The following is a 53,576-nucleotide window of genomic DNA, read 5'->3' as shown; positions in this document are numbered from 1 at the left end:
CACCGTATATAGTAACCTTACTCCGCTCTTTTGTTCTTTCTGATTAATACTTAAAATTAACTTATTTAGTAAAAATCAAACTTAAGATGTGTATAAGCAATGGCTTGTCCTAGCCTACTTGGAATCCCGATAGCTATCGGGAGCGGAATTTCCAATGATAAGTGCCTGTTTGCAATTGTCCGTGACTAACCACGCCACTGCTCATATACCAAACGTTGTGCACAATTATAACCAATATATGAGACATTTAATTTTTCTTATTACAGTTACGACCTTTTTAATAAGTTGCCAAGAACAAAAGTCAACTGACTTAATTATTGAAAAGTTTGAAAAGCAGGTTGAAAAGAATAAATCTTGGGAATATGACATTAACTACAAAATGAAATACTTTAGTTCCGATGAAGATACTTTAAAGTATAATTCCAATGTTCGATTAATAAAACATAAAAATGACACCATTTTCGGTGGAAGTTTTTGGATAAAAAATGATAGCATTGACAGATACTACGATTTAGAGAATATCTACATCATTAATCATAAGAAGAAGAAAATAACCAAATTCTTTCCACATAAAGGGCAAGATTGGGCAATTAATGGAAATACAATAAGTGGTGTTCTTGATTCTTATTTTTTAAAAGCAAATCGCTTATCGAAATCCTTAAAGGATTCTACTACAGTTGTTAGTTTAAATGATACCATTTTTCGAGATTCAAAGAGAAATGCCATAAAATTCCGTTTTAAGGACGATTTACCAATTGAAAAACAAAGAAAGACATTCTTTTTCGACGAAGATGAAAACTTAAAAAGCATTATCTATTCAGGTAAATTTCAAAATGAGTGGCAATACAATGAGTGGCATTTTACCAATGAGAAATATAACAACATAACCGATACTGATTTACAATTAGAGTTTAGTAATCTAATAAACAGCTACGAAGTAGAAGATTATAAAGAACCTGATCCAAAAGAAATGGAGCCAATTGCTAATGGAATAGAAGCACCAGCATTTAAAGGCTTTAACTTTCAACTTAATGACTCTATAAGCTTAAAAGACTATAGAAACAAATACGTACTTGTTGACTTTTGGTATAAAGACTGTTTTCCTTGTATAAAAGCAATAGCCTCATTAAATAAATTACGAACTGAATATTCAAAGAATGATTTGACAATTCTCGGATTAAATCCATACGACAATAAAGAAAAGGACAAAGAAAAACTTAAAGAGTTTATCGAAATAAATGAAATGAACTATCCAACTATCCTTGTAGACAATGAAGTTACAAAGGCATATAATGTGAGAGCATATCCAACTTTTTATATTATAGATGATAATGGCAAAATTGTTTATTCAAAAGTTGGACACAGTGAAAAGAATGAAAAGGAAATTGATAGTTTACTAAGTAAATGGATAAAATAACTGTACACAACAATACCTATAAGTAATTGCTTGTTCTTGCCTACTTACGAATCCCGATAGCTATCGGGACGCGGACTTTCTATCTGTGATTTATTTGCTAACTTTAGTGCTTAAACACGCCACTAATCTCATACAATCACGTTATAGCCAATTAGAAAATCAAGATTCATAAGTTATACTCTACATTTGTAGAAATAAAATCTCTATATTAAATACATTGTATTATGAAAAGATTCTTACCTCTATTAATTGTTATGATTGGATTAACTTCTTGTAAAGAAAATACAAAAAAACAAACAGCATCTGATGAAACACTAAATTCTATTGATAATTCTGTAGAATTGACAGAAGAGCAAAAGGATTTAAAAAAGAATGCGATACCCATTCAAAACTTATCCAAACTGAGCGACAAGATATACGATGAAATCGCAAATTATGAAATAATAATGATTGGCGAAATGCACGGAACAAATGAACCTGCTGAATTTGCTTATGGACTATGTGAACTGATTGCTAAACACGAAGGCAACGTGATAATGGCTATGGAAATTCGTGCTTCACTTATGAATAACTTGTCAGACGAGATGTCAATTTCCGAGTTAAAAGAATTGGATTTCTTTAGTGGAAAAAATTTTGACGGTAGAAATGGTATGGCATGGCTTGATTTAGTATACAAGGGTATTAAAAATGATGGAATTATTTTAAAATTCATTGATAATCCTTACCAATCTTCAACTAGAGACTCATCCATGTACAGGGAAATACGCAACATCCATAATAAACATCCAAATACTAAAATAGTTACTTTAACAGGAAATGTACATAATTCTTTTATACCCCTTTTTGACGAAGTAAGAATTGGAGGTTACTTGTTAAAAGATTCTGTTAATTTTGATTCTAAAAAAATCATGTCTATTAATCATGTATTTAGTGAGGGAGAGATGATAAATAGTGACGGCACAGGACTACAACTTAGAGTCATTGAAAGAGAAGAAAATATTTACAATACTACTCTTTCTTATGAAATGTTTATCTCTAAGATATTTCCTAAAGAGCAAAATCGATGTACACATATCTTATATACTGATAAAGTAACTGCTTCAGGAATTATTGAAAAAGATGATAAGTAATGATAGTATATATCTCTTTTACTGAAAAATGGTCTTGGCAAATTTGACTCTAGAACATGGAATTACAAACAGAAATTCAATAAATCGAATAAAAATAACTGGCTACAATAACGTATATAGCTCATAGCTAGTTAATTGCTTAATCGAAGTTAAGGCATATTTGCGAAGTCGCCAAATTTTTTAATTTGACAACTTCCCAAAAAAATAAAATGAGTAGTAAAATTTAAAAATCTGACTTGTAAATAATCCGAAAACAATCGCTAATTTACACGCCACGAGCCATATACAGAGACGTTGCCCACAATATGAAAAAAATACTTCTTCTTACAATTATAGTCTTTTCGATTATCATATCTTCTTGCGAAAATGGCAGAATAACTGATTTGGAAAATTCAGTATCGGAATTAACAGAACTGAACTCTAAATTGACAGACTCGATTCAAAAGTTGCAAGAAAAAAATATATCTTCTTTTTATCTGATAGAAAATTTGGATAAGAGTAACTTTAAAGTAAATGAAACCAGTTTTATTCATTTCGATTTCGGATATAAAAATTATGTTTCAAATTATAATGTTTACAGATTATACGGTAAAAATTATGAAGAAAGAAAATTGATTTTAAAAAATCAAAGATTAAGTGAATTTGATTTTGAATTTAAACCCGAAAACATTGATGATGATAGAATTAAACTCGAAGTCGTTATGAATATCAATGGAATCGAATGGATTATCCCAGCCGATTTTCAAATTAATGTGATTGATTAAAGTACTGTGTACAACAATTTATAACCGTAATTTGCTTTGCCATTTCTTTACACTCGTGTCGGCGGATTGGACTATCCAGAGGTAAACTCGGGAAAGGCTATTCGAATCCGCTCGAATCGAAATTACAATTGTGATGTTTATCTTAAAAACCTAGTGTAATTATCTATAACTGCGACTATATTAAACGTTACGAATAATTTAAAATAGAGAGAATTGCATTGATAAAATAATATAGAAATCAAAAGTTATTGCAACTGACCCTTGGAATTATTTAGCTTGTTTAGATTATCTTCTCTGTGGATTCTCACATACTCCATATTTAAAGTCTATTTCAGTTATAAAATGTTGGTAAATGCAGTATAAAGCAGCTTTTAAAAATCCTTCCACTTAGCTATTCTCCAGATAAAGAAAGTTGGAATAACAACCCAACACACTAGCATTACAAAAGACAAAATTACACCAAAACTGGTTCCGAAGAATTGTTGAAATACGGCTCCGGTGTATCCTAATAAAGCAGAAATGTCGAGTTTCAGTAGTATTAAAACTCTCGATAAATCCACTGGGTTTAGCATAGTGGCAAATAATGAGAATTTATCTAAAGGGTAGTCTTCAAAATACAACAGTGACATTAAAAATAATCCGTCGTAGATTACTGCCATAAAAAGCCAAAGTAAGATAGCATACCCAAAACCTTTGATTTTATTTTCGTTAGAGAGTGCTATAACAAAGGCTAAAGCGGTAAAAATAAAGGTAAGAAATCCACCAGTAATTAACAGTAATGAGAAATCCCAAATTGCACTACTATTAAAGATACCATAAAAGGCAAATGGAAGTCCTAGCCCGATAATTAAACTCATTGCTAATGAGGTGGCAACCCCAAAGTACTGCCCTAAAAAAATAGAACTTCGCTTAATAGGTTGTGCTAAAAGAAGCTCAGTAAATTCGCGAGAATTGTAATAATACATCACGCCAAAAATGGTTCCTATTAAAGGAACAAGGATGATGATAACGTTCATTAATGTTATCACTGCTTTTGATAAATCGTTGTTTAAAAACAATAGAACAATACCAAGCAGTAAATAAAATAGAAAGTAAACGTAGCTCCAACGGCTGCGCATTAAATCGTAAAAACTATATTTTAATATCTTAAGCATAACTTGCGGATAAAATAGAGGCTATTGCGTGTTCAAAATCTGGTTGTTCGGTCTTAGTTTTAAGTTCTGTGATACTACCTTTAAAGTAAATTTTGCCTTCTAATAGGAAGACAATTTCATCGGCAATTTCTTCCACGAAACTTAAAATATGAGAGGTTACAAGAATTGTTTTTCCCTTCTCCTTTTCGGCAAAAATTAAATTCTTCAATCTTAAATGAGAAATAGGATCTAGACCACTTGTAGGCTCATCCAGAATAATTAACGGACTGTCGAACATAAAAGTAAGCACTAAGTTTACTTTTTGTTTTGTTCCTCCAGAGAGGTTTACAAGCCGTTTATTCAAGAAAGGTTGCAGTTTAAACAAATCTATTAAAGCTTCGTCATGTGTTGCCTTAGTAGCTCTTAGGTCTTTAATCATCTCTATAAGCTCACTTACCTTCAAGTTTCCAGGAAAATTGGCTATTTGTGGTAAATAGTCAATCTTATCGCGGTATTTAAAATTGTTTTTTAAAGATTCTCCATTAAAGAGAATTTCACCTGAATCTGGTATTACCATCCCAAGAATAGCTTTTATAAGTGTAGTTTTCCCTGAACCATTCGGACCAAGAATGGAAAATATTCCACCTTCACCTATGGAGAGGTCAATGCCTTTAAGCACTTCGTTTTTGCCAAATTTTTTATGTAAATCCTTAATTTCTATCATGGTTTATACGTTTCATTTTTGGATTTTCATCCAATAAATCGTCTGGAGTAAATACTGGAGATACTTTTTCTGAAAAGTCTATTATGTCTATAAATAGGCTTCGCATTAAAATTATCGTTTCTGGAGTTCGGTTTACTATATATGAAAACAGTTTTACAGGACGATAAGGAACATCTCCTATACCGTTTTTATTGAGGTCGTAACCGGTATAATTACTCCAAAAATTATTGTCGAATTTATTATCATTAATACGTCCGTTATAGGATATATCGAATGAATTATACAGAAAGTTATTGTTTATTACATGGTTTTGATAGCAGGCACCTTTCACTTTTAAAGCGTACCCATTACTCGTAAAATCGTTATTAGAATATTCCAAACGATTACTTCCTTCTACCGTAATTCCAACAGTATTTTCGAAGAATAAATTGTTTTTTATGTAGGCGTCGTTTACTTCTTTTAACAATAAACCATAAGCCGCTGTTCCCCAGTTTTTCTGAATAATATTATTTTCAACTTGCATAAATTTTGAAAACATCAATGCTATTCCTGCACCATTAGTTTCAAAAGTATTATTGATTACATAGTTGTTGTTACTGAACATAAAGTGAAGTCCGTATCGAACGTTGTTCTTACTAAAATTATCCTTTATGGTTATATTATCTGAGAATTCTAGATAAATCCCATCGCGAACATTTTGCACATCATTACCAATAACCTCAACATTTTTGCAATACCATAAATGAACTGCATTTCCAGAGTTAAACTCAGTCACAGCTTCTCCCCTAACCTTGTTATTTAAAACTTTACCATCGTTAGATTTTTGAAGGTAAATTCCGAAGAAAAGCTTTTCGAGTTCCAAATTCTGAATAAGGAAACCTGTGCTATTTACAACTCGTACCGCAGCATAATCTGTGGTGTAGCTTACGCCTACGTTTATAATTTTAAATCCGTCTATGGTTACGTTGTCTGTACCAATGGTAATTATCTCTCCTTTTTCTTCTCCATCTATAGTAGGAAGATCTTCACCAATAAGCGTAATACCTTTATCAATTTTAATATTAGCTTCTTTATAAACACCTTTTTTTACCAAAATAGTATCCCCTTCCGATGCCTGTTTAACAGCCTCTTTTATGGACTTCACTGGGCAGGTAGCGCATACAGTAATTGTTTGCGACCATAGGTTTGTAAGGGAAAACAAGGAAATAAAAAGGAATAATATGTAGAATTTGTTTTTCAAAATTTAATTAAAATTTAGCAATACTAAGCCTGTAACTCAATCGATTTAGGAATTAAAAAAATGACTTCAGCAAGGCTTCATAGTGCCGTAAAGTTGATAAAAAACTGCTGAAGTCATTTTCTATTTCAACTTTAAGTGTTTTTGAATATCATCCCAACTATATATTTCACCAGTAAACTTTTCTTTTGCTTTTTGAGCCTCTTCGGTATTTGCAAATGCAGATAGGTTTGCTCCCATAGGACTTTGCAAGTTTTCACTCACCAAATATGAAGCGTTTGAAGCATCAATCAATTCACCTGGACTATTTAGGTTAGCTACTATTTTATGCGCCATTTCTGTGTCCTTAAATTCATCTTGTAAGGAATGAACCATACACTCAATAGCATCATATTTATAAACTTTACCTTTAGCCGTAACCATTTGTGAAGCGTGCCGTCTATCTACAATAGTCATATCGCAGTAATGACAAGCATCAGATCCGTAATTAATGGGCTGCGGGCTAACATTACACGCTACGAATAACAATGAAATTAAAAATAATTGTATGACTTTCATGATTATATAAGTTTATAAGTTTACCACTTCCGTCCCCTATAAAATCGGGAACTCCATCTGTATTCCTCTTTATCGTATTTCTCACATTGAACGCGAGTTAAAAAGGAGAAGCTTTATTTATTATATTCTTTTTTCCCTACAAAGAAGGCTACTACAGTAAGTAACATCCCAATAAAGATCATATAGGCCCCAACTCCTGGCCAAGAATCTACATCGAAATTCAACATTTTTTGATAACCAATAAGTGGTGGTTTATAGGTCATAGGAGTACCGTCTAGGTTTTCCAATTTCATGATAGCTTTTGGGTCGAGATCAGTTCCGTAGTCTATTAGCCACAAGTTAAAATCGTACATTCCTAATAAACCGAGAATAGACATAACAATAAACCAGCCCAAGAACCATTTATAACTTAGTTTTCCTAGGAAGCCAAGAATCCCGATGATTACTCCAAGGGCTATCATAAGTCCGACAACTTTTGGAAACACATCAAACTCCCACATTTCTTCTACTTTAGGGATTGGCTTCATCCCGATATAGTGGTTAAGTCCGTCAATATTTTGAATATCAAATTCTTCAACCCCTTGAATTCCTTGAATGTAAATATCCATTCCTAACGGATCTGGGTATTGTGGTGCACCAAGCATAATATTCCACAATGGGAATTTAAATAGACCCAATAATAACAAGGAGCCAATTATCATTATTATTCCTGCTTTTTTCATTTTTTTAGAGATTTGAGATATTAGATATTAGATGTGAGATGTGAGATGTGAGATGTGAGAAGAATAAATTTTAGAATTTAACATCTTTAAAAAAGACGGGGGAAATCAACAACCCCCGTCTTCACTGAAAATACTACTAATCACTAATATGTATTTTCACTACTAAAAACAACTTTTAATCTTCACCTAAAGTCCAAGACAATTCAATATCCGAATCAGCTGGGCTAACTCTTACATATCCTTGCATTTCTTGGTGAAGTGCAGAACAGAAGTCGGTACAATAGAATGGCCATACACCTACTTGTTTTGGTTCCCAAACTAAAGTTTCGGTTGCTCCTGGCATAATTAGCATTTCGGCATTATTCGCACCAATTACTGCGAAACCGTGAGGTACATCAAAGTCTTGTTCGTGGTTTGTAATATGGAAATATACTTTGTCACCCACTTTTACACCTTCAATATTATCAGGGTTAAAGTGACTTCTAATCATATTCATATAAATATGAACTTCTTTACCATCGCGCTCTACTCTAACATCGCTGTTGTCTAGTACTGCATATTTGTGTTTGTTTTCTGCTAATTTAAAAATCTTTCTAGACTTTGGAGCTACCATTTCTGCAGGAATAGCAGCTGCGTAGTGAGGTTCACCAATAGTAGGGAAGTCTAACAGTAATTCCATTTTATCTCCAGTGATATCAAATAATTGAGCAGATTGAGTAAGTTCAGGACCAGTTGGCAAGTATCTGTCTTTTGTAATTTTGTTTAAGGCTACAAAGTATTTTCCAAATGGCTTACGTGAGTTTCCTCCAGGAATCATCCCGTGACCTACAGAATAAAATACTGGTTGACGGTCTAATACTTCCCAAGTTCCTACTTTCCATTTTACAACTTCAGAAGAAATAAAGAAGGTAGTATAAGCATTTCCTTTCCCATCAAATTCAGTGTGTAATGGTCCTAATCCTGGTTGTTTTACAACTCCAGCAAGAATATCCTCGAAGTTTAGAATTGGAATACCATAAGCTTCCCCATCAAATTTCTTGTTTTCGATTGCATCAAGCATTTTAGTAAAACTGTGAACAGTTAAATCTGCAGAAAGTTTTCCGTTACCGATAATGTATTCTCCAGTAGGATCTACGTCACATCCGTGAGGAGATTTTGGAGTTGGCAGGAAGTAAACTGCTCCTGGCACTTCTAATGGATCTACAGTAAGAACCTTATCAATCATAGTAGAAGTTGCAGTATGCGTATGCTCATCTAAGATGTTGTGTGCATATCTTGCAGGTACCTTTTTACCACCACCATTATTTACGTATTCTTCAATTTTTTTCCAGTTTACAGCCGCAATAAAGTCTTTATCGTTTTGTGAAGCGTTTACTTCCAATAAAGAGTGAGCTTCTTCAGTATTATATGTAGTAAAGAAGAACCAACCATGACTCTTATCACGTCCTGGGTGAGAAAGATCGTAGTTAAATCCAGGCATCATTAGCTGGAATTTAATATTCATTCTTCCTGTTTCTTGATCTACTTTAATAAAAGTTAAGGCACCTTTAAAATTACCCTTGTATTCATTAATAGACATATCTTTCTGAGGCACTGGCACAGAGAAACGTGTTCCTGCAACTACATACTCAGTATTTTCAGTAATAAATGAAGAACTGTGGTTACCCGCACTATTTGGGATTTCAATAATTTCTTCAGTTTTAAAACTTTCTAAACCTATACGAGCGATACGCGGAGTGTTGTTTCCATTAATAAATATCCAACGTCCATCTAGTACTCCTTCAGTTTGAGAAATATCAGGGTGGTGAGAGTCATCCCAAGGTACAAACCCGAAAGATGTATTTAACATCGGTTTAGTTTCTTCAGTATATCCCCAACCATTTTCTGGGTTTTGAGAGAATACTGGAAGTACTTTTAACAAACGCCCTGATGGTAGACCGTACACACCTAGTTGTCCACTAAATCCTCCAGACATAAATCCGTAGAATTCGTCATGCTCTCCGGGAGCCACATACACCCTTTCAGCAGCATTGGTTGCCAAACCTCCTTGGCCTCCACTTTTGCTCTTTTTTGTTCCGCCATCATTACAGCTAACCAAACCGGCTACCATAATTGCGGAGATTAAAATATTAATTGATTTTTTCATTGGTCTATTATTTAAATTACATTGTTTTAAAACTAATTTGCCAGTAAGAATACATTATCTACTAAGTGCTCCATTCCGTGTCGTTCAGCCCTTTCTGCTTAGTATTAGGATTGTATAGAATTACAGCTTTACTTTTAAGAACCCCTGCAGAACTTACAGCTCTGCAAGGGAAATCTGGTTAGTTAACTAATACTATAGAGTTCTAAAATATTCTAGTACTTGTCTTGCTTCTTCTTCAGTTAAGCTCTGATTGGCCATTGGCGAACCGTTAAACTCTTGTAATAAAGCTTTTGCTAAAGGGTCGTTTTGAACCATTCCTTCTGGATCAAGTATCATATTCATTACCCACTCTGGAGTACGTCTTTCAAGAATTCCTGTTGGAGCTGGACCAATAAACTTTTTGTCAACTTTGTGACAAGCCATACATTTTGATTTAAATAAATCTAAACCTTTGGCAGCCATTGCATCGTCAACCTCAGCAGAAAGATCTACGTTTTTAATAGGACCAATTCCTTTATTAGTAAGGTCTATTGTTTCAGAAGGCTTAACAGTTGAAGTTGGTGTTTCTTTTGGAGTCTCAGTTGGAGCTGGTTTTTGACCAATTTGAATTCCTTCTTTCTTTTTCTCTTCTTTTCCACCGCAACTTACTAGGAGTAATATTACGAGTGCAGCCATCGATTTAATTATGTTTTTCATAGTTGTTAGAATTAAATTATAGAACAAATGTATTTTAAAATGGAGGCTTGTAAAATGATATTTATCATATTTACGACCTTTTGGTCATTTATTGTAAAATTAAATGTCTTCGGTAAATTGTGTTGTAATTTAAAAATTGAAAATCTAAATATTAATGACATTAATCATTCTTTAAAACAATCTTTGTCCATAAATTTGAGTAAAGAATAGCTTATGAAAAATATACTTTTACCTACAGACTTTTCTAAAAATTCAAAAAATGCAATCGAATACTCATTGAAGCTTTTTGAAGAAGAAACTGTTACATTTCATATTTTAAATTCACAAAAACCAACAGGATATATAACTGCAGATGTTTTATATGGCGCTGCAGGAGATTCAGTTTATGATGGGATTTTAAACGATAATAAAAAAGAACTTGAAAAGTTAATTCGCCATTGTGAATCGCAATCTGAAAATGAAAACTTCACTTTTGTCCCGAAAATTGATTTCGACAATATAGTTGATGCCGTAAATCAAGCAGTAAGTTTAAATAATATTGAACTTATTATCATGGGCACAAATGGAGCAACTGGAGCTGAAGAAGTTGTATTTGGCAGTAATACATTAAAACTAATCAGAAAAGCAAACTGTCCAGTTTTAGCAATTCCTGAAGGATATGTTTATAATAAAATTGAATCCGTTTTACTGTCTGTAAATTATCAGTATGAACTAAAAACTGATGCTTTAGGAGTAATTTTAGATATAGTTCGAAAACACGATTCAACCCTAAAAATATTGGAAATAGAAGAAAACAATGTAGAAGCTAATTCACTAAAAGGTAATTATATCGATCTTTTTAAAGGTATAAATATAGAGCGTTTTTGTATTAAGAATATTCCTTCTGCTGTTGCGATTGATGCCTTTACACAATTAATTCCTGTTCAACTTCACGCTATGTTTGTAGAGAGAAAAAGTTTGTTAGACCGTTTTATATTTGGATCAGAAACTTCCAAAATCAGCTACAGTTCTAAGGTTCCTCTGTTGATATTTAGAAATTGATTTTAAGAAATCTACCTTAAATTTAGCAGGTTGTTCTTTTTAAGTGCTTGCAACAGAGTATTTACATAATCTCGAATTGAAGTAGCTGCAGTAGGAGGATTTACTATGTCTATTTTTCCTCTCCATATTAAATCGTTGTTCCTACCTGGGCAAAGACAAAACAAGGATGTTTCTGTATTATAAACTGGATAATCTTCAACTTGGTCATTTTCATAAACTACTCTATTTTCATTGTAGTAATCATTAAATGACTGAAAAGATCTTGTGAGATTTCTATAAGATTGCGCCATAGTAACCTTATTCTCCTGCCCTACTATTTTTGACAAGAGTACTGCATCAAAACTTTCGTTTAATAATTGCATTTTAAGATTTTCTAAATTCTCTTCAGATTGATCAATGTCGTTCACATTACTTTCAAAATAATCCACACTTTTAACTGCTATTATATTTTCATCTTTTAAAGCTTTTACTAGACTGTATTCAAATTGGCGTTGCAAACCTCCATCCGGGGTTAACCCCACTACCAATACCTTTTGAGTTTGGAAATTCGGGCTCTCCTTATTAATGTATTCGTCTACCAAGCGACTACTCGAGCAACTAGCAAAAAGAATTACCAATACCAAAAGGAATAATATGTTTTTCATCGAATTAAAATTAGAAAAGCAATATCTAGACTAACTTTATGTAAATATACGCTTCTCTTTTTTAAATTAATTGAAAATAAAATAGTTGGAATAAAAATATGTGGTTTCAATAAACCTGAATATGATTATAATCATAACTTTTTGATATAAAAATCCCGTGATTTGTTAAAAGTTAAATTTTCAAACAGTTAAACAAGAAAAATCAAAAAATATAAATATTATGAAAAATACAATTTTATCATTAGCAATCATTTCAGCTTTATTAGTGAGCTGTAACGAAACTAAAACAAAAGATGTAACTACTAGTATTGAAGAAATGCACGAGCACGATACTTCCAATTCGCACGCTAACCACGAAGAAGTAGCTGCCGAAATGCATTCTTTAAACAATGCTTGGGTAGATGAAATAAAACTAGACAACGGCGATAAGTGGGAAGCAAATATTGAAACTACTGAAGGAGTAAATAAAATGTTGGATATGCTTAAGTCTACTGAAACTAAAACCACTGAGGGTTACCACGCTTTAGCTTCTAACTTAAATGAAGTAAAAAACTTCGTTGTTAAGGAGTGTACTATGGAAGGACCATCTCACGATAATTTACACGTATTCTTACATCCGCTAATCGAGAAAATTGAAGCTTTAGGAAAGGTTACAACTGTAGACGAAGGTGCAAAAATTAAAAAAAGTATTAAGGAAAATCTGGATGGATATTTTAACTATTTTGAATAGGGCAATAAGCATATTTTAAAATAATTCAAAGTCTTCATTAGCTTAAACACTTAATGGAATTACCTAGCGGGAATTAACATCTTGCTATTTAAAACATTTAACCTATAAAGCTTATTTAATATTCTATAAACTCAAATGATATTCACTAAAATCACTAAATAGACATTATAATTATCAAATTTTGAATATGTTGTAAACAGACAGATTCATATTGATTTGTATGAATAGAAGTTCTACATTTCTAAATAAGGTTTGTTTGAAGGATTTTTTACAGATATTTAGAGTAATATAATACTATGGGGAAAATGGATATAAAAATAGAAAAATTCAACGGTGACATTGAAGAGTTTAAAGTTGAAAAATTAAAAAATTCACTTAGAAGAAGTAAGGCTTCTGAAAGCGAAATAGATCAGGTAGTGGATAAGATTATGCCTACGCTTTACGACGGAATGAAGTCTAAAGAAATTTACAAAACAGCGTATTCTATACTAAAAAAACTCAACCGCGTTTCAGCTTCTAAATACAGTCTAAAACGGGCTATTTTAGATTTAGGTCCTACAGGATTCCCTTTTGAAAGTTTAATTGGCGCCGTTCTGAAGCACCATGGTTATACAACGCAGGTTGGAATTACTTTACAAGGTGAATGTATAACACACGAAGTTGATGTTCTAGCTGAGAAAGATGGTAATGCTTACACTGTAGAATGTAAATTTCATGCAGATCCTAGGGCTGTAAGTAATGTAAAAGTGCCGCTATATATTAACTCTCGATTTTTAGATATTCAAAGGCGATGGAACAATGATCCTGAGAAAAAATCTCATTTAAAACAAGGATGGTTAATTACTAACACACGTTTTTCGAAAGACGCAATTGATTATTCCGAATGTGTTGGATTGCATTTAATGAGTTGGGATTATCCTGATAACAATGGAATTAAACACAATATAGATAAATATACCCTCTACCCTATTACCACCCTAACAACTTTGACAAAGAAGGAAAAGCATCTTCTTATCGAAAAAAATGTTATTCTAACTAAAGAATTATACGAGTCTTCTTATTTACTTGAAAAAATAGGACTCTCCCCAATACGACAGAAAAGGGTTCTAAGTGAAATAAAAAAGCTGTGTAATCTTTAATAAAGAAATGTTACACAGCTTTTTACAATATATTTTCTAATGAACATTATGGAATAGAATCTATCGATATATTTTGAATTAGCTGATAAACTTCAGGCGCCCTACTATTTAGCCTAACTGGTTTCCAGCTTTTATCCAACCACATATGCAGCGATGTTCCAGATGCCAGAAGTTCTCCTTCAGGTTCTCCCTCTATATTTTCATCTAAAGACAAAGGCGTACCTGCTTTTCCTAGTCGTCTTGCTTCATAATAGAATTCTAATCTAACGGCGGATTGACTTTTTATCTTTGTAAATATCCCGATAGCCTCATCGTAAAGTGCGGGTTTATGATATTTAACTTGAACATCTAAAACAGGCAGCATTAAGCCCATACTTTCCATTTTGCTGTAAGGAAGCCCGTTGGAACGCATCATTTCTGTACGACCAATTTCAAACCAAGTGACGTAATTGGCGTGATGTACCACTCCCATCTGGTCTGTTTGCTTATAGTGAACTCTTAAATTGTGCTTGTGCCAGAATTCTTTCATAGTTTATCTTTAAAATAATAGCCGATAAAGGCTAGAACCTAACCAATAATTCAACTTTTTTAAAATTAGTGATGAGCTTTTTCAAGGCTGAAACAAAATTAGAAATTTAAAAAACTAATAACCATCACAATTTGAAAATATATTTGAGAATGCAGAATAGATTCAAAACGTTTCTGACATCCAATCAAATCACTTCAAAATAAATCATTTACACTAAAATTTCCTTAACATCAAATAGCTTAGGAATTGAAACCTTCCAACCATAAGTATCTTGAAGTTTTAGGCGAAGAACATCTTGTGCTGTGGGCTCTCCGTGAATTAAAAATGTTTGCTCTGGTATGTTTTTAATTTCACTCGTCCAATATAGAAGCCCTTGCTGATCTGCGTGGGCGGAAAGACTTTCAATATGGTGTATCTCTGCCTTCACGGGGTGATATTTTCCAAAGAATTTTAATTCGTGAGCTCCTTCTAACATCTGGCGCCCACGAGTACCTTCAGCTTGGTAACCAACTAACAAAACGGAAGTATTTGTTTTATCGATCATTTGTTTAAGATACGTTAATACTCTACCTCCAGTAACCATTCCACTTCCAGCAATAACTACCTTGGGTTGCGGGTTATCAATTGTTTCCCAAGTCTCTTTATAGGATGTAATTATATTCATCCTTTTACTCATTGCATTAAAATCTTTCATTGGTATTTTGTGCCAGTCTGAAAAATTCTGAAATACCGATAGCACATTATTTCCCATTGGACTATCAATAAATATTGGAATGTTTGGAATTCGGTTTTCATTGTACAATTTCCAAAGCAAAAACATCAAAGTCTGTAGCCGTTCTACAGCAAATGATGGAATTATAAGATTTCCTCTATTGTGAATAGTTTTAGTGATGAGTTCTACCAATTTATCTGAAACACTTTCTTGCGGATGAAGTTTATTTCCATAGGTGCTTTCAATAAATAGATAGTCGGCCCATTTTGGTTTTTCGGGTGGAGAGAGCAACAAATCGTGTTCGCGACCAATATCTCCTGAGAAGACAAAAGTTTTACCGAAAATATCTAATTCAATAAAAGTAGCTCCAATTATATGCCCGTTATACTTAAATCTATATTTAATGTTTTCTGAAAGTTGAATCCATTGGTCCCTTTCTTCCGATTGGAAAAAGCCTAAGGTAACCTCAGCTTCTTGTAAAGTGTAAAATGGCTCGGCAGGTGAATGTTTAGAATATCCTTCTTCATTTGCCCTTTCAGCTTCTTCCTCGTGAATTTTTGCACTGTCTAACAGTATAATTTTTGCGATTGCTAAAGTTGGTGCAGTTCCAATAATCTTACCTCTATATCCATTTTTCACCAATCTTGGTAAATATCCTGTGTGATCTAAATGCCCATGCGTTAATAATACAACGTCTATTGCAGAAATAGCTATAGGTAAATCTTCCCAGTTTTTCTCCCGCATCTCCTTTACCCCTTGAAACATTCCACAGTCAATTAAAATATTTTGCTCTGGAGTTTCAATATAAAACTTAGAACCTGTTACCGTTCCAGTTGCACCTAAAAAATGAACTTTTATCTTTTGCAAAACTAGTTGTGTTTACATAAGATTTTTATCTCTTCTAAAATTCGAGCTTGTCTGTTTTCAGAAATACCCAAGTGGTCTAAGTAAAAATCATCGTTTATTAATTGTTTGCAAAGCACTATATCACGACTGAGCAAAAACTGCTTTTCTCGCTGACTCATTAAGGTTGAAGCAGTAATTGGGTAAAGCCCCAATCGATCTATTCGGTCTCTAATACCGTTGTCTTTTGGATAATCCCAACTTAACAAATAAAGCCCTGCACATTTCCCGTATTGTAAAGCATCTTCTGTAAAACGAGTATTAGTAACCACCCATCCTTCAGTTGGCTTTTCTGCTTCATTTTTATCGTTATAATTATTTAAAATATCTCGATATCGGGAATGGATATACAGTGGAATTTTCACATTACAATTTCGACCTTCATCACTGTGAAACTTACATTCTACAACAATAAATTGGTCGTTTTTACGTGCAACAACATCAACCTCATGAAGGACGCATTTTCCTTGTAAAAACTGCCCAGTTTTTACTTTATAGCCACTATAAAACAACAAGGCAGCTATAAATTTTTCAAAAGGAAATCCCGTAGGTCCTAACTCGTAAATTGCTTTTTTTAGTTTGTATTTTGAAGCATATCCTTTCTTCTCTTTTTTAAGAAGAGCAAAGGCACGATTATATATTTCTTTTGTTGAAATGCCCTGATATAACTCGTCGCGGACGTTGTTTGAAATTTCATTAACCAATGCCTCATCCGCACCACTTTTTCGAAGTGAAGATTTCAATTTATCGATTGAAAAATCTGTCCGCTCTCCAGAATGCTTAATAACTTCAACAACCATTATTTTTGTAATTTAACTATGTTCTGGAATCGTGTAGCGCCAATATTGGCACTTTAGAATGTACACCAAGGCTTTTAACCAAAGGATTTGTAAAGGCACTGCCAAAAAACCAATGTTTTCTATTTACAAAAGCTATCATCCCACTTTTACGTTCATCAACAAACGAAAGCAGTCCTTCTTTAATCCCAACTTTATCAAGCCAGTGATGTGTAAATTCTAAGCCTTTAAAATGGTTTTCTAGTTGAATTCGGTTATTTTTTTGTCTTTCAGTAAGATTGGCTTCTTTCCCAATATGTAAAATACGAATTGGAGATTTACCTTGCTTTGCAATTTTCACAAAGGTTTTCATCTCACTTTCGATATAAAGACTTTTAAAATTGGTTGGAAATACAATTTCATTAATATCTCTGTAGGATATATTAGAAGGAATTGCGAGAACGGCACAATCCCTGATATTTTCCATGATATTTACCGAATTTCTTCCATAGGCAACTTCTCCATCATTAGTTACACCACGGGTTCCCATAACTATTAGATCAATATCATTTTTCTTCACCTTTTCTTCTATCAAATCTATAAAAGATCCAAATTTGTGATCGTAGTATATTGTGTGTCTAGGATTATCAGCTAACAGATTTACCTTATTTTTAAGAAAAATCATTTTCTCTGCTGAATGTCTTGCTGCGGCATCATACTCAGATGGTTCTGGTTCTGGAAATAAGAAGTTTCCACGAGCGGAATGCTGCAAAAAATAAGAGTGAAAAATATAGAATGTACAATCTATGTTTTTAAAAAGCCCAAAAGCATACACAATAGCATTAAATGCATTTCGCGAATAATCTGTAGGAATTAATATATTTTTATGCATAGCTAAAAGTTTATTTGTGTTTTGAACCCCACTCTAAAATTTTATGTTCTTAAATCGTGCATTGCTAATAGTGGAACATTAGTATGCTTACCAAGTTCTTTCACCATAGGGTTTGAAAATATACTGCCAAAAAAGTTGTGTTTTTTATTTACAATAGCAATCATTTCGCTTTCTCGACTTTGAACAAAACAACTAACGCCATCTTTTAAATCTACATTATACAACCTATGATGTGTAAATGAAGCTGGCTCTAATATTTTCTCTAATAGTAACTTATTGTCTATTTGTGGTTTTGATAATGCCCTCCCTTTTTGTACGTGTAAAATGCGAATTGGCGCGTTTAATAATCGAGAAATCTCTACCAATGTAGACAGTTCCTTTTCCTTATAATGCGTTCTAAAACTGGTTGGAAAAACTATTTCGTTTGGCTCCTTAAATAAAACTGTAGATGGAATTGCCAACACTGGACAACTTCTAATTTTCTCCATCACATTTACAGCATTACTTCCTAAGATGACAGTTTTATTATCTGTTTCACCTTGAGTTCCCATTATAACAAGTTTTATGTCTTCTCTGGCAACAACGTTTTTCATTACCTCGAAAAAAGGTCCAAACTCACTAAAGTATTTAAAACTGTGTTTCTCGTTTTCTTCATAAAAACTCATTTGAATTTTTAATCTTTCAATATTCTTTTCAGAACGTTCTTTTACAATGCTTAGGTCTTTATCTGTTGGCTGAGGACTCAATAAATTGTCTTTAGAGTATCCTGATAGATAGTATGTGTTTAGAATAAAAAATTCACAATATTCGCGTTTATATAGTTCCATTGCATATTTAATAGCATTAAATGCATTGCGTGAAAAATCTGTGGGTATTAATATTCTTTTCTTCATAATATCTGTTTATTTAAATTCTTAATTTACAATTTTTTATTTACTCTTCGATGGAATTACTAGAAGTGGAACATAATCGTGTTTTCCAATCCTGCTTACCACTGGCTCACGGAAAAGTTGTTTTATAAAATTGTGTTTATGATGTATGATTGTAAATAAGTCAATATCCTCTTTTGCTATAACAGAATGTAAGGTATTAGAAATATTTCCCTTTTTCGGTACAAAGTGAAAATCTACATCGTATTCAGTTAAGTCTACTATAAACTTGTCGTAGTTTTCTTTTTGTGTTTTGTCAAGTTCTTTTTCCGATCCAACATTAATAATGTGAATTTGCGAATTAAATTGTCTAACAAGTCTTGTGATTGGTTTAAATTTTGAAAAACTAAAAAACTCCTTGTAATCGCTAGCGAAACCAATCTTTAAAGGAACTACAAACTTTACGTGATTTGGAACAATGAGTAAAGGACAGTTTTCTAGAGATTTTAAAACTTTTATTGTTGTACTCCCCACCAATACATCTTCTGCACTGGTACGTCCTTTATCTCCCATAACAACAAGGCTTATTTCATCCTTTTTAACCATCTTATTGATGGTACTCGACAAGGATTCGGGGGTTAAAATAAATTCATAATTATGCTTTTGCTTCGGAGTATTTAATTCAATTTTTTGAAGCAACTTTTTACTTTCTTCTTCAGGATTTATTTTACCGTTTTCTGCTTTAACACTTAGCCCTGCAAGATTGTTATTATTTCTATTCTGCGAACTATAGGAATGTAAAACTATTATATGCATAGGCTCATCACCGTAAAGTTTTGAAGCATAGTGTAATGCAGCATATGCATTTTCAGAAAAATCTGAGGGGACAATTATTTTTTTCATGGACTAAAAAATTAGTGGTTTAAGCTTCAATTTATCTAAAATGAATCCTTGAAGCCTATGTGGTTTTGGTAGTATAAATTATTCAAAATTCCATAGATATCAAAGAATAATTAGATAAATGATCGCTTAAATATTTTACTAACGCGGTAAGTTTTGAAGTACTAAAAATGGAATATCAATTTTTAAACCTATCTTTTCTATAGTTGACTTGTACAGGATATTTTCTAGATAAGAATGCCGTGTATTAACCATAACTAACATATCGATAGGGTTTTCTATAATAAATTTATTAACAGCTTTAGTTACATTCTTTTTATCCTTTTGAACAAAATCTATCTGATTTTCACTTAAACAAGCTTCCATAAAAGCTTTGTTATCATGCTGCCTTAAAGACAAGTTATTAAATTTAGATACGTACAGAAAGTTAATCTTGGAAGCAAAGCATTTAGCTAGTGACCCTAATAACTTTAATTCTCTTCTTTTAAAAGGAATCATGAAATCTGATGGAAATAAGATATTTTTTGGATGAACATCGGTATAGATTTCTGGAATAGCTAAAACAGGGCATTTAACGTATTTAATAACTTGAAGTGTATTACTACCAAAAGTTATATTTTTATCGTCGGTTTCACCTTGTGTTCCCATTACTACAATATCAGCATTTTTACTTTCTACCCATTCATTTACCGTATCCACCAATAAACCAAATTCAGCAACTGTAATAATTTTGTGTTTTGGATTTGGTGAGTAAGCGAAAAGATCCTTTTTCATTTTAGCTAATTTCTCTTCAACATCACTAAGTGTCTTTGCCTTTAAACTGTCAAAATCGGCATCTGGCAAATTCAATTTTTCATTATATACCCTATCTGCAAAGGCGTGAATAAGATAAATTTCAGAATGACCGTGCTTAAAAAGCTCGGCAGCATATTTAGCAGCATTCATGGAATTATTAGAAAAATCGACAGGAATTAAAATTTTGTGCATTAGAAAGTATTTAGAGGTTTATACGTAAATATAAGCTTTTCTTACCGAAATAAACATGATAAGTATCAGCTAAACACCTGATATTTAAGGTTTCATTATGAGACATTAGGTTTTGATTTTCGTAACTTTAAATTAAAAATGTTATGAAACTCTCTGTTATTTCATATCTAGTATTAACTACTTTAGTATTGGCGACAGTTGCAATATTTGCAGCCTTAGGATTCTCATTCGATTATATTTTTTTCCTCACTATTATAGGGGAAGTATTATTGATATTTTCGGTCTATAGCGTTTTGTCTGATTATTACACTACAGATAAAAAATTTGAAGATTTTTATGAAGATCATCCTATAAAAAAAGAAGAAGACAAACTTTAAAACTTCCGTTTTAAAAACCTATCTGGCTCTTTTTTTAATTATAAATGCTCATAAATATCAACTATTCGTGAATTACTAAAAACGGAACATTTGGCTCATAACTCACTAATTTAGCCACAGGCCTTAATAACAAACGCTCTATAAAATTTAAGTTTTTAGCTACAATGGAAACCATACTAATGTCCCAAGTTTCGATAAAATTTTTAAGCCCTGTTTCTAGTTCTTTATTTTCTACAAAATGAAAACTGTGTTTCTTTTCTCTAAAAGAATAGTGTAAAAATCCTTTATTGTCGGTTTGCTCGCTATTAAGTCCTAGATTATGTGTACGTATATTAAGCACACGAAGTGCCGAATTATGCAATTCCAAATTATCGGAAAGTGTCGAAATAATTTTACTTCTAAATATATTGTTATAATCAGTTATAAAGGCAACATTGCTTATTTTTCTAAATCTAGCATTACCAGGAATAGCCATTATTGAACATTTTACCTTTGTAATTACTTCACAGGTATTACTTCCTAGCCTTTTTGAACTAGAAACAGACATTCCTCTGGTTCCCATTAAAATATAATCTATTTCTTTCGCAATTACCTGCTTGCGAATGGCTTCTACTAAGTTTAAGTCGTCTTCAATTGGATAGAACTTATGTTGAGGGTTTAATTTGGATGTTTTACAGGTGTTAATTAACGATTTAAGTTTAGAGGAAGCATTTTGAAGTGTAGTTACTTCAGCGATAGATTCTGTGAAACCTTCAACCTCTCCATTTGGTTCTTGAATTTCATTTGAAGATACATGAAGCAAGTAAAAATTGACTGGAATATCAGCAAAGTAATCTAGCGCATAACGAATTGCATTATGCGAATTTTTAGAAAAATCTGTAGGAATTAAAATATTTTTCATTTTACCAAAGTCTCACAGGCAAAGTTATCCGTAAGCTTTGATATTAGAAATGATAAAAATCAGTTTTGAAAGAGGTAACGGTGTTATTCTATAAACTTCAACCTTTCTAGGTCTACAATGTGGATATCACGCCCTTCAATTTCTATAATTCCATTTTTCTTGAATTCAGATAGCGTTCTAATTAAACTTTCTGTTGCTATTCCTGCAGTTGCAGCTAAATCGTTACGCGAAATTCGCAATGGTGCTGAAGTGTTTTTATTCATAATTTCAGCAAACTGAATGATAGTAGATGCAGTTTTCTTCCTAACCGAACTATAGGCCATCCTTATTAATTGCTGCTTTATCTCGGTTAAATTATCACTAAGAAGATTCATTAATTCTAAAGTAACATCTTTACTTTTTATTAAAATGTCTTTTAGATATGTTTTGGACAAGCTAACCAGTTCTACATCTTCTACAGCTGTAGCAGACTCGGCATAAGGTAAATTATCTTCAAACGATGTAAACCCTAAAAAATCGTCGGCTTTGTATAATCCAGTAATGAGTTCTTTTACATTATCGTCCATTGTATGAGTTTTTACAACTCCCTTCAACAGTAAGAAAATGTTATTTGAATGATCACCAGCACGATAAATAGTATCACCTTTTTTATAATTGGCAATGGTACCTTCATCGCAAAAATAATTTTTTAGCTGATTTAAATTCCTTGGGGCGTCCTCATCTTCAACTACATCTAAATTTATACCAGCGCCATTCGTACGCATAGATAAGATGGCAGATTTCGCCAATCTACTTTCTATAGCACTAATTAAATCCCCTTCATCAAATGGTTTAGTAAGGTAATCATCTGCCCCCATATCCATTCCTTTTCTTATTTCTTTGTGCTCGGTTTTAGCGGTAAGAAATATAAAAGGTATATGTGTGGTTCTTTCATTTGAAGCTAATGCCTCTAATACGCCGTAACCGTCAATTTCAGGCATCATAATATCACATACTACAATATCGGGAATTTCCTTAAAAGCTTGTTCAATCCCTAATCTGCCATTAGCAGCTGTAATTACATTATAATCTGATAGCTCTAAAAGCTCAGCCGTATTTTCTCTTAGTGCTGTATCGTCTTCAATTAGAAGTATTTTCTTCATATTAACTTTTTGGAATTTTACTTGGGAAGGTAATAGTAAATGCACTTCCCTTATTTTCTTCACTTTCGAAGATTATAGTACCACCTATATTGTTTAGATGGCTTTTAACAATATTTAAACCAATGCCAGTACCTTGATTCAACAAAGCATTTTCAGCTCTAAAATACCTATTGAAAATAAATTTCTGTTCTTTAGCAGGGATGCCAATCCCTTGATCGATAATTTTTATACTCATAGAGTCTTCCTGAGGCATTACAATTACATCAATACTTGTATTTTCTGGGGAATATTTTATGGCGTTATTAATAAGGTTGGTTAGTGATAATTCTAAAATTTTTTCATCAAAATAAACTTGTATGCCGTCTATGTTTTTTGGGTAGTTAATTTGCTGACCTTCTTTTAAAAGCATATTAGCATTATAAATTACTTCATTTACTACTTTACTTAATGGAAAAGTACTGTATTTATAAGTTTCCCTCCCAGATTCTAGACGCTCTATAGATAAAAAGTCGTTGAGGATATTATTAAGATACTTTACTTTATTTTGAATCGTTTTTAAGTGTTTCTCTCTTTTGTCTTGTTGGCTAGTCTCTTTGTATTTCCCTACCAAGGTTGCAGACGTAAGGATTCCACTTAATGGGGTTTTAAATTCGTGTGAAACTAAGGATAGGAACTTTGTTTTAAGCTCTCCTAACTCTCGTTCTTTTCTTAAAGACTCTTTAATTTTATCTTCGGCATCTTTCCTTTTTACTACTTCTTTTTCGAGTTCAATAATACTTTCTTTTAAAGCTTGTGTTCGCTTTTCAATTTTCAGTTCTAATTCATTGTTGAGCTCTCTAATTTGCAACTCCTGTTGTTTTCTAACAGAAATATCTGTAACCAAAGCCATTACATATTTGCTGCCATAAACTTCAAATGGATTTAGTCCAGCTTCAACAGGAAAGGTGCTGCCATCTTTTCTTTTTCCATATAAATCACGACCATGACCCATTTGTCTCGGGTCGCTATTTTGCATAAACTCGTTAACTTGAACATGGTGATTACTCCTATATTCCTGGGGTATTAAAACACTAAGGTTTTTACCAATTAATTCACCGTGTTCGTAACCAAACATTTTATCACCTGCATCATTAGAGGTTACAATTTCATGTTTGTCGTTAACAATAACAATTCCTTCTGAAATAGCTTCAGAAAGAATTTTAAAAATATTACCTTTTTTTTCGTCAAATACCTTCATTCCTTACAAAAGTAAGGAATTTTATCAGTTTCCCTTAACTGATTTATATCATTAAAATTAAAATGAATTAAAACTAGATTTACACACTTTATAACCACAGAATTATGGCTATTATGAATAAACCACAATTGCTTTTTTACCAAAAAATGGGAGAACTCTTTTACGCAATTGCAGCTGCTGATAAAGTTGTGCGCAAAGAAGAATATGATATTCTTAAAAAAATGGTTCTAAAGAAATGGAAAAACATTGATAACGATAAAGATTCATTACATGGAGACGCTGCACATCAAATTGAAATAGTATTTGATTGGTTCGACTATGAACAGCTTGATGCAAACGACTGTTTCGATAGTTTTGCCGACTATAAAAAAGAAAATTCAAAACTCTTTACTGAAGAGCGAAAAAAACTAATATGGAAAACTGCTGACGCTATTGCGAGTTCTTTTTCAGGTAAAAACAAAAGCGAACTTGTAATGCTTGCCAAATTAAAATTACTACTTGAAGAATAACTCTTAATTAAACCTACTTTCTTCTCTACAATAAAAATCTTTCGTTATTTTTATAATTCAAACCAAATTTAAAATGAAAAACCTTCTTCCAATCCTTGTCTTTCTTACTTTTCTTGCCTGTAAGAACGACTCCAATAAAGTAAAAACTGAAAGTGAAGACGAACAACTAATTGAAAAAAGTGCTGATTCTTTCAGTGTTTCAGATAAGGACTTGAAGTTGATGGAGCAAACCCTAGAAATTAAAAGAAAAGAACTACTTGAAAAAAAGGATCAAAAAGAAGAATTGGAAACATTACTAGTTTCTAAGTCAATTTTAAAAAAAGATGAATGGTTTACATTAGATTTTAAATACCCTTATCTAAATGAAAAAATCAAACCACAGTTTGAGAACTTCAATGAATATATCAAGAAGAATTATTTAGACATTAAAGAAATAGAAAAGCAAATTTTAGACGAAAAGCGCTTGTGTGATTCATTAGGAATTCCAAGGCAAAATGAACTGCGAAGTGTAGATTACAAAATCTATAATCTTAATGATAGAATAATAAGTGTGCTTTTCTACAAAGAAAATCACTACACGGGTGCAGCCCATGCTGCTTACACTTTTGAGACTTTAAACTTTGATTTGGAGCGCGGAGTTTTCTTAAAATTCGAAGATTTTTTTAACGACGGAACAGAAGAAGAAGTTCAAGAGATTTTAAACGAATTTTTAAAAGAAAAAATCCAATCGGGTGAAATGTATTACGATTGTTGGACAATCTCTGACGACGATTTTTTCAACGCTAAAAATAACTTTGTAATAAACGATATGGTTGTCGAATACTATTTTGACGACTGCATTATTTGCCCTTCATACACTGGAACGTATTCTATTAAAATACCTTTAGAAATGCTGAAGCCAGTGCTTAGAAAGCATAAAAAGGACCTTTTAATGTTATAATTTAGCGGTATAGTTTTTGAAAATTTAGCAAATAAAACATGATAATTTAGCCTTCAAATATTAAATTATCGTTTAAATATAAATCGTATTAACTCACAGCCAAATACTAATACTATTTGGCAGATTTAATCCTATAAAAATTCTATGAAAAGCAATTTTAAAGATATAATTAACTCCGAAACACCTGTTCTTGTTGATTTTTTCGCTGACTGGTGTGGGCCTTGTAAAATGTTAGCTCCTATTTTAAAACAAGTGAAAGATGAACTTGGTGATTCTGTAAAAATCGTAAAGATAGACGTTGACAAAAACCAACCGCTTGCAGCACAATTTCAAGTGAGAGGTGTTCCTACCATGATTTTATTCCGTAATGGAGAGCAAAAATGGCGTCAGAGTGGTGTTTTGCAAAAAGATGATTTAATTTCTATTATCAATCAGCATAAAAACTGATGGAATTAAATCAATATATAGACCATACCCTTCTTAAAGCCACAGCAACAAAAGATGATATAATCAAGCTTTGTAATGAAGCTAAGGAGTATAATTTTTACGCTGTTTGTGTGAATAGCTGTTATATTTCATTGGTTAAAAACGAACTAAAGAATAGCGATGTAAAAATTGCTGCTGTAGTTGGTTTTCCTTTGGGAGCGAATTCTGCCAATTCAAAATTATTTGAAGCAAAACATTGTGTAAAAGAAGGTGCCGATGAAATTGACATGGTGCTTAACCTAGGATTTTTAAAATCTGAAATGTTCGATGCTGTTGAAAAAGAAATTTCAGATATAAAAAAGGCAATTGGAAATAAAGTATTAAAAGTAATTCTTGAGACTTGTTATTTAACCAATAGCGAGATATTTACCGCTTGTAAAATTTCAAAAGCAGCCGGAGCAGATTTTGTAAAAACATCCACAGGGTTTGGCACTGGCGGAGCGACCGAGAATGCCGTGAAATTAATGGTTGAAACTGTAGGTGACACATTAAAAATAAAAGCTTCGGGGGGCATTAGAGACGCAAAAACAGCAAAAAAATACATCGATCTAGGCGTGAGTAGAATAGGAACTTCTTCCGGAATTCAAATTGTTACATCTAACAATACAAATACAAATGAGCACACATATTGAAGCCAAAGCAGGCGAAATTGCAGAATCTGTTCTTCTTCCTGGTGACCCTTTACGAGCGAAATGGATAGCTGAAACGTATTTAAAAGATGCTAAGTGCTATAACGAAGTACGCGGAATGTATGGTTATACTGGCACTTATAAAGGAAAGCGTATTTCGGTGCAAGGTACAGGAATGGGAGTTCCTTCAGCCTTAATATATTGTCACGAACTTATAAACGATTATGGCGTTAAAAACTTACTTAGAGTAGGTTCGGCAGGTAGCTATAAAAAAGATATTAATGTTCGCGATATAGTAATTGCAATGGCAGCTTCATCAAATTCTGGCATCAATAAGTTACGGTTTTCAAACTCCGATTTCGCTCCTACTGTCGATTTCGATTTGTTTATGAAAGCTGTACTTTATGCTAAAGAAAATAACATTTCTATAAAAGCTGGAAACATTCTTACAACCGATCAGTTCTACGAAGACAATGTTGAAGATTATAAAAAATGGGCTGAATATGGGGTACTTTGCGTTGAGATGGAAACTGCAGGGCTTTATACCATTGCGGCAAAATACAATGTAAAAGCTTTGTCTATTCTAACTATTTCAGACTCCCTAGTAACTGGTAAAACCACGACTTCTGAAGAACGAGAAGGAAGTTTTTCTAAGATGATTGACATAGCGTTAAACACCGTTTAATAAAGAAAAGAAAAGCAGAAATTCAATTGGTGAATTTCTGCTTTTTAAAGTTAATTGATGTCGATAGCAACTAACTAAACTCTAAATGTCATAACTGGCAAATCTGAGTGATTTACTACATCTTCCCCTATACTTCCTGAGAAAAAGTGTGCTAAGCCTTGTCTACCTTGAGTTGGTAAAGAAATAATATCTGCATTAACTATTTGGCTGTAACCAAATATTCCTGCTTCTACAGAATATTCGTTGTAGTGAGCCACACTGTTCAAGCTTTCCAAAGGGTTTGATTCTCCAGCAGATTTGAAAAAATCTAAAATTCTTTTTTCAATTTCTCTTGTACTGCGAAAATCTCCAGCTAGGTTTACATACAGCATTTGCATATCTATTCCGAAAGTTTCAAAAACCTCTTTTGCACGTTTATAAGGTCCAACTGAATTTTCTAAAAAGTCACAGGCGAAAACCCCCAATTTCGGATTAAATTTTTCGTGTCTATGTTTTATCACTAAAACCGGAATTTCTGAAGTACGAACTACTTTCTCTGTATTACTACCTACAAAGACTTCTTTTAAACCAGAACTTCCGTGAGATCCCATTACTATAAGATCTATGTTCATTTCTTTAGCAACATCATTTATTTCACTGAAGATTGTATAATTATGAACTGTATCGGTTACCTTAACACCTTCTAAGTAATCTTTATCCAAAAGTTCTGCAAACTTTGTTTCGGCAAGCCTCATATAGTACATTGCTTCAAAAACCTCTCTCGATTCGTTTCTTGTTACTACCGCATCACTAAGCCCCATCATATGCAAGGCAATAATTTCAGCGTTTTGTTTTTTAGCAATTCCAGCAGCCACTTCCATGGCGTAATCGGAATATTTCGAGAAATCTACAGGGACTAATATTTTTTTCATCTTTATGTTTTTAGTGGGTTGAAAATTTTGCTTTACGTTTTTTAAGTTGTCTTTCTAAATCCGAGATTGTTTCTTTAGCTGCTGCTTCAAAAGTTGTTTCGGTTGAAGCTGCAAAAATCTTAGGTCCAGGCAGGCTTAACTCAATTTCACAAATATTACCTTTTCCATAGACGTTATTTTCCATTTTAAAACTTACATCTGCACGAATAAGCCATTCGTATTTTTCGCCTAGTTTATCAAGCCTTTGCTTAACATATTCAGACATTGCCTCACTAGTTGGCATTTTTATGAATTGGATGTTTATAGTCATAATATCACAAATTTGTTACTTATTATATCAAATATAACCTTAATTAACGACTCTAATAATGACCAAAATCATATTAAGCTTCTTATTGAAATTAAAACAAGAAATAATATTCAAATAAACTTTGAACGCTTTAGCTTTAATTTTATAAAATATTATATTTGCGCTCTGTTCGAGTAAGCTAGCAGCTTATAGCAACATCCACCCGGGTGCTGGAATTGGTAGACAGGCATGGTTGAGGGCCATGTGTCTTATGGACGTGTGGGTTCAAGTCCCATTCCGGGTACAAATTTTAGTGTATATTTAATCGATATACTTATCAAATTGTTTAAAGATAAATTCAAATTTTTAAACAAACCTTCTTTCTTTTTAGTAATTTCACCCTTGAAATATAAATTATTTAATTTTTGTGGTTAAAACTCAATTCGGCATAAAAGATCTTGAAAATCTTTCAAACGTTAAAGCCCATACAATTAGGATTTGGGAAAAACGATATAATCTTCTTGAGCCTAATCGCACCGATACCAACATAAGGAAATACGATCTCGAAAACCTAAAAAAGCTTCTCAACATTGTTTATTTATATAATGAAGGTCATAAAATTTCAACCTTAGCAAGTCTTAATAAAACTGAGCTTCAGAAATTAGTTAAAGAGAATGTTCACGAACTAAACACCGAATATGCTTGTAATGTTTTAAAGACAGCTATGTTCGAGTTCGATAGTGAACTTTTTGACACAACTTTTAAGAAACTAATAGAGCAAAAATCGTTTCGAGAAGTGTTTTTAGAAGTATTTGTTCCACTATTAAATGAAACAGGAATTCTTTGGCATTCTGGAACTATTGACCCTTCTCACGAACATTTTATTTCAGAAAAAATACGCCATTTAATTATTCAACAATACAATCTTATAAAAGACACTCCAACAGCGAAAGAAAACAAAACTTTTGTATTGTATTTACCGCTAAAAGAAATTCACGATATAGGGCTTTTATATGCTAATTATGAACTTTTATCAGCGGGGTATAACACTATATATTTAGGGGCAAACGTACCCATTGATAGTTTAAACCACGTAGTAAAAACCCAATCTGAAATCGTTTTCGTGACGTATTTTACAGTACAACCAGAGACAGACCAGGTAGAAAATTATATAAGCGAATTTCAAGAGAAAGTTAGCCATATAAAACCTTGTGAACTTTGGATTTTAGGTAAAAAAGTTGATCAGGTAGTAAACACATATAATAATATTCGTGTTTTTAATAGTTTGGAATTATTTACCCAACACATTGAAACAACTTTATAAATATTTTATATTATAAAGTTCTCACATTATCACACTACCCACTTACTGTAAAAATTGCTGTGCAAATAAGAATTATTTGGAATGAAAATTTTTAATTAGTCATTTTATGATTTAATATTGTTTAATTATTTTGTACATTTGTTAAACAAAATGAACAAGTCCGTATTAATTATTGGTTCTGGGTTTTCATCACTAGCTGCTTCTTGCTATTTAGCCAAAGCGGGATATAGTGTTACTATATATGAAAAAAATTCAAGTATTGGGGGCCGCGCTAGGCAGTTAAACAAGGATGGGTTTAAATTCGATATGGGCCCTACTTGGTACTGGATGCCAGATGTATTTGAACGATTTTTCTCCGATTTCGGGAAGTCTCCTGCTGAATATTACCAATTAGAAAAACTCAATCCAGCCTATCGAGTTTTTTTTGGAAAAAACGATCATATAAGCATTGAAGATACTTTAGATAAAATTTGTGTTTCATTTGAAAATGAAGAAGTAGGCAGCTCAACGAAGCTAAAAAAGTTTATTGCACAAGCCCAAGACAATTACAATATAGCCATAAAAGATTTGGTTTATCGACCTGGAGTTTCACCTTTAGAACTCGTAACTACTGCCACCATAAAAAAAGTTGGACAGTTTTTTAGCACAATCAGTAAAGACGTTAGGCAAGAATTTAACAATCCAAAACTAATTTCTATATTAGAATTTCCAGTTTTATTTCTAGGTGCTAAGCCATCAAATACACCATCTTTTTACAGCTTTATGAATTATGCCGATTTTGGTTTAGGTACATTTCATCCAAAGGGAGGGATGTATTCTGTAGTAAAAGGAATTCAGCAACTTACAGAAGAGCTAGGTGTTACAATTAAAACAAATCAAAACGTTGAAAAGATAAATATTGAAGATGGACAAGCCACATCAATTATAATAAATGGAAATCAAGTAAATGCCGATTTTATATTAAGCGGTGCAGATTATCACCATACAGAAAGCTTGCTACCCACTAAATACAGACAATATTCTGAGAGTTATTGGAAAAAGAAAACCTTTGCTCCTTCTGCCCTACTTTTCTATGTAGGATTTGATAAAGAGATTCAAAATGTAGATCATCACACTTTGTTTTTCGACGTAGATTTTAAAAAACATTCTGAAGAAATTTACGACAATCCCAAATGGCCTAAAGAACCCTTATTTTACGCTAGTTTCCCTTCAAAAACAGATGAGAATGTTGCGCCTAAAGGAAAAGAATTAGGGATTTTTCTTATACCTCTTGCCCCTGGTTTGGAAGATAATCTCGAAATAAGAGAAGTGTATTTTGAAAAAATAATAAAAAGATTTGAAAGTGTTACGAATCAATCTATCACAAAATCAGTTATATTTAAAGAGTCATTTTGTGTAAACGACTTTATTTCAGATTATAATAGTTACAAAGGAAATGCATACGGACTTGCAAATACGCTTTTGCAAACTGCATTTTTAAGACCGAATATAAAGAGTAGTAAAGTGAAGAATTTATTTTTCACAGGACAACTTACTGTTCCAGGTCCCGGAGTACCACCAGCTTTAATTTCAGGAAAATTGGCAGCAGGATTAATTGAAAAATCAATAAAAAAGTGAAAGAGCTTTTCGACATAGTATCTAAATCCTGCAGCAAAAAGGTTACTGAAACTTACAGCACATCTTTTTCGTTAGCTACACGAATGTTAGCACCATCTATTCGTCAAGATATTTACAATATCTACGGGTTTGTTCGCTTCGCCGATGAGATTGTAGATTCGTTTCACGATTACAACAAAGGATTACTTTTTAATCGTTTTGAAACTGCTTTAAATGAAGCTTTGGAAGATCGTATTAGTCTAAATCCAATATTAAATTCATTTCAACATACCGTTTACAAATACAACATTGAAAGAGAGTTGATAGACACCTTTATGGCAAGTATGCGCTTAGACTTGACTAAACAGGTTTACGCCACTCCAGAAGAATTTAATAACTATATCTATGGCTCAGCCGATGTTGTTGGGCTAATGTGCTTAAAAGTGTTTGTAAAAGGAAATACCGATAAGTACGAAGCTCTAAAAGAAGCAGCTATGAACTTGGGTTCGGCTTTTCAAAAGGTAAATTTCCTTAGAGATTTAAAAGAAGACCACGATAATCTACAACGAACTTATTTTCCAAATGCAAATTTGGATTCGTTAGATGAAATTTCAAAACAAGATATAATTAGTGAAATAACTGATAATTTCGACAAAGGATATCAGGGAATATTACACCTTCCAAATGAAGCGAAACTCGGAGTTTTTATTGCGTATAGATATTATAAAAGGCTTTTGAAAAAACTTCAAAAAACTCCAGCTTTAGAAATTAAAAATACTCGGATTCGAATCCCAAATACTGAAAAGATTGGGCTTTTAATGAGGAGCTATGTGAAATATCAATTAAATTTGGTGAGGTAACATTATTTCTAAACAAGATTCCTAATACATAAAACAATAAATAGAAAAAATGGATACAGTTCTTTGGATAATAATTTTCATTGCTACTTTCTGCATAATGGAATTTATGGCGTGGTTCACTCATAAATATGTTATGCACGGGTTTTTATGGAAGTTACACAAAGATCACCACAAAAAAGATCACGGCAGTTGGTGGGAACGCAATGATTATTTTTTTCTTTTTTATGCGTTAATAAGTATAAGCTGTTTTATTGGGTGGAGTTATTATGGCTTCTGGGCTGGACTACCAATTGGATTAGGGATTTTTGCTTATGGCCTCGCTTACTTCTTTGTTCACGATATCTTTATCCACCAGCGCTTTAAGTTATTTAGAAATGCAAATAATTGGTATGCTAGAGGCATTAGGAGAGCGCATAAAATGCACCATAAACACTTAGGAAAAGAAGATGGAGAGTGTTTCGGAATGTTACTTCCACCATTAAAATACTTCAAGAAATAAATTATGTGGCACCTTTATTTTGTATTGGATTTAGCTTCATTAAGCATTCCTTTTATTTTCAGTTTTCACCCAAAATTGAAGTTCTACAAATTGTGGAAATACTTTTTTCCCGCCACATTCATAATGATGGCTTTTTTTGTTTCTTGGGATATCATTTTCACTCAAAATGGTTTTTGGGGCTTTAATGATACTTACCTTTCAGGATATCGATTATTAAATCTTCCAATTGAAGAATGGCTGTTTTTTATCTGTATTCCCTACGCTTGTCTATTCACCATATATGCTTTTAAAGATTTATGGCCTAAGTTTGCGTTTTCAAATAAGCTTACAAAATTAGTTTATTACACTCTGCAAACCATTTTTATTGTAATTCTTCTCTACAACTTCGATCGTTGGTACACAGCAATTAATTTTGCTTATGCTGTGGTTTTACTAGGATTAGTCTTCAACTATATGCGCAGTGCTTTAAATATATTCTTCCCAGTATTTTTGGTGCTATTAATTCCGTTTTTTATAGTGAATGGTTTCTTAACCGGAAGTTGGATTAACGAACAAGTAGTTTGGTATAATGATGCTGAAAACCTAGGAATTCGAATAGGAACTGTTCCTATTGAAGATAGTGTTTACGCACTTACCATGTTGCTTACAATATTTGTATTAATGGAAAAATTTAAAGAGAAATACCCTTCAAAAACGGAAGAAATTATAAAATAGTGTACTTAACCTTATTATCTATTCCGATAGAAGTTTATCTAAAAGGGCTCTCATTTTCTTGCTATTCCAATCGGCTACACCCGTTTCATCTATAACTATTTCACCTGTTTTAGACATTACATAAGTAGTAGGAAGCACATTGGATTCTAACTGTGTTGGTGCTTTATATTTTTGAATATATATCGGCAAATTATAACCGTTTTTATCCATAAATTTCTCAATCTTTTCTGGAGTTTCTGAAGTAACGAAATAGAAATCTACTTTTTCTCCATAACTGTTGTATAGTTTTTGAAAAGAAGGCATTTCTGCAACACACGGTGGACACCAAGTAGCCCAAAGATTTACTATTGTAACCTTTCCTTCTGATTGTGAGAAATTGATTTCTTCAGAATTGAGCGGCTGTAAACTCCAATTGTAATCGGTTAACGTTTCTCGTTTAGACTCGGCTTTTTCAGATGGAGAAAATGATATTAATCGTTGTACAAAAACTTGTATTGGCATTCTCGTTTGTGGGATAATAAGTAAAACAAGTAATCCAACGAATAAAATATTGCTCCAGTGTTTTTTTAAAAAACCTATCATAACTCTAAGATATAAAAAAACCTAACAGGTAATGAAACCTGTTAGGTTTGTATATTGAAAACAGTGATTTTTAAGCGTTTTGCTTTTTAATCAAATTTAAAGCTGAACCTTCACGGTACCACTTAATTTGAGCATCGTTATAAGTATGGTTTGCCATAATTACATCTTTACTTCCATCCTTATGAACAACTTCAATTGTCAATGGTTTATTAGGAGCAAAGTCTGCAATATCCACAAAGTTGAAAGTATCATCTTCTTGAATTAGATCGTAATCTGCTTCATTAGCAAATGTCAATCCAAGCATACCTTGTTTTTTCAAGTTTGTTTCGTGAATTCTAGCAAAAGATTTTACTAAAACGGCTGCAACACCTAAGAATCTAGGCTGCATTGCTGCGTGCTCACGAGAAGAACCTTCACCGTAGTTATGGTCACCCACAACGATAGTTTTAATTCCTTGTGCCTTGTATTGACGCTGTACATCGGGTACACCTCCGTATTCCTCAGTCAACTGATTTTTAACGAAGTTTGTTTTCTTATTGAAAGCGTTGACAGCACCAATTAATGTATTGTTTGAAATATTATCTAAGTGTCCACGGTAACGTAACCAAGGTCCTGCCATAGAAATATGGTCGGTAGTACATTTTCCGAATGCTTTTATTAAAAGTTTTACACCTTGTAATTCAGCATCTTGAATTGGCACGAATGGTTCTAACAATTGAAGGCGCTCGCTATCCGTTGCAACTTTTACCTCAACAGTGCTACCGTCTTCAGTTGGCGCTAAATATCCATTATCGTCAACCGCAAAACCTTTAGGAGGTAATTCAAGTCCTACTGGCTCGTCCAATTTAACCTCTTCTCCATCTTCATTAATAAGAGTATCGTTCATAGGATCGAAATCTAAACGACCTGAAATTGCAATGGCTGCAACCATTTCTGGTGAACCTACAAAAGCGTGTGTATTTGGGTTACCATCTGCACGTTTTGAGAAGTTTCTGTTGAAAGAGTGCACAATTGTGTTTTTTTCTTCACCTTTTCTATCACTTCTATCCCATTGTCCAATACAAGGTCCACAAGCGTTAGTAAAGATAGTTGCCCCAAGGTTTTCAAAAACATCTAGTAAGCCATCACGCTCTGCTGTATAGCGAATTTGTTCTGAACCTGGGTTAATTCCGAAGTCACTTTTCGACTTTAATTTTTTATCAATTGCTTGTTGTGCGATAGATGCAGCTCTGGATAAATCTTCATATGAAGAGTTTGTACAAGAACCGATTAATCCCCAATCAACTTTAAGTGGCCAATCATTTTTTCTTGCTTTTTCACCTAAATCACCAACTTCAGTAGCTAAATCTGGAGTAAATGGACCGTTTAAGTGTGGGCGTAATGTAGAAAGGTCAATTTCAATTACTTGATCGAAGTATTGTTCTGGATTTTCGTAAACTTCATCATCTCCAGTTAAATACTCGCGTATTTTGTTTGCTTCATCAGCAATTTCATTTCTATCTGTAGCACGTAGGAAACGCTCCATAGAATCGTCGTAACCAAATGTTGAAGTAGTCGCTCCAATTTCGGCACCCATATTACAGATAGTTCCTTTACCAGTACAAGAAAGGTTCTTTGCACCTGGACCAAAATACTCAACTATGGCACCTGTTCCACCTTTTACAGTTAGAATACCAGCTACTTTTAAGATAACGTCTTTAGAAGCAGTCCATCCGTTTAACTTACCAGTTAATTTAACACCAATAAGTTTTGGGAATTTTAACTCCCATGGCATTCCTGCCATTACATCAACTGCATCGGCTCCACCAACTCCAATTGCAACCATTCCTAAACCACCCGCGTTTACAGTATGGCTATCGGTACCAATCATCATTCCTCCAGGGAAAGCGTAGTTTTCAAGTACTACTTGGTGAATAATTCCAGCTCCTGGTCTCCAAAAACCAATTCCATATTTATTTGAAACAGATTCTAAGAAGTCAAAAACTTCATTACTTGTTTCGTTAGCACGCATTAAATCTTTTGCAGCACCTTGTTTTGCTTGGATTAAGTGATCACAGTGAACAGTAGTTGGAACTGCAACCGATTTTTTTCCAGCTTGCATAAATTGTAACAATGCCATTTGTGCTGTTGCATCCTGGCAAGCAATTCTATCTGGAGCAAAGTCTACATAATCTTTCCCACGTTGGAAAGCCGTATTAGGAGTGCCATCCCAAAGGTGTGAATAAAGAATTTTTTCAGAAAGTGTAAGGGGTCTACCCGTGATTTCACGTGCTTTATCAACACGTTCTGCCATCTGGGCGTACACCTTTTTAATCATATCAATATCAAAAGCCATAGTTGTATTTTTTGTTGTTGCGAATTTACAAAAATTTGGAATATTTAAAAAGTATTTAACGAAGTTGCTTCTTTAATGAATATAATTCACTTAAAACTAATATTAGTTGTCAAAAAATATCAATTCTTTAATTTTTAGCTACTAATAATGAGAATTTAAAAAAGAAAAGAGCAACTTAATAAGTGTCTAATTTTATTTCAACTAAAATTATTACTGTGAAAGACTTCACCCTATAATTCTAATGAAAAGATTAAAGCAAAGAATTAGAATAAACTTCTAATAATTTCTTCTATACTTAAGCCCTCAGCCTCTGCTTTATAATTTTTTATTAGTCGGTGTCTTAAGATTCCGATAGCAGCTTTCTGAACATCTTCAATGTCTGGAGAGTATTTTCCATTTAAAGCGGCATTCGATTTTGCTGCTAAAATTAGGTTTTGTGAAGCTCTAGGTCCTGCTCCCCAATCGACGTAATTTTTTACAATTTCAGGTGCAGACGGACTATTCGGTCTCGTTTTTCCAACTAGTCCAACAGCGTATTCAATAACGTTATCGGCAACAGGAATTCTTCTAATTAGCTGTTGAAAATCGATAATTTCTTGAGCTGTAAACAGTGCATTTACACTTTGGTTTACACCAGCGGTAGTTTGCTTTACAACTTCTACTTCCTCAGCAAATGAAGGGTATTCTAAGTTAATCGCAAACATAAAACGGTCTAATTGCGCTTCAGGTAAGGGATAGGTTCCTTCCTGTTCAATTGGGTTTTGTGTAGCGAGTACAAAATAAGGTAAATCTAATTTATAGTGATGTCCGGCCACAGTTACAGCGCGTTCTTGCATTGCTTCTAAAAGTGCTGCTTGTGTTTTCGGCGGAGTTCTATTAATCTCATCTGCAAGAATAATATTTGCAAATATTGGACCTTTGATAAACTTAAACTCACGGTCTTTATCCAATATTTCTGAACCTAGAATATCACTAGGCATTAAGTCTGGAGTAAATTGTATTCTTTTAAAGTTTAACCCAAGAGCTTCAGCAACAGTATTCACCAACAAGGTTTTTGCAAGCCCAGGAACACCGATAAGCAACGCATGACCGCCAGAAAATATGGAAAGCAATACTTGCTCTACCACTTCATCTTGACCTACTATTACTTTTTTAATTTCCTGCCTAAGGGCATTGTATTTTGAAACCAGTTGTTTTACGGCTGCTACGTCTGACATATTAAAAAATCATAAATTATTTTACCCAATCACCTGCGAAGTCACAATCTTGGTAATCTTCGTTGATGCTAATATAGGTACTTTTAATCTTTTCGTTCTGCCATTTGCTTATTACCTTGATTTGCTTTTCGCGTAATGCCAATTCTTTTATACGCTCGTAGTCTTTCGAATAGTCTGCAGTGTGTTCTTCAAAACGCTTGGTAACTGTAAGAATTTTCAAACTACTCTTACCTGTACGGTCACGATCTGTAAAAACTTTAGACACTTCACCGTCTTCAAGGTTGTACACCTTAGCACTAAGGGTAGGGTCCATTTTTGTTAAGTCGAATTTAGTATCGAAAGTAACTGGGTTTACTAATCGTCCTCCGTTATTGCGTGTTTCTTTATCGTCTGAATATTTTTGAGCTGCTTGAGCAAAAGTGATTTCTCCGGCTTCAATTTCAGCTCTAATTTCATCCATTCTTTTATGAGCTTCATCAATAGATTTTTGTGAAACTTCTGGGAATAATAAGATATGACGTACATCTACTTCTTGACCACGAATTTTTTCAACATAAAGAATATGATATCCAAATTCGGTTTCAAATGGCTCACTTACTTCTCCTTCTAACAATGAAAAAGCCTGATCTTTAAATTCTTTAGCCCAAGGTGAATCTCTTTTAACTCCTTCATATAGACCTCCTTTTGAAGCAGAACCTGGATCTTTAGAGTAAAGTACAGCCTTAGTAGAAAAACTTGCGTCGTTATCGATAATATCGGCACGCATAGCGTATAACTTAGCTATAACTTCATCTTTTGCTTGTTGCGTAATTTCAGGCTCAACTACTATTTGAGCAATTTCAATTTCAGCACTAAATACTGGACGCTCATCTTCTGGAATTGAAAAGAAGAATGTACGCACCTCTTCAGGAGTAATCTCAACTTTTTCAATTACCTTTTGCTGCATTAGGCTAGCTAATTTTATATTTTTATTTGCTTCAAAAAGCTCTCTTCTTAAATCTGCAATATTGTCTTTACGGTAATAAGCAGCAACTTTTTCTTCACTCCCTAGCTCCGAAACCATATACTGTAATTGCTGGTCTATCATCCCATTTATTTCGGCATCAGCAACCATAATACTGTCTTGTTTAGCTTGATGAGCATAAAGCTTGTCTTCCATTAGCTTCCCCATTAACTGGCAACGGCTCACATCTTCAACAGACATACCTTGCGACTTCATTTCAACATAAGCTTTATCTATATCGCTATCCAAAATAATGTGCTCGCCTACTACTGCGCTAACGCCTTCGGCTTTAAATCGTTTAAACGGTACTATTGTATCTTTTTTAAGAGCTTGACTCACTACAAGCGAATCGTTACTTTTTACAACTCCGCTGCTATCCGGCTCCAATACTGTTTGGCCGTAAATCATTGGTGTGCATAAAAGGAATAGTAATAAGAATTTATTCATTGGTGTAAATTTCAAAGTTTTTTGTTTCTATAGCGTCTTTAGTAATATCGGCTTCAAACTTTTTTATAAGTTCAAGCTTTCTTTTGTTGAGAATAATCTGCTTTAAAGTAGGTTTAATGTATGATAGTGGTGGTGTATCATTGGGATTGAGTACATCTTCAATTTTCACCAAATATACCCCCAAAGAATCTTGTAATTGTACAAAATTTGATTTTTTTAACACTTGCTCATTAATTCCTTTTAAAACAGGTAAAACATTGAGTAGCATTTGTTTTTTTATCCAAACCGAGTCATTAAAATTACTTGAAACAAATCTGTAATTTTCGGTAGTCAATGACTTTTTATCTTTTTTATCGTATCGTGATAATTTCTGTTTCACCTCTTGTACTCCATCGTATTCGGGAGGTAGATGTATGTACCTTAATTTTACCAATAAATCTTTTAGTCTAAAATTATCGATGTTTGTAGAGTAATAAATTCTATAATCCTCTTCAGTTATCACACTATCTATTTGTTTACCAACAACAGCTCCTTTATAGCTTTCGGTTAACAAATCGTTTTTGTATTCCTCAACCAATTTATCAAATTGCTGAAGCTTATCCGGTGATAAATTAATTTTAGCTTGTTCGATAAGCAATTGTTGAGTTGCCCAACGATTGATGTAATTATTGACAATTAAAATACTATCTTCTTTTGAAGAGTTTTCTGGAACTAAACTTTCAACTTCACTTAAATATAGGTAGTTGTCGTTAACTCTAGCTACAACGTTTTCCTCTGTTGGTTTTTCAAAGTAATTGCAGCCCGTGAAAACGGATGATAATATGAGAGAAAAAAGAATTGTTCTTATCACTTAAGCTCTTTTTTAATACGCTTTAAGGCTTTTTTATTTACTTGAATATTATACTTAGCACGTAAAGTTTTATTCCACTCCTGCTCTAAATGATTTTGATAATCACTTAAAACTCTACCTTTTACTTCATCTAAAGGCTTTATACTAGGAGCTAAGATATCTTTTACATTTACAACTATATACGAATCGTTACTCTCGTAAATATCCGACACACCCTTTTTAGCGGTAATTTTTTTAGGTAAATCATCAGCGTCAACTTCAAAAGTACCAGTTGAAGCTAATACCTTTACTTCTTCATTTTTATTTATTTCAGATTTTATTTCATCAATAGACTTGTTGTTTTTCAACATCGCTTGAATTTCTTGAGCTGCCTTCTTAGAAGTTGCCGAATAGATTTCAGCATCTAAGCGTTGTTTCCAAGTGTAATTGCTTTTTGTTTTATCATAAAACTCCTTCAGACCAACGGTATCAGTTTTAGCTTTTTGCCAGATATTTTTATTCATCACATCAAAAATCAAAAGCCCATTTCGGTATTCATCTAAAACAGCTGCATACGCTTCATTTTCATCTTCTAATTTGTCTTTAAAGTAATCTGTTAAACTTACGTTCATAAATTCTTCATATAAACTGTTTAATAAAAGAGTTTTATCTTTAAAAGCTCTAGTAGATTTTTGACGATAAGAAATATAAGTAGCAAAATCTGAATACTTTAAATCTTTATCACCAATTGTAAACAACACCTTATCGTCTTCTGGTTTTATCTCTTCACCTTCCCATCTTCTATTGAAGACATCTTTTGAAACATAATTATCAAAAAACGGCAAATAATCTACACCTTCTTTAAAACCATATTTATCTTTAATTTTCTTATTTACTGCGTGATATACTACTTTAGATCTATCGCCACCCTCTACTTTTTTATCAAGCGTTTCTTTTTGGCTTTCGTAGCTTTCTTCTGGAATAATATTTCTCAATTTGATGATATGCCATCCAAACTCAGATTTTACAGGCTTACTTAATTCACCTGGAGTTTTAAGTTTGTATGCAGCTGCTTCAAATTCTGGTGCCTTAAGATCGCCTCTAGTGAATGGCTTTAATTCGCCACCTTTATTTCCAGAACCCCTATCGTCTGAGTATTGTTTTGCCAAACTCTCAAAAGACTCCCCTTGCTCTAGAAGTTTATAAATTTCCTGAATACGCTCTTGAGGATCAAAATTGCGTTCTTTTCTTTTGTCGGAAATCATTATATGACTTACTTCAATTTTTGGAGCTCTTTCTCTTCTATCGTTTACTTTTATAAGGTGATACCCAAACTGAGTTCTAACTATATTTGAAATCTCTCCTGTTTTAGTATTGTAAGCTTCTGTTTCGAAAGGATAAACCATTTGGAAAACCGAGAAATAACCCAAATCTCCACCACTTACTGAAGCATTAGGCTCTTCAGAATATTTTTTGGCTAATTCGGTGAAATCTTCACCTTTTAAAGCGCGCTCGCGAATCTTCTTTAATTTGTTATAAGCAGCCAATGTATCTTGTGGCATTGCATCAAAATCAACAAGAATTAAAATGTGAGAAGCATTAATTTCTTCTTTACCTCTTTCGTAGGCTTCCTTAGACAATTCATCAGTAATTTGATCTTTTGCTAAATACTGTCTTGAAAGTTGATCGCGATATTGAGAAAGCTCTCTTACGTAGGATTGATCTTGATCTAAACCTTGTGCACGGGCTTCAGCAACTTTTAATTTATAATCTATAAATAACTCCAAGTAGCCGTCGACATCTTTTTGAGATTCGTCCTGAACAAGATCTAAGTTTTTCTTATAAACACGATTAAATTCTTTTACATAAACAGGAGAACCATCTATCGTTAGAAGTTCATCTTTTTTACTTTGTGCAAAAACTGTCGTCGCGCTTAAAAAAGCTAAAAGACATACGGTAAGAAATTTTCTCATTATTATTGAATTATTATTTTAAATGAAGTTATGCCTATACAAATATTTTGGCTTACAAATGTGCGAAAATAGCAAAAACCTACGTGAACTCACACCCAAAAGCAAACGAATTTATCGGCAATATAGTGTCTTCAATAATAAAATAATTACAAAAAACACTTAACTTGCATTGGTCTTAAAATTTAGATTTTAAATTTTAAAAAAAGTATTTGAGATCTATAAAAAACAAACGAATGAATGAAAGAGTAAAACTTATCTGGGATTTTCGCGGCCCTAACGCCGAACAAACAGCAAAACACCACACTATACATCTATCTGAATTTGCACAGATGGAAAATCTCAACAATCCAATAATAGGTCAAGAGGAACTTTCAAAAATGCATCACACGGCATATATGGTTGTTGATAAAGATTTAATGAATTCTTTGAGAGAAACACTAAAACCTACCCGTGGACAGTATTACGATGAAGCATAAGTGTTAATCCTGATACATTAAATTAAGATAAATTTAGCGTACTCTAATTCTATCATTTAGGGTTATTTGTAAATTTTATAGTAATATTGCCCTCTAAATAATTAATTATAAACGAGATGAAATTTTTAAAAATTGCCGTTTTCTTTATTAGTCTTTCCACTTTTGCACAAGGAAAAGTAGGTGCTGTAGACATAGAGTATATACTTTCAAAAATGCCAGAACTTACTTCTGTACAAACTGAAATGGAAACTTACGGAAAGTCTTTAGACGTAGATTTAAACAAAAAAATAGACGAATACAAAGCGCTTCTTGAAGAGTATAAAAAAGATGAAGCTACATTTTCAGCTGAAAAGAAGAAAGAAAAACAAACAGCTTTGCTAGCATTAGATAACGATATTCAAAAGTTTCAACAAAACGGGGCAAAACTTATGGAAATAAGGCGACAAGAAGCTTTAAAACCATTATACGCTAAAATAGGTCAAGCGCTAGAAAAAGTAGCTAAACAACAAGGCTATACTCAAGTAACTAGAGCAACGCAAGACATAGTATATTTAGACCCGGCTTACGACCTTACAGTTCCAATTTTATTAGAACTTGGAATTTCAGTAACTACTGAAGAAGCCGAAGGAAACTAAATTCTTTATTATATAAATTTTAAAAAGGTGAGGTCAATAACTTCACCTTTTTTTATTGATAATATTTTTGCAAGTATTTTTGGTCGCGTTGGAGTAATACCAAATAATATTAAAAACAAAAGACACTAGGGTTTGCTAGTGTCTTTTATTTTTAATTTATATATATTGAAAATATTATCTGCTATAGTTAGGAGCTTCTTTAGTAATAGTTACATCATGAGGATGGCTTTCTGTAACCCCTGAAGATGTTATTTTAACGAATTTTCCATTTTCTTTTAGAAACTCAACATCTTTTGCACCGCAATATCCCATACCAGCGCGAAGACCTCCAATAAACTGAGTCATACTTTCAACTAACTCACCTTTATATGGTACACGTCCTACAATTCCTTCTGGCACTAATTTTTTAATATCATCTTCTACATCTTGGAAGTAGCGGTCCTTACTACCTTGTTTCATAGCTTCCACAGAACCCATTCCTCGGTATGACTTGTACTTTCTTCCTTCGTAGATAATTGTTTCCCCTGGAGATTCTTTAGTTCCTGCTAATAGCGAACCTAACATTACAGAATCTGCACCGGCAGCCAATGCTTTAGGAATATCGCCTGTATAACGTATTCCACCATCTGCAATTACAGGTACACCTGTTCCTTTTAAAGCTGCAGCAACCTCTAAAACTGCTGAAAACTGTGGAAAACCAACTCCTGCAACTACTCTTGTAGTACATATTGAACCTGGTCCGATACCAACTTTTACAGCGTCTGCCCCTGCCTCAACTAAGTACAATGCAGCTTCTGGCGTTGCAATGTTTCCAACTACTACATCTAAATCTGGAAACTTTTCTTTTACTTTTTTCAAAACATCCACCACACCTTTTGTATGCCCGTGAGCTGTATCGATAATTACAGCATCAACTTGAGCATTTACCAAAGCTTCTGCTCTATCTACTGCATCAGGAGTTACACCTAAAGCTGCTGCTACGCGAAGTCTTCCGTATTGATCTTTATTAGCACTTGGTTTTTGGGTAAGTTTTGTTATATCTCTAAAGGTGATTAACCCTAAAAGTTTTCCTGAATCATCTACAACAGGAAGCTTTTCAATTTTGTTTTGCTGAAGAATTATCTCTGCTTGTTTTAGTGAAGTTCCTTGCGCAACTGTCACTAAATTTTCTGAGGTCATAACTTCAGATAACGGACGTTTCAAGTCTTTTTCAAAACGCAAATCACGATTTGTTACTATTCCGATAAGTAATCCTGCTTCATCAGTAATAGGTATCCCACCAATACTGTATTCACGCATTGTTTTTTGAGCATCTCCTACGGTATTTTCTTTTTGAAGCGTAACTGGATCTATAATCATTCCGCTTTCCGCACGCTTAACTTTTCTTACTTCGGCAGCCTGCTGCTCAATGGTCATATTTTTATGAAGAACACCAATTCCTCCCTCTCTAGCCATAGCAATTGCCATAGCGCTTTCAGTAACGGTATCCATAGCTGCAGAAACTATTGGAACGTTAAGTGTAATATTTCTAGAAAATTTGGTGGTTATTGAAACCTCACGAGGTAAAACTTCAGAATATGCGGGCACTAAAAGTACGTCGTCATAAGTAAGGCCTTCTCCAAGAATTTTGTTGTTGTGTGCAGTCATTGCAATTAATTTAATTTCCGAGGCTAAACTGAAGTGACAGAATCGGAATGTAGTTATGTTTTAATTGCGTGCAAATATACGGTAAAATAATTAAAATTTATTATTTCTGAAATCTTTTATGACATCAAATTTAGCATTGCGATACGCTCAAAATTTCGAAAAAATAAGGTTATTTTTTAGACACAAATAATTGCATCAAAATGGCTACCGCGGCAATTATATAAACCAAAGTCATTAAGGTGCCCGATAACATCACAATCCATTTCATCCACAACATACCTTTCCACATAAAATATATCCCTCCAAAAGTTAAAATGATAGAAACAAAAGGTTCAATCATTAAAAATGATTTCAATTTTACAGGCAAGGAGGTTATAGCAACCAAAACACCTAATATTAAGAATATAAATGAAATAGATAATATATGCGTGTGTAATATAGTAAGCATCTCACGCTCACTTTTTTTAAATTTCATCACAGCTGCATCTTCAACATCCTCATTACCGAGGTAGTTTTCTACAAGTCCCTTAGTATCTGTAGAATCTGTTTGACGAACAAAATTTAAACCTGTGAAATATCCTACGCTTAATACAATAACAAAAGCTGCTATAAATTGTTTTACGTATCGAGGAAGATTATGAATTTGGCCGTGAAGTTGCATTTAGAGTTTTATAGATTTTTGAAGAATTGCTATACTTTTTAATAAAGAATTTATTTCGGTAGTTAACGATTTAACCGAAATTGTAGCTCCACTTATTGGAATAATATTACGGTTGTAAACAAGTTCTTCTGTTGTTGGCGATGCCCCAATAAACTGCTTCAACCATCTTTTACTGCTAATTTCCCCTCCGTGTTCTTCGCGATAAATAAGCACTTTACTTTTAGTTACAACGAAGTTTTTATCAAATAAAACTAGATAATCAAAAGTAGCCGTTTTACTTGGTGCGTTACCTATATATCCATATCCTAGAAATTTACCTCCAGATAGAATTTTAAAAAGGTTTTCATTACCAAACTCCGACATTGTTTTAGCATTTAAATCCTTTGAAACAGCAATTGTTTCTTTTGCAAAATTTTCTGTATTGTAAAATTTTGCAATTTCCTTATCTGCTTTACGTTCCACATTCTCAGGAATTGAAAAAGCAACCGAAGTTAACGCTATAACAAATAAAATAAACGACCTTAATATCATCAGTTTAATATTATTAATTTAAAGAAAACAATACCCTTGCTCTTTATATTTAGTTTGGTTGAGTTTCAACCGATTTTCCCTTAGAAAATTAGTAAAGAGCAAAGGTATCGAATTCAAATTCTTATGTTGAAATTAATTTAATAAATACTTAGTTCCTATAGGTTTTAGAACCAAACGCCAATTCCAAAATTAAGTTGATTCTTAACGTCAGCTCCATCAACTGCATTATCTTTTATTTGATAATCTCCTTTTACAACTACACCATTTGCAATGTGATAGGATAGGCCTGCAGTTATATCTTGACGGTTATATGCATCATTTCTCACCAAAATACCTTCTGTGCTAGCGTGAGTATCATAATGTTCGTAACGAGCAAAAGCATATAATTTTTGTTTAGCAGTCATAGGTAGTAAATTATAAGCACCTTCTACGTAATATCCCATAAGAGCACTTCCTAAATCTTTACCTGTAAGTGCGTTGTATTTATCGGTATCTGAAAGCGATGCATACACAAACTCTCCGCGTGCAGTAAACTTACGGAAGGCGTAACGAACATCAAATCCAACCATAGAGATACCGATGTTTGCACCATCTAAATCCTCAACCTTATCATCTGCCTGCGTTTTACCAAAATATCCCGCTAAGCCGAAACGCAATCCAGGAATACCGTAATAATCAACTTTTGCCGATAGTGTTGGGCTATCTACAGTAGACTTAATTCCTTTTTGACGACCACCTCTAAGACCGTCCTTACCTTTTAAAAATCCTTTTACACCGCCATCACTATCGAAGGCTGTAGATTTAAAACCATTAAATACATAAGCCTGATATCCTAGTGAATATTCAGGTATACGCCCAGTTACTCCAACCCCTAGTTCACGCCAAGTAGTAGGTACTATATCGTGATCTACTGCAGGTCTGCTTGTTCCATTAAAGGTAGTAGGCTCGTGAAATTCGTTGATAATTCCCATTGGAACTAACATAAGTCCTCCACGTAAATTAACATTATTGCTAATTGCATAATTTACGAAAGCTTGCTCCACATAGATTTCTTCCACATGTTCAACTTCTATTTCCGTGATAAACTGTGTTTTTTCATCAAACTTGTACCCTAAAAGGAGTACTAGTCGATGAACATCTAAGGTTCCGTTGTCGCCCTCTGGCTGATTGTATACCATTTCACCATATCCCCCAATAGTAACAGCACCTCCAGAATTACCTGAAAGGATTCGTTGTGAAGCGTTTTCTTTCTGTTCCGAATTTGTAGGAATAGAATCTTGAACTGTTTGTGCAAAGGATATTGTGGAAAAAAATAAAAATACGATTGAAGTAATTGCTTTCATCAAATATTATTTAGACTGAATTAAAATAGATTAAAATTTCAGCCGCAAAAATAAATGAGAAAATAAAACCTCGCAAAATTATTTAGAACTAATTTAAATAAGTTTATAAAAAAGATTTTCCTTAAAGGAAGAACTTGGAAAGACTTCTAATTAGCTTATTTAGAAATAGTTATTTTTTAGATTTTAAATAAGACACGATAGCTTTGCGAATATCTGCTGCATTTTCTTTTTCAGAAGGGGTATAAACTTTTAATACTCTGTTATTTTCTTGCGTTAAAAATGGAATATCTAGCCCTTTCATAAGAAAATCACTTATGGCGATTGTGTAACGGTATTTAGGATTGATAGGAGCCCCTTGTACTAACCATGTACCCTTTGAATTTTGAGTAAAGTTATGTCTTTGCAAATAAGCACCTGAACCTTTTTGATTATTTCCGTACTCTAATACTTCAATTAGTAAACTTCCTCTAAGCTGAACTTTTAATACACTCCCTCCAAAAGGTAGCACTCTAAAAATGTCTGTACTAGTAATATTTCCCTGCAAATTATCATCTATACGTATTGAGCCTCCGTTAACAATTGCACCCGCTACTTTATTATTATACGCATGTGCCATCGACTTTGTTATTATATTTCCTAGGTTGGTTTGCTTACTCCTATTTGCATCATCTGTCCCATCAAGTATTTCATCAGCTTTAAAAATAACATCGTGAGGAGAATCAACAACTTCCTTTAATTTATTATCCAACAATTCTTCCCATTTTTTCACCACTCGCTCTACTTTAGGAGCCGATGGCACATCGCTGCCTACAAAAACCAATTCAGAAGCTACAGATAGCATTTTCGTTCTTAGATTGTAAATAAGAGTGTGGACATATAATGTTTTTGCATTTGCATCTGCCTTAGTAATAATTGTCCTACCTTCTTTTAACAACATATTAAAATGTTCATGACCTCCCATTATTAGTGGTAAATTCCTTAAAAGTCTGGCTATTTCTAAATCTTCTTCAATAGACACATGTGTTAAGCCAACCACAAAATCTGATTTTTGTATTGCTTCTTTATACGCTCTTTTAGAACTCTCATAAATATTTTCATAGGACACGTAATCTTTCGGATTTGAAGGTAAGGTAACGCCAAAAACAGCAAATTGAATTTGATTTCCTTCTTCATCATGCGCCGGAAATGTTACATAGTCGGAAATTGGTGCATTAGTATACTCCAATTTTGTTGTAAACGGACTTACTTTTTCTTCTGTAGCATGCCGTACATTTGCTGATGTCCATTTAAACTTCGATTCATCCAATCTTTTTTGTAATTCCGATTCACTTAAATCGAATTCATGGTTTCCAAAAGTCACCAAATCTATTTCCATAGCATTTAGTACATCCACCATATGTTTTCCCTTTATCGCTTCCCCTTCGTGTTTTAAAGTACCCAATAGAGAAGGGTTGAGAAAATCGCCGGCTAGAAACATAAATGTATTAGGAAAATCCTTTTTGATAGAATCGCGTATATATGCTACTCTTGCCAACCCACCATACTCACCACCGTTCAGTGGAGAAATCTCGTAAACATCGTTAATTTGAATAAATTTTAAGGTAACAGCACCCGCACCTTGTATAGGATCTTCCTTTGGAATTGAGTTAATTATTGAACACCCAGAGCAAAGAATCGCAAGAAGAAAAGAAAATAGTAAAGTTTTTTTCATCTGTAATAAATATTAAATTAAAATGTAAAAAGCTTTAGCTTAACAAATTACAATAATTCAGTTTAAATTAAGCTTTATTTATTAATGATATTTAGTAAAAATTTTAGTAGCTTCATTATATGCGCTTTCAAAAGACATAGGATTTATGTTACTCGAAATCTTTTCAGTTGTAAAATAACTTAACATTTTTTCGGTAGGCATATTTCCTGTTAACTCATCTTTTGCCATGGGGCAACCACCAAAGCCTTGAATAGCACCATCAAACCTTCTGCAGCCAGCCTCAAAAGCCGAGCTTATTTTTTCGTGCCATGCATTTGGGGTAGTATGCAAATGAGCACCAAATTCAATGTGAGGATATTTAGGGATCAAGTTACTAAATAAATATGAAATAATTTCAGGTGTAGAAGAACCAACTGTATCACTTAACGATAAAATCTTAACACCCATAGCAGAAAGCTTCTCTGTCCACTCTCCTACTATCTCGACATTCCAGGGATCGCCATAAGGATTTCCGAAGCCCATAGACAAATAGGCAACAACTTCTTTGTTATTTTTATGAGCTAAATTTAGAATCTCACCTAACAATACTATCGACTCATCAATTGTTTTATGGGTATTGCGCATCTGAAAATTTTCAGATATCGAAAAAGGATACCCTAAATACTGAATTTCCGGATGTTTTACAGCATCTTCTGCCCCGCGTAGATTTGCGATAATTGCTAACAATTTACTATTTGTAGTAGATAGATCTAACTGTGAAAGCACCGCCGCTGTATCCTTCATTTGCGGAATCGCCTTTGGCGAAACAAAGCTTCCAAAATCTATAGTATCGAAACCACAGCGCAATAGTGATTGTATATACTTCACTTTTAGCTCGGTGGGAATCCATTCTTTGATGCCTTGCATAGCATCGCGCGGACATTCTATTATTTTTACTTCTTGCATTGGTCCAAAGATAGCTTTTGAATAAGTAAAAACGAAATTAGGAAAGCGAAAAAATGATAAATGAAAGAATCATGAAGGGTTTTTAATAAGTAGGTTGACTTCTTCCCACTACCATACGAAACGAAATTCGAAGGAGTCAATCCTCTCGTGTGGTTTCCTGAAGTTCAATAACAGCTCAACTCAGCAACCAAAATACTGAAAAACTATAAAATCTCTATTTTTTGCTTTCCAAAAAGAAACGGAATGTAGCTTCCAGATGGAATTTTAAGAAGGTGGAAAACCACGCGATATAATCGCGCAGGAGCGGAGGTTTTACGCTTCTTATAAAGTTCCAATTTTATATCTAAATTACCACTATAAATCTAATTTTTAAGACCTTTAAATCCCTGCCTCAATCCAAAAAAGGCCACAAATACCAATAGAATACTTAACAAAAAATCGCCAGATTCATATTCTCCCTCAAACAATAAACGCGATCTTGTTTTATTGGTCAACATTTTAATTTCCTCCTTTTCAGAAATTAATTGACACAGCTCCAAATCAATATCTTTTACAAAGATCTTGTTATTATATTTTAGCTTACAATGTCTTAATCTATAATTTATGGTCGCACAATTTTCAGGACAGTATACAACTTCTGCAATTACTTCATAACCTTCTGAATCTATCTTTCTTTTCTCATTTGTTTTCCAGAAACCTATAAATGAAACTAGCAATATCAACACACTTAATCCTATCAGTATTTTATTTTTGTTCTTAAATTTCGTCATCAGAATAAAAGCTATAGGATTATTTTAATTATTTGGATAGTTATTTAATTTAAAATTTGATAGGAGCCCCCCGCTGGTGCGCGATTGCATCGCGTTCCTTGCACAATTTTAATTAATAACTCCCAATTCAACCATAATACCGAAAAACTATAAGATTCGTGGAACAAAGCAGACTTTACTGGCTATTGAATTTTATTCAGACATTCTGTTTCTGATAATCTCTGGATTTCTACTTGTGTGCAGTAGTCCAAATACTACAATCCTTTTTTGTGCTTCATCCAATAAATAATATATAGCGTAGGGAAAGCGAATTACCAACGACTGACGTAGTTCTTTATACTTTCTTTGGTAGTGTTCTGGATATTTGCCGATGTAGTTAATTTCCTTATTGACCGCTACTTTAAATTCTTCACCCAATGCTTTGTTTTTATCACTGTACCATTTCTTAGCTTTTCGTAGGTCGTTCTGAACAATTGGTAGTAATTTTATCTCATAATCCATTACCAATCCCGTTTTACCTCTTCCCAGTCCAGAACATCTTCAGGATTGTCTTTAAAGCTTTTCAATCGGCTATCAAGTTCCTTTTTATGAGCTTTTGATATTTCTAGTTGTTCTTCTATTTCTTGTTTCAAAACACGTTCCAAAGCAGTCATAACTTTTTCTTTATCGATCTTAAAGAGTTCTTGTATAAAATTGTATTTGCGTGTTTTTAAATCCATAATGATAATTTTATTCAGTGTAGTAAAGATACAATTTGTGATTCATATTTTAGCTTATTAATGCGATCACAATTTATATTGCATAATTTTCGACTTTCACGGCTGGTGCGCTCCCGAAGCTTAGGGAGTATCGCGTTCCTCGCACAATTTTAATTAATCTTTCAATTCTCCTTTCAGCCATAATACTGAAACACCACAATATCTTCCAAAAATCCGTTTTCGTCTACACAGCTTACAAAATAAAGACCTTCTGGATTATGGAACCTGCCAGTACGCAGGCTGGTTTATAATTGCGACTCAAATTTTAAAGATATTATTTTTTCTAAATATCAGGAAAATAAAGGCTGAAAATAAAATCGAGACAAGAAAAAGCTAGTACTGTCACTACATTAAAGCTTGGGAGACCACGCGATGCAATCGCGAGGGAGCGGGGGACTTCTCCCCGCTACTGCACGAAATGAAATTCGACTGAGTAAATCCTCTCGTGTGGTTTCCTGAAGTTCAATAACAGCTCAACTCAGCAACCAAAATACTGAAAAACTATAAAATCTCTATTTTTTGCTTTCCAAAAAGAAACGGTACCTAGCTTCGAGATTGAATTTTAAGAAGGTGGAAAACCACGCGATACAATCGCGCGGGAGCGGGGGTTAAAAAGGACACTACAAAGGTTTTGCACTACAACCCACGTTTCTACAACATACAGCCGTGCCATTGCCCGATACTGCCTAAAATAAACACCCTAAAAGTTATGAAAGATAGCTTGCCAGCGGTTACAGCTCTGTACAGGAAAAGGCAAAAAAGAACCGTCACGGTGGGCGGTTGATATAAAGTATGCTTAAACTTTACTTAAAGAGCAGATAATTAATAAACCTAATAGCGAATATTGATATTCCTATCAAAACAAATATCCACCAGTATTTTTTTAAACTTTCATTTTGCTTGTGGTTCGAGAACTTAAGTATTAACCCAAATAATATTGCAAATAAGGGGATAAGTAATTTGTAAACTAAATTCATAAGGCTATGAGGTTGCATCTAGAGATTTTAAAAAGAAAAATACTGTTGTAATAATTCCTAATAGAATACAAGCAACTATTGTGGTTAGTGGAGTAATCTCCGAAGCACCAATCTTTTTGCTTTTATATCTTTCCTTTCTTTTTTTTAACCAAAATTTAAGGTCATAAAGCTGATATACAGTAAATACCAGAGCAATAGAACCTAACAAAATATTCATAAATTATTTTTTATTCTTAAACTCTTCATAACCTCTTTCAACTAATATTGGCTTTACAGTATTGAAGTTCGTTCTAATTATATGGATACCGTTTGATATTTCATCGGACATATCCGGAGTAGGGCCTGGAATTAACCTGTCAACAGCCTTGTTGACAGCACTCGCACCAATAATAAAACCAGCGTCCTCGGCCGCAGCCCCATGATCTTCTGTCAATAAATTAACTCCGAATTCTAAAAGAGAGCCAAAAAGGCTAACGCCGTTTCCTATACCTGCAAGGGCAGCCCCTGGCGCAGCTCCTACACCAGCTACTGCTGATCCTACAATTGCCGCACCGTAACCTGTCATCGCAATCCCATCTCCTGTGTTCTGTAGATTTTCGGAAGCAGAAAGTAAATTAGTCTTATTGTGGTTTACCCAAGTTCGAGTTTCTTCTAGAAAACTGCCATTGGATTGGATGAAGGATCCCGAGGTTCCAACGGCCAATTTATCACCTTTACCATAAGTTTTTCCAGTAGTATTATCAGTAAAAACACCTTTATCTTGAAGAGCGTATCCTTTTCCCACCGCTACATCGGTAGATTTCCCTAAATTCCAATATCCTGTCTTTTCAGAAGAACCATCATGCCATTCATAATTACCATTGTCTAAATTTAAATACCAATCTTCAGGTGCCATCCCATCAGGATCAATAAAATATATAGGATTATTAAAAGCATAATTATAAGGCGAGTACCTTCTCATTTCCTCCGCCAATGGGTCAACGTTCAT

55 protein-coding genes, 1 tRNA gene and 1 pseudogene are annotated in these 53,576 nt (G+C 33.4%); 20 read left to right on the top strand and 37 right to left on the bottom strand.

Annotated elements, in window-relative coordinates; translation table 11 throughout:
• Positions 1 to 238 precede the first annotated feature (238 nt).
• The 3 genes from FHP04_RS12755 to FHP04_RS12745 all read left to right on the top strand — a co-directional run bounded on the left by FHP04_RS12755 (position 239) and on the right by FHP04_RS12745 (position 3,311).
• Positions 239 to 1,417, top strand: coding sequence for a TlpA family protein disulfide reductase (locus FHP04_RS12755; RefSeq protein ID WP_158319146.1), 1,179 nt, complete (start codon positions 239 to 241; stop codon positions 1,415 to 1,417).
• Positions 1,418 to 1,641: 224 nt separating this feature from the next.
• The gene (locus FHP04_RS12750; RefSeq protein WP_139856522.1) at positions 1,642 to 2,547 is read left to right on the top strand and encodes a hypothetical protein; all 906 of its coding nucleotides are present in this window, start codon (positions 1,642 to 1,644) and stop codon (positions 2,545 to 2,547) included.
• A gap of 305 nt (positions 2,548 to 2,852) precedes the next feature.
• Entirely contained in the window at positions 2,853 to 3,311 is a 459-nt protein-coding gene (locus tag FHP04_RS12745; protein ID WP_139856521.1) for a hypothetical protein, read from the top strand.
• 371 nt (positions 3,312 to 3,682) lie between these two features.
• Here FHP04_RS12745 and FHP04_RS12740 read toward each other — a convergent pair whose 3' ends face one another.
• The 7 genes from FHP04_RS12740 to FHP04_RS12710 form a co-directional block, all read right to left on the bottom strand.
• Complete coding sequence (locus FHP04_RS12740) at positions 3,683 to 4,465, bottom strand: ABC transporter permease (protein WP_139856520.1); 783 nt, start codon at positions 4,463 to 4,465, stop codon at positions 3,683 to 3,685.
• Positions 4,458 to 5,168, bottom strand: a complete 711-nt coding sequence (locus tag FHP04_RS12735) for an ABC transporter ATP-binding protein (protein WP_139856519.1) — start codon at positions 5,166 to 5,168, stop codon at positions 4,458 to 4,460. The genes FHP04_RS12740 and FHP04_RS12735 overlap by 8 nt, the downstream gene beginning before the upstream one ends.
• Positions 5,155 to 6,408 carry a nitrous oxide reductase family maturation protein NosD gene (locus tag FHP04_RS12730; RefSeq protein ID WP_394344274.1) on the bottom strand — a complete coding sequence of 418 codons (1,254 nt, stop codon included), beginning with the start codon at positions 6,406 to 6,408 and terminating at the stop codon, positions 5,155 to 5,157. The genes FHP04_RS12735 and FHP04_RS12730 overlap by 14 nt, the downstream gene beginning before the upstream one ends.
• Positions 6,409 to 6,528: 120 nt before the next feature.
• Positions 6,529 to 6,963, bottom strand: a complete 435-nt coding sequence (locus FHP04_RS12725; RefSeq protein WP_139856518.1) for a nitrous oxide reductase accessory protein NosL — start codon at positions 6,961 to 6,963, stop codon at positions 6,529 to 6,531.
• A gap of 113 nt (positions 6,964 to 7,076) precedes the next feature.
• Positions 7,077 to 7,685 carry a hypothetical protein gene (locus FHP04_RS12720; RefSeq protein ID WP_139856517.1) on the bottom strand — a complete coding sequence of 203 codons (609 nt, stop codon included), beginning with the start codon at positions 7,683 to 7,685 and terminating at the stop codon, positions 7,077 to 7,079.
• Between the two features lie 175 nt (positions 7,686 to 7,860).
• Positions 7,861 to 9,831, bottom strand: a complete 1,971-nt coding sequence (gene nosZ / locus FHP04_RS12715) for a Sec-dependent nitrous-oxide reductase (RefSeq protein WP_139856516.1) — start codon at positions 9,829 to 9,831, stop codon at positions 7,861 to 7,863.
• Between the two features lie 192 nt (positions 9,832 to 10,023).
• The gene (locus tag FHP04_RS12710) at positions 10,024 to 10,527 is read right to left on the bottom strand and encodes a c-type cytochrome (RefSeq protein WP_139856515.1); all 504 of its coding nucleotides are present in this window, start codon (positions 10,525 to 10,527) and stop codon (positions 10,024 to 10,026) included.
• 213 nt (positions 10,528 to 10,740) lie between these two features.
• On the opposite strand from FHP04_RS12710, the gene FHP04_RS12705 reads away from it, so the two are divergent.
• Positions 10,741 to 11,568 carry a universal stress protein gene (locus FHP04_RS12705; protein ID WP_139856514.1) on the top strand — a complete coding sequence of 276 codons (828 nt, stop codon included), beginning with the start codon at positions 10,741 to 10,743 and terminating at the stop codon, positions 11,566 to 11,568.
• A gap of 11 nt (positions 11,569 to 11,579) precedes the next feature.
• Here FHP04_RS12705 and FHP04_RS12700 read toward each other — a convergent pair whose 3' ends face one another.
• Positions 11,580 to 12,212 (bottom strand): hypothetical protein, encoded by a 633-nt coding sequence (locus FHP04_RS12700; protein ID WP_139856513.1) that lies wholly within the window; start codon positions 12,210 to 12,212, stop codon positions 11,580 to 11,582.
• A gap of 220 nt (positions 12,213 to 12,432) precedes the next feature.
• Between FHP04_RS12700 and FHP04_RS12695 the strand changes: the two genes are divergently transcribed.
• Entirely contained in the window at positions 12,433 to 12,942 is a 510-nt protein-coding gene (locus tag FHP04_RS12695) for a hypothetical protein (protein ID WP_139856512.1), read from the top strand.
• 305 nt (positions 12,943 to 13,247) lie between these two features.
• Positions 13,248 to 14,081 (top strand): ATP cone domain-containing protein, encoded by an 834-nt coding sequence (locus FHP04_RS12690; RefSeq protein WP_317129569.1) that lies wholly within the window; start codon positions 13,248 to 13,250, stop codon positions 14,079 to 14,081.
• A 46-nt stretch (positions 14,082 to 14,127) separates the two neighbouring features.
• Here the strand turns inward: FHP04_RS12690 and FHP04_RS12685 are convergent, their stop codons facing one another.
• The 7 genes from FHP04_RS12685 to FHP04_RS12655 form a co-directional block, all read right to left on the bottom strand.
• Positions 14,128 to 14,610, bottom strand: coding sequence for an acyl-CoA thioesterase (locus FHP04_RS12685; RefSeq protein WP_139856510.1), 483 nt, complete (start codon positions 14,608 to 14,610; stop codon positions 14,128 to 14,130).
• Positions 14,611 to 14,818: 208 nt separating this feature from the next.
• Positions 14,819 to 16,189: an MBL fold metallo-hydrolase RNA specificity domain-containing protein gene (locus tag FHP04_RS12680; RefSeq protein WP_139856509.1), complete on the bottom strand. Its 1,371-nt coding sequence runs from the start codon at positions 16,187 to 16,189 to the stop codon at positions 14,819 to 14,821.
• A gap of 2 nt (positions 16,190 to 16,191) precedes the next feature.
• On the bottom strand, positions 16,192 to 17,025 hold the full coding sequence (locus tag FHP04_RS12675; protein WP_139856508.1) for an ATP cone domain-containing protein: 834 nt from the start codon (positions 17,023 to 17,025) through the stop codon (positions 16,192 to 16,194).
• 16 nt (positions 17,026 to 17,041) lie between these two features.
• Positions 17,042 to 17,893: a universal stress protein gene (locus tag FHP04_RS12670; RefSeq protein WP_139856507.1), complete on the bottom strand. Its 852-nt coding sequence runs from the start codon at positions 17,891 to 17,893 to the stop codon at positions 17,042 to 17,044.
• A 41-nt stretch (positions 17,894 to 17,934) separates the two neighbouring features.
• A complete protein-coding gene (locus tag FHP04_RS12665) occupies positions 17,935 to 18,786 on the bottom strand; it encodes a universal stress protein (RefSeq protein WP_139856506.1) in 852 nt (283 codons plus the stop codon).
• Between the two features lie 36 nt (positions 18,787 to 18,822).
• Positions 18,823 to 19,665, bottom strand: coding sequence for a universal stress protein (locus FHP04_RS12660; RefSeq protein WP_139856505.1), 843 nt, complete (start codon positions 19,663 to 19,665; stop codon positions 18,823 to 18,825).
• Between the two features lie 138 nt (positions 19,666 to 19,803).
• Positions 19,804 to 20,649 (bottom strand): universal stress protein, encoded by an 846-nt coding sequence (locus tag FHP04_RS12655; RefSeq protein ID WP_139856504.1) that lies wholly within the window; start codon positions 20,647 to 20,649, stop codon positions 19,804 to 19,806.
• A 143-nt stretch (positions 20,650 to 20,792) separates the two neighbouring features.
• On the opposite strand from FHP04_RS12655, the gene FHP04_RS12650 reads away from it, so the two are divergent.
• Positions 20,793 to 21,026, top strand: a complete 234-nt coding sequence (locus FHP04_RS12650) for a hypothetical protein (RefSeq protein ID WP_139856503.1) — start codon at positions 20,793 to 20,795, stop codon at positions 21,024 to 21,026.
• 61 nt (positions 21,027 to 21,087) lie between these two features.
• Here FHP04_RS12650 and FHP04_RS12645 read toward each other — a convergent pair whose 3' ends face one another.
• The 3 genes from FHP04_RS12645 to FHP04_RS12635 all read right to left on the bottom strand — a co-directional run bounded on the left by FHP04_RS12645 (position 21,088) and on the right by FHP04_RS12635 (position 24,306).
• On the bottom strand, positions 21,088 to 21,927 hold the full coding sequence (locus tag FHP04_RS12645) for a universal stress protein (protein ID WP_139856502.1): 840 nt from the start codon (positions 21,925 to 21,927) through the stop codon (positions 21,088 to 21,090).
• Between the two features lie 83 nt (positions 21,928 to 22,010).
• Entirely contained in the window at positions 22,011 to 23,069 is a 1,059-nt protein-coding gene (locus FHP04_RS12640) for a response regulator (RefSeq protein ID WP_139856501.1), read from the bottom strand.
• A gap of 1 nt (position 23,070) precedes the next feature.
• The gene (locus FHP04_RS12635) at positions 23,071 to 24,306 is read right to left on the bottom strand and encodes a PAS domain-containing sensor histidine kinase (RefSeq protein ID WP_139856500.1); all 1,236 of its coding nucleotides are present in this window, start codon (positions 24,304 to 24,306) and stop codon (positions 23,071 to 23,073) included.
• Positions 24,307 to 24,452: 146 nt separating this feature from the next.
• Between FHP04_RS12635 and FHP04_RS12630 the strand changes: the two genes are divergently transcribed.
• From FHP04_RS12630 to deoD, 5 genes are all read left to right on the top strand, one after another.
• A complete protein-coding gene (locus FHP04_RS12630) occupies positions 24,453 to 24,815 on the top strand; it encodes a hypothetical protein (protein WP_246051430.1) in 363 nt (120 codons plus the stop codon).
• 73 nt (positions 24,816 to 24,888) lie between these two features.
• Complete coding sequence (locus tag FHP04_RS12625) at positions 24,889 to 25,755, top strand: DUF3298 and DUF4163 domain-containing protein (protein WP_139856498.1); 867 nt, start codon at positions 24,889 to 24,891, stop codon at positions 25,753 to 25,755.
• Positions 25,756 to 25,899: 144 nt separating this feature from the next.
• Positions 25,900 to 26,202, top strand: a complete 303-nt coding sequence (gene trxA / locus FHP04_RS12620) for a thioredoxin (protein WP_139856497.1) — start codon at positions 25,900 to 25,902, stop codon at positions 26,200 to 26,202.
• A complete protein-coding gene (gene deoC / locus FHP04_RS12615) occupies positions 26,202 to 26,873 on the top strand; it encodes a deoxyribose-phosphate aldolase (RefSeq protein ID WP_139856496.1) in 672 nt (223 codons plus the stop codon). Before trxA ends, deoC begins: the two co-directional genes overlap by 1 nt.
• Complete coding sequence (gene deoD / locus FHP04_RS12610) at positions 26,857 to 27,555, top strand: purine-nucleoside phosphorylase (RefSeq protein WP_139856495.1); 699 nt, start codon at positions 26,857 to 26,859, stop codon at positions 27,553 to 27,555. Before deoC ends, deoD begins: the two co-directional genes overlap by 17 nt.
• Positions 27,556 to 27,629: 74 nt before the next feature.
• Here deoD and FHP04_RS12605 read toward each other — a convergent pair whose 3' ends face one another.
• On the bottom strand, positions 27,630 to 28,466 hold the full coding sequence (locus tag FHP04_RS12605) for a universal stress protein (RefSeq protein WP_139856494.1): 837 nt from the start codon (positions 28,464 to 28,466) through the stop codon (positions 27,630 to 27,632).
• A gap of 10 nt (positions 28,467 to 28,476) precedes the next feature.
• A complete protein-coding gene (gene hpf, locus FHP04_RS12600; RefSeq protein WP_139856493.1) occupies positions 28,477 to 28,776 on the bottom strand; it encodes a ribosome hibernation-promoting factor, HPF/YfiA family in 300 nt (99 codons plus the stop codon).
• Between the two features lie 200 nt (positions 28,777 to 28,976).
• On the opposite strand from hpf, the gene FHP04_RS12595 reads away from it, so the two are divergent.
• The 6 genes from FHP04_RS12595 (at position 28,977) to FHP04_RS12570 (ending at position 33,748) form a co-directional block, all read left to right on the top strand.
• Positions 28,977 to 29,059: transfer RNA gene (locus FHP04_RS12595), tRNA-Leu, on the top strand.
• 123 nt (positions 29,060 to 29,182) lie between these two features.
• Positions 29,183 to 30,079, top strand: coding sequence for a MerR family transcriptional regulator (locus tag FHP04_RS12590; protein ID WP_246051429.1), 897 nt, complete (start codon positions 29,183 to 29,185; stop codon positions 30,077 to 30,079).
• A gap of 150 nt (positions 30,080 to 30,229) precedes the next feature.
• Complete coding sequence (locus FHP04_RS12585) at positions 30,230 to 31,696, top strand: phytoene desaturase family protein (protein ID WP_139856491.1); 1,467 nt, start codon at positions 30,230 to 30,232, stop codon at positions 31,694 to 31,696.
• A complete protein-coding gene (locus FHP04_RS12580; protein ID WP_139856490.1) occupies positions 31,693 to 32,535 on the top strand; it encodes a phytoene/squalene synthase family protein in 843 nt (280 codons plus the stop codon). The genes FHP04_RS12585 and FHP04_RS12580 overlap by 4 nt, the downstream gene beginning before the upstream one ends.
• A 49-nt stretch (positions 32,536 to 32,584) precedes the next feature.
• Entirely contained in the window at positions 32,585 to 33,034 is a 450-nt protein-coding gene (locus tag FHP04_RS12575) for a sterol desaturase family protein (RefSeq protein WP_139856489.1), read from the top strand.
• Positions 33,035 to 33,037: 3 nt separating this feature from the next.
• Entirely contained in the window at positions 33,038 to 33,748 is a 711-nt protein-coding gene (locus FHP04_RS12570; protein WP_139856488.1) for a lycopene cyclase domain-containing protein, read from the top strand.
• A gap of 18 nt (positions 33,749 to 33,766) precedes the next feature.
• On the opposite strand, the gene FHP04_RS12565 is transcribed toward FHP04_RS12570, so the two are convergent.
• The 6 genes from FHP04_RS12565 to FHP04_RS12545 all read right to left on the bottom strand — a co-directional run bounded on the left by FHP04_RS12565 (position 33,767) and on the right by FHP04_RS12545 (position 42,134).
• Positions 33,767 to 34,330, bottom strand: coding sequence for a TlpA family protein disulfide reductase (locus tag FHP04_RS12565; protein ID WP_246051428.1), 564 nt, complete (start codon positions 34,328 to 34,330; stop codon positions 33,767 to 33,769).
• Positions 34,331 to 34,400: 70 nt separating this feature from the next.
• On the bottom strand, positions 34,401 to 36,665 hold the full coding sequence (locus FHP04_RS12560) for an aconitate hydratase (protein WP_139856487.1): 2,265 nt from the start codon (positions 36,663 to 36,665) through the stop codon (positions 34,401 to 34,403).
• A 263-nt stretch (positions 36,666 to 36,928) separates the two neighbouring features.
• A complete protein-coding gene (locus tag FHP04_RS12555; protein ID WP_139856486.1) occupies positions 36,929 to 37,882 on the bottom strand; it encodes an AAA family ATPase in 954 nt (317 codons plus the stop codon).
• 16 nt (positions 37,883 to 37,898) lie between these two features.
• Positions 37,899 to 39,332, bottom strand: a complete 1,434-nt coding sequence (locus FHP04_RS12550; RefSeq protein ID WP_179951788.1) for a peptidylprolyl isomerase — start codon at positions 39,330 to 39,332, stop codon at positions 37,899 to 37,901.
• The gene (locus FHP04_RS14635) at positions 39,325 to 40,182 is read right to left on the bottom strand and encodes a peptidyl-prolyl cis-trans isomerase (RefSeq protein WP_179951787.1); all 858 of its coding nucleotides are present in this window, start codon (positions 40,180 to 40,182) and stop codon (positions 39,325 to 39,327) included. The genes FHP04_RS12550 and FHP04_RS14635 overlap by 8 nt, the downstream gene beginning before the upstream one ends.
• Positions 40,179 to 42,134: a peptidylprolyl isomerase gene (locus FHP04_RS12545; protein WP_139856485.1), complete on the bottom strand. Its 1,956-nt coding sequence runs from the start codon at positions 42,132 to 42,134 to the stop codon at positions 40,179 to 40,181. The genes FHP04_RS14635 and FHP04_RS12545 overlap by 4 nt, the downstream gene beginning before the upstream one ends.
• A gap of 233 nt (positions 42,135 to 42,367) precedes the next feature.
• Here FHP04_RS12545 and FHP04_RS12540 point away from each other — a divergent pair, with 233 nt between their 5' ends.
• Together FHP04_RS12540 and FHP04_RS12535 are read left to right on the top strand one after the other, a co-directional pair.
• On the top strand, positions 42,368 to 42,610 hold the full coding sequence (locus FHP04_RS12540; RefSeq protein ID WP_139856484.1) for a hypothetical protein: 243 nt from the start codon (positions 42,368 to 42,370) through the stop codon (positions 42,608 to 42,610).
• Positions 42,611 to 42,726: 116 nt separating this feature from the next.
• Positions 42,727 to 43,245 (top strand): OmpH family outer membrane protein, encoded by a 519-nt coding sequence (locus tag FHP04_RS12535; protein WP_139856483.1) that lies wholly within the window; start codon positions 42,727 to 42,729, stop codon positions 43,243 to 43,245.
• A gap of 174 nt (positions 43,246 to 43,419) precedes the next feature.
• Here FHP04_RS12535 and guaB read toward each other — a convergent pair whose 3' ends face one another.
• The 11 genes and pseudogenes from guaB to FHP04_RS12480 form a co-directional block, all read right to left on the bottom strand.
• Positions 43,420 to 44,892: an IMP dehydrogenase gene (gene guaB, locus FHP04_RS12530; protein WP_139856482.1), complete on the bottom strand. Its 1,473-nt coding sequence runs from the start codon at positions 44,890 to 44,892 to the stop codon at positions 43,420 to 43,422.
• 169 nt (positions 44,893 to 45,061) lie between these two features.
• Positions 45,062 to 45,553 (bottom strand): hypothetical protein, encoded by a 492-nt coding sequence (locus tag FHP04_RS12525; RefSeq protein WP_139856481.1) that lies wholly within the window; start codon positions 45,551 to 45,553, stop codon positions 45,062 to 45,064.
• Positions 45,554 to 46,084 carry an FMN-binding protein gene (locus FHP04_RS12520; RefSeq protein WP_139856480.1) on the bottom strand — a complete coding sequence of 177 codons (531 nt, stop codon included), beginning with the start codon at positions 46,082 to 46,084 and terminating at the stop codon, positions 45,554 to 45,556.
• A 164-nt stretch (positions 46,085 to 46,248) separates the two neighbouring features.
• Positions 46,249 to 47,427, bottom strand: a complete 1,179-nt coding sequence (locus FHP04_RS12515) for a hypothetical protein (RefSeq protein WP_139856479.1) — start codon at positions 47,425 to 47,427, stop codon at positions 46,249 to 46,251.
• Positions 47,428 to 47,596: 169 nt separating this feature from the next.
• Positions 47,597 to 49,138, bottom strand: coding sequence for a bifunctional metallophosphatase/5'-nucleotidase (locus FHP04_RS12510; RefSeq protein ID WP_139856478.1), 1,542 nt, complete (start codon positions 49,136 to 49,138; stop codon positions 47,597 to 47,599).
• A gap of 81 nt (positions 49,139 to 49,219) precedes the next feature.
• Positions 49,220 to 50,083: a hydroxymethylglutaryl-CoA lyase gene (locus FHP04_RS12505; RefSeq protein WP_139856477.1), complete on the bottom strand. Its 864-nt coding sequence runs from the start codon at positions 50,081 to 50,083 to the stop codon at positions 49,220 to 49,222.
• A gap of 362 nt (positions 50,084 to 50,445) precedes the next feature.
• Positions 50,446 to 50,853 (bottom strand): hypothetical protein, encoded by a 408-nt coding sequence (locus FHP04_RS12500; protein ID WP_139856476.1) that lies wholly within the window; start codon positions 50,851 to 50,853, stop codon positions 50,446 to 50,448.
• Between the two features lie 192 nt (positions 50,854 to 51,045).
• On the bottom strand, positions 51,046 to 51,354 hold the full coding sequence (locus FHP04_RS12495) for a type II toxin-antitoxin system RelE/ParE family toxin (protein WP_139856475.1): 309 nt from the start codon (positions 51,352 to 51,354) through the stop codon (positions 51,046 to 51,048).
• Positions 51,354 to 51,572 carry an addiction module protein gene (locus FHP04_RS12490; RefSeq protein ID WP_139856474.1) on the bottom strand — a complete coding sequence of 73 codons (219 nt, stop codon included), beginning with the start codon at positions 51,570 to 51,572 and terminating at the stop codon, positions 51,354 to 51,356. Before FHP04_RS12490 ends, FHP04_RS12495 begins: the two co-directional genes overlap by 1 nt.
• A gap of 1,020 nt (positions 51,573 to 52,592) precedes the next feature.
• Positions 52,593 to 52,805 carry a hypothetical protein gene (locus FHP04_RS12485; RefSeq protein ID WP_139856473.1) on the bottom strand — a complete coding sequence of 71 codons (213 nt, stop codon included), beginning with the start codon at positions 52,803 to 52,805 and terminating at the stop codon, positions 52,593 to 52,595.
• A 3-nt stretch (positions 52,806 to 52,808) separates the two neighbouring features.
• Positions 52,809 to 53,576, bottom strand: a pseudogene (locus FHP04_RS12480) (hypothetical protein); the annotation flags it as partial.

This window comes from Aequorivita sinensis (genome assembly GCF_006346335.1).
Classification (GTDB): Bacteria; Bacteroidota; Bacteroidia; order Flavobacteriales; family Flavobacteriaceae; genus Aequorivita; species Aequorivita sinensis.
The sequence above is the reverse complement of the archived record's forward strand: the minus strand, read 5'-3'. Positions and strand labels throughout refer to the sequence as shown.

Coding starts and splice junctions, on each gene's coding strand:
- FHP04_RS12755 (WP_158319146.1), top strand. CDS start 239: ATGAGACATTTAATTTTTCTTATTACAGTTACGACCTTTTTAATAAGT.
- FHP04_RS12750 (WP_139856522.1), top strand. CDS start 1,642: ATGAAAAGATTCTTACCTCTATTAATTGTTATGATTGGATTAACTTCT.
- FHP04_RS12745 (WP_139856521.1), top strand. CDS start 2,853: ATGAAAAAAATACTTCTTCTTACAATTATAGTCTTTTCGATTATCATA.
- FHP04_RS12740 (WP_139856520.1), bottom strand. CDS start 4,465: ATGCTTAAGATATTAAAATATAGTTTTTACGATTTAATGCGCAGCCGT.
- FHP04_RS12735 (WP_139856519.1), bottom strand. CDS start 5,168: ATGATAGAAATTAAGGATTTACATAAAAAATTTGGCAAAAACGAAGTG.
- FHP04_RS12725 (WP_139856518.1), bottom strand. CDS start 6,963: ATGAAAGTCATACAATTATTTTTAATTTCATTGTTATTCGTAGCGTGT.
- FHP04_RS12720 (WP_139856517.1), bottom strand. CDS start 7,685: ATGAAAAAAGCAGGAATAATAATGATAATTGGCTCCTTGTTATTATTG.
- nosZ (WP_139856516.1), bottom strand. CDS start 9,831: ATGAAAAAATCAATTAATATTTTAATCTCCGCAATTATGGTAGCCGGT.
- FHP04_RS12710 (WP_139856515.1), bottom strand. CDS start 10,527: ATGAAAAACATAATTAAATCGATGGCTGCACTCGTAATATTACTCCTA.
- FHP04_RS12705 (WP_139856514.1), top strand. CDS start 10,741: ATGAAAAATATACTTTTACCTACAGACTTTTCTAAAAATTCAAAAAAT.
- FHP04_RS12700 (WP_139856513.1), bottom strand. CDS start 12,212: ATGAAAAACATATTATTCCTTTTGGTATTGGTAATTCTTTTTGCTAGT.
- FHP04_RS12695 (WP_139856512.1), top strand. CDS start 12,433: ATGAAAAATACAATTTTATCATTAGCAATCATTTCAGCTTTATTAGTG.
- FHP04_RS12690 (WP_317129569.1), top strand. CDS start 13,248: ATGGATATAAAAATAGAAAAATTCAACGGTGACATTGAAGAGTTTAAA.
- FHP04_RS12685 (WP_139856510.1), bottom strand. CDS start 14,610: ATGAAAGAATTCTGGCACAAGCACAATTTAAGAGTTCACTATAAGCAA.
- FHP04_RS12675 (WP_139856508.1), bottom strand. CDS start 17,025: ATGGTTGTTGAAGTTATTAAGCATTCTGGAGAGCGGACAGATTTTTCA.
- FHP04_RS12670 (WP_139856507.1), bottom strand. CDS start 17,893: ATGCATAAAAATATATTAATTCCTACAGATTATTCGCGAAATGCATTT.
- FHP04_RS12665 (WP_139856506.1), bottom strand. CDS start 18,786: ATGAAGAAAAGAATATTAATACCCACAGATTTTTCACGCAATGCATTT.
- FHP04_RS12660 (WP_139856505.1), bottom strand. CDS start 19,665: ATGAAAAAAATAATTGTCCCCTCAGATTTTTCTGAAAATGCATATGCT.
- FHP04_RS12655 (WP_139856504.1), bottom strand. CDS start 20,649: ATGCACAAAATTTTAATTCCTGTCGATTTTTCTAATAATTCCATGAAT.
- FHP04_RS12650 (WP_139856503.1), top strand. CDS start 20,793: ATGAAACTCTCTGTTATTTCATATCTAGTATTAACTACTTTAGTATTG.
- FHP04_RS12645 (WP_139856502.1), bottom strand. CDS start 21,927: ATGAAAAATATTTTAATTCCTACAGATTTTTCTAAAAATTCGCATAAT.
- FHP04_RS12640 (WP_139856501.1), bottom strand. CDS start 23,069: ATGAAGAAAATACTTCTAATTGAAGACGATACAGCACTAAGAGAAAAT.
- FHP04_RS12635 (WP_139856500.1), bottom strand. CDS start 24,306: ATGAAGGTATTTGACGAAAAAAAAGGTAATATTTTTAAAATTCTTTCT.
- FHP04_RS12630 (WP_246051430.1), top strand. CDS start 24,453: ATGGGAGAACTCTTTTACGCAATTGCAGCTGCTGATAAAGTTGTGCGC.
- FHP04_RS12625 (WP_139856498.1), top strand. CDS start 24,889: ATGAAAAACCTTCTTCCAATCCTTGTCTTTCTTACTTTTCTTGCCTGT.
- trxA (WP_139856497.1), top strand. CDS start 25,900: ATGAAAAGCAATTTTAAAGATATAATTAACTCCGAAACACCTGTTCTT.
- deoC (WP_139856496.1), top strand. CDS start 26,202: ATGGAATTAAATCAATATATAGACCATACCCTTCTTAAAGCCACAGCA.
- deoD (WP_139856495.1), top strand. CDS start 26,857: ATGAGCACACATATTGAAGCCAAAGCAGGCGAAATTGCAGAATCTGTT.
- FHP04_RS12605 (WP_139856494.1), bottom strand. CDS start 28,466: ATGAAAAAAATATTAGTCCCTGTAGATTTCTCGAAATATTCCGATTAC.
- hpf (WP_139856493.1), bottom strand. CDS start 28,776: ATGACTATAAACATCCAATTCATAAAAATGCCAACTAGTGAGGCAATG.
- FHP04_RS12585 (WP_139856491.1), top strand. CDS start 30,230: ATGAACAAGTCCGTATTAATTATTGGTTCTGGGTTTTCATCACTAGCT.
- FHP04_RS12575 (WP_139856489.1), top strand. CDS start 32,585: ATGGATACAGTTCTTTGGATAATAATTTTCATTGCTACTTTCTGCATA.
- FHP04_RS12570 (WP_139856488.1), top strand. CDS start 33,038: ATGTGGCACCTTTATTTTGTATTGGATTTAGCTTCATTAAGCATTCCT.
- FHP04_RS12565 (WP_246051428.1), bottom strand. CDS start 34,330: ATGATAGGTTTTTTAAAAAAACACTGGAGCAATATTTTATTCGTTGGA.
- FHP04_RS12560 (WP_139856487.1), bottom strand. CDS start 36,665: ATGGCTTTTGATATTGATATGATTAAAAAGGTGTACGCCCAGATGGCA.
- FHP04_RS12555 (WP_139856486.1), bottom strand. CDS start 37,882: ATGTCAGACGTAGCAGCCGTAAAACAACTGGTTTCAAAATACAATGCC.
- FHP04_RS12550 (WP_179951788.1), bottom strand. CDS start 39,332: ATGAATAAATTCTTATTACTATTCCTTTTATGCACACCAATGATTTAC.
- FHP04_RS12545 (WP_139856485.1), bottom strand. CDS start 42,134: ATGAGAAAATTTCTTACCGTATGTCTTTTAGCTTTTTTAAGCGCGACG.
- FHP04_RS12540 (WP_139856484.1), top strand. CDS start 42,368: ATGAATGAAAGAGTAAAACTTATCTGGGATTTTCGCGGCCCTAACGCC.
- FHP04_RS12535 (WP_139856483.1), top strand. CDS start 42,727: ATGAAATTTTTAAAAATTGCCGTTTTCTTTATTAGTCTTTCCACTTTT.
- guaB (WP_139856482.1), bottom strand. CDS start 44,892: ATGACTGCACACAACAACAAAATTCTTGGAGAAGGCCTTACTTATGAC.
- FHP04_RS12525 (WP_139856481.1), bottom strand. CDS start 45,553: ATGCAACTTCACGGCCAAATTCATAATCTTCCTCGATACGTAAAACAA.
- FHP04_RS12520 (WP_139856480.1), bottom strand. CDS start 46,084: ATGATATTAAGGTCGTTTATTTTATTTGTTATAGCGTTAACTTCGGTT.
- FHP04_RS12515 (WP_139856479.1), bottom strand. CDS start 47,427: ATGAAAGCAATTACTTCAATCGTATTTTTATTTTTTTCCACAATATCC.
- FHP04_RS12510 (WP_139856478.1), bottom strand. CDS start 49,138: ATGAAAAAAACTTTACTATTTTCTTTTCTTCTTGCGATTCTTTGCTCT.
- FHP04_RS12505 (WP_139856477.1), bottom strand. CDS start 50,083: ATGCAAGAAGTAAAAATAATAGAATGTCCGCGCGATGCTATGCAAGGC.
- FHP04_RS12500 (WP_139856476.1), bottom strand. CDS start 50,853: ATGACGAAATTTAAGAACAAAAATAAAATACTGATAGGATTAAGTGTG.
- FHP04_RS12495 (WP_139856475.1), bottom strand. CDS start 51,354: ATGGATTATGAGATAAAATTACTACCAATTGTTCAGAACGACCTACGA.
- FHP04_RS12490 (WP_139856474.1), bottom strand. CDS start 51,572: ATGGATTTAAAAACACGCAAATACAATTTTATACAAGAACTCTTTAAG.
- FHP04_RS12485 (WP_139856473.1), bottom strand. CDS start 52,805: ATGAATATTTTGTTAGGTTCTATTGCTCTGGTATTTACTGTATATCAG.